At 52.0% G+C, this 56,680-nt stretch carries 53 protein-coding genes (1 of these 53 cut by a window edge); 27 read left to right on the top strand and 26 right to left on the bottom strand.

What is annotated here, in order from left to right:
- On the top strand, positions 1 to 702 hold the 3' portion of the coding sequence (locus EHSB41UT_RS22730; protein ID WP_087113179.1) for an ABC transporter ATP-binding protein. The gene continues 405 nt to the left of window position 1, outside the view; only the last 702 of its 1,107 coding nucleotides appear in the window; the start codon falls outside the window, past its left edge; its stop codon occupies positions 700 to 702.
- Positions 703 to 777: 75 nt separating this feature from the next.
- Here EHSB41UT_RS22730 and EHSB41UT_RS22725 read toward each other — a convergent pair whose 3' ends face one another.
- Entirely contained in the window at positions 778 to 1,728 is a 951-nt protein-coding gene (locus EHSB41UT_RS22725) for an NAD(P)H-dependent oxidoreductase (RefSeq protein WP_087113157.1), read from the bottom strand.
- Positions 1,729 to 2,129: 401 nt separating this feature from the next.
- Here EHSB41UT_RS22725 and arsB point away from each other — a divergent pair, with 401 nt between their 5' ends.
- The 5 genes from arsB to EHSB41UT_RS22700 all read left to right on the top strand — a co-directional run bounded on the left by arsB (position 2,130) and on the right by EHSB41UT_RS22700 (position 6,881).
- Positions 2,130 to 3,161: an ACR3 family arsenite efflux transporter gene (gene arsB / locus EHSB41UT_RS22720; RefSeq protein ID WP_087113156.1), complete on the top strand. Its 1,032-nt coding sequence runs from the start codon at positions 2,130 to 2,132 to the stop codon at positions 3,159 to 3,161.
- Between the two features lie 114 nt (positions 3,162 to 3,275).
- Complete coding sequence (gene arsD, locus EHSB41UT_RS22715; protein ID WP_087113155.1) at positions 3,276 to 3,650, top strand: arsenite efflux transporter metallochaperone ArsD; 375 nt, start codon at positions 3,276 to 3,278, stop codon at positions 3,648 to 3,650.
- A 10-nt stretch (positions 3,651 to 3,660) separates the two neighbouring features.
- Complete coding sequence (gene arsA / locus EHSB41UT_RS22710; protein ID WP_087113154.1) at positions 3,661 to 5,370, top strand: arsenical pump-driving ATPase; 1,710 nt, start codon at positions 3,661 to 3,663, stop codon at positions 5,368 to 5,370.
- 228 nt (positions 5,371 to 5,598) lie between these two features.
- Positions 5,599 to 6,222 (top strand): thioredoxin domain-containing protein, encoded by a 624-nt coding sequence (locus EHSB41UT_RS22705; protein ID WP_087113153.1) that lies wholly within the window; start codon positions 5,599 to 5,601, stop codon positions 6,220 to 6,222.
- A 71-nt stretch (positions 6,223 to 6,293) separates the two neighbouring features.
- A complete protein-coding gene (locus EHSB41UT_RS22700; protein ID WP_087113152.1) occupies positions 6,294 to 6,881 on the top strand; it encodes a disulfide bond formation protein B in 588 nt (195 codons plus the stop codon).
- A gap of 85 nt (positions 6,882 to 6,966) precedes the next feature.
- On the opposite strand, the gene katG is transcribed toward EHSB41UT_RS22700, so the two are convergent.
- The 6 genes from katG to EHSB41UT_RS22670 form a co-directional block, all read right to left on the bottom strand.
- Complete coding sequence (gene katG, locus EHSB41UT_RS22695; RefSeq protein WP_087113151.1) at positions 6,967 to 9,141, bottom strand: catalase/peroxidase HPI; 2,175 nt, start codon at positions 9,139 to 9,141, stop codon at positions 6,967 to 6,969.
- A gap of 129 nt (positions 9,142 to 9,270) precedes the next feature.
- A complete protein-coding gene (locus EHSB41UT_RS22690) occupies positions 9,271 to 10,230 on the bottom strand; it encodes an alcohol dehydrogenase catalytic domain-containing protein (protein ID WP_087113150.1) in 960 nt (319 codons plus the stop codon).
- Between the two features lie 96 nt (positions 10,231 to 10,326).
- Positions 10,327 to 11,442 (bottom strand): alkene reductase, encoded by a 1,116-nt coding sequence (locus EHSB41UT_RS22685; protein WP_087113149.1) that lies wholly within the window; start codon positions 11,440 to 11,442, stop codon positions 10,327 to 10,329.
- A gap of 15 nt (positions 11,443 to 11,457) precedes the next feature.
- Positions 11,458 to 12,555: an alkene reductase gene (locus EHSB41UT_RS22680; protein WP_087113178.1), complete on the bottom strand. Its 1,098-nt coding sequence runs from the start codon at positions 12,553 to 12,555 to the stop codon at positions 11,458 to 11,460.
- A 129-nt stretch (positions 12,556 to 12,684) separates the two neighbouring features.
- Positions 12,685 to 13,566 carry a LysR substrate-binding domain-containing protein gene (locus EHSB41UT_RS22675; RefSeq protein WP_087113148.1) on the bottom strand — a complete coding sequence of 294 codons (882 nt, stop codon included), beginning with the start codon at positions 13,564 to 13,566 and terminating at the stop codon, positions 12,685 to 12,687.
- Between the two features lie 27 nt (positions 13,567 to 13,593).
- Positions 13,594 to 14,292 carry an aspartate/glutamate racemase family protein gene (locus EHSB41UT_RS22670; RefSeq protein WP_087113147.1) on the bottom strand — a complete coding sequence of 233 codons (699 nt, stop codon included), beginning with the start codon at positions 14,290 to 14,292 and terminating at the stop codon, positions 13,594 to 13,596.
- Positions 14,293 to 14,396: 104 nt separating this feature from the next.
- Here EHSB41UT_RS22670 and EHSB41UT_RS22665 point away from each other — a divergent pair, with 104 nt between their 5' ends.
- Entirely contained in the window at positions 14,397 to 14,771 is a 375-nt protein-coding gene (locus EHSB41UT_RS22665; RefSeq protein WP_087113146.1) for a putative quinol monooxygenase, read from the top strand.
- Positions 14,772 to 14,790: 19 nt separating this feature from the next.
- Complete coding sequence (locus EHSB41UT_RS22660; RefSeq protein WP_087113145.1) at positions 14,791 to 15,483, top strand: SDR family oxidoreductase; 693 nt, start codon at positions 14,791 to 14,793, stop codon at positions 15,481 to 15,483.
- A 96-nt stretch (positions 15,484 to 15,579) separates the two neighbouring features.
- Here EHSB41UT_RS22660 and EHSB41UT_RS22655 read toward each other — a convergent pair whose 3' ends face one another.
- The 4 genes from EHSB41UT_RS22655 to EHSB41UT_RS22640 are packed head-to-tail and all read right to left on the bottom strand — an operon-like array spanning position 15,580 to position 19,252.
- A complete protein-coding gene (locus tag EHSB41UT_RS22655) occupies positions 15,580 to 16,956 on the bottom strand; it encodes an NAD-dependent succinate-semialdehyde dehydrogenase (RefSeq protein WP_087113144.1) in 1,377 nt (458 codons plus the stop codon).
- A gap of 56 nt (positions 16,957 to 17,012) precedes the next feature.
- Positions 17,013 to 17,864 (bottom strand): SDR family NAD(P)-dependent oxidoreductase, encoded by an 852-nt coding sequence (locus tag EHSB41UT_RS22650; RefSeq protein WP_087113177.1) that lies wholly within the window; start codon positions 17,862 to 17,864, stop codon positions 17,013 to 17,015.
- Between the two features lie 21 nt (positions 17,865 to 17,885).
- Entirely contained in the window at positions 17,886 to 18,323 is a 438-nt protein-coding gene (locus tag EHSB41UT_RS22645) for a cupin domain-containing protein (RefSeq protein WP_087113143.1), read from the bottom strand.
- Positions 18,320 to 19,252 (bottom strand): SDR family oxidoreductase, encoded by a 933-nt coding sequence (locus tag EHSB41UT_RS22640; RefSeq protein ID WP_087113142.1) that lies wholly within the window; start codon positions 19,250 to 19,252, stop codon positions 18,320 to 18,322. Before EHSB41UT_RS22640 ends, EHSB41UT_RS22645 begins: the two co-directional genes overlap by 4 nt.
- 280 nt (positions 19,253 to 19,532) lie before the next feature.
- On the opposite strand from EHSB41UT_RS22640, the gene EHSB41UT_RS22635 reads away from it, so the two are divergent.
- Genes EHSB41UT_RS22635 through EHSB41UT_RS22625 form a run of 3 tightly spaced genes read left to right on the top strand, consistent with a single transcriptional unit; the run spans position 19,533 to position 21,455 of the window.
- Complete coding sequence (locus EHSB41UT_RS22635; protein WP_165767378.1) at positions 19,533 to 19,988, top strand: nuclear transport factor 2 family protein; 456 nt, start codon at positions 19,533 to 19,535, stop codon at positions 19,986 to 19,988.
- Positions 19,989 to 20,001: 13 nt separating this feature from the next.
- Positions 20,002 to 20,910 (top strand): alpha/beta hydrolase, encoded by a 909-nt coding sequence (locus EHSB41UT_RS22630; protein WP_087113140.1) that lies wholly within the window; start codon positions 20,002 to 20,004, stop codon positions 20,908 to 20,910.
- A gap of 26 nt (positions 20,911 to 20,936) precedes the next feature.
- Positions 20,937 to 21,455 carry a cysteine hydrolase family protein gene (locus EHSB41UT_RS22625; RefSeq protein WP_087113139.1) on the top strand — a complete coding sequence of 173 codons (519 nt, stop codon included), beginning with the start codon at positions 20,937 to 20,939 and terminating at the stop codon, positions 21,453 to 21,455.
- Positions 21,456 to 21,550: 95 nt separating this feature from the next.
- Here EHSB41UT_RS22625 and EHSB41UT_RS22620 read toward each other — a convergent pair whose 3' ends face one another.
- From EHSB41UT_RS22620 to gshA, 3 genes are all read right to left on the bottom strand, one after another.
- Entirely contained in the window at positions 21,551 to 23,047 is a 1,497-nt protein-coding gene (locus tag EHSB41UT_RS22620; protein WP_087113138.1) for an alkene reductase, read from the bottom strand.
- Between the two features lie 299 nt (positions 23,048 to 23,346).
- Complete coding sequence (locus tag EHSB41UT_RS22615) at positions 23,347 to 24,504, bottom strand: iron-containing alcohol dehydrogenase (RefSeq protein WP_087113137.1); 1,158 nt, start codon at positions 24,502 to 24,504, stop codon at positions 23,347 to 23,349.
- Between the two features lie 153 nt (positions 24,505 to 24,657).
- Positions 24,658 to 26,247 carry a glutamate--cysteine ligase gene (gene gshA / locus EHSB41UT_RS22610; RefSeq protein WP_087113136.1) on the bottom strand — a complete coding sequence of 530 codons (1,590 nt, stop codon included), beginning with the start codon at positions 26,245 to 26,247 and terminating at the stop codon, positions 24,658 to 24,660.
- A gap of 137 nt (positions 26,248 to 26,384) precedes the next feature.
- Between gshA and sigZ the strand changes: the two genes are divergently transcribed.
- The 6 genes from sigZ to EHSB41UT_RS22580 all read left to right on the top strand — a co-directional run bounded on the left by sigZ (position 26,385) and on the right by EHSB41UT_RS22580 (position 35,001).
- Positions 26,385 to 26,924, top strand: a complete 540-nt coding sequence (gene sigZ / locus EHSB41UT_RS22605; RefSeq protein WP_087113135.1) for an RNA polymerase sigma factor SigZ — start codon at positions 26,385 to 26,387, stop codon at positions 26,922 to 26,924.
- Between the two features lie 115 nt (positions 26,925 to 27,039).
- A complete protein-coding gene (locus EHSB41UT_RS22600; RefSeq protein ID WP_087113134.1) occupies positions 27,040 to 28,866 on the top strand; it encodes an ABC transporter ATP-binding protein in 1,827 nt (608 codons plus the stop codon).
- The gene (locus EHSB41UT_RS22595) at positions 28,863 to 30,626 is read left to right on the top strand and encodes an ABC transporter ATP-binding protein (RefSeq protein WP_087113133.1); all 1,764 of its coding nucleotides are present in this window, start codon (positions 28,863 to 28,865) and stop codon (positions 30,624 to 30,626) included. Before EHSB41UT_RS22600 ends, EHSB41UT_RS22595 begins: the two co-directional genes overlap by 4 nt.
- Positions 30,627 to 30,673: 47 nt before the next feature.
- Positions 30,674 to 32,113, top strand: a complete 1,440-nt coding sequence (locus EHSB41UT_RS22590; RefSeq protein ID WP_087113176.1) for a glutathione synthase — start codon at positions 30,674 to 30,676, stop codon at positions 32,111 to 32,113.
- 137 nt (positions 32,114 to 32,250) lie between these two features.
- Positions 32,251 to 33,651: a cation:dicarboxylate symporter family transporter gene (locus EHSB41UT_RS22585; RefSeq protein WP_087113132.1), complete on the top strand. Its 1,401-nt coding sequence runs from the start codon at positions 32,251 to 32,253 to the stop codon at positions 33,649 to 33,651.
- A gap of 30 nt (positions 33,652 to 33,681) precedes the next feature.
- A complete protein-coding gene (locus EHSB41UT_RS22580) occupies positions 33,682 to 35,001 on the top strand; it encodes a CoA-disulfide reductase (protein ID WP_087113131.1) in 1,320 nt (439 codons plus the stop codon).
- Here EHSB41UT_RS22580 and EHSB41UT_RS22575 read toward each other — a convergent pair whose 3' ends face one another.
- Together EHSB41UT_RS22575 and EHSB41UT_RS22570 are read right to left on the bottom strand one after the other, a co-directional pair.
- Positions 35,002 to 35,580, bottom strand: a complete 579-nt coding sequence (locus EHSB41UT_RS22575; protein WP_207626738.1) for a GNAT family N-acetyltransferase — start codon at positions 35,578 to 35,580, stop codon at positions 35,002 to 35,004.
- Complete coding sequence (locus tag EHSB41UT_RS22570; RefSeq protein WP_087113130.1) at positions 35,580 to 36,506, bottom strand: M14 family metallopeptidase; 927 nt, start codon at positions 36,504 to 36,506, stop codon at positions 35,580 to 35,582. Before EHSB41UT_RS22570 ends, EHSB41UT_RS22575 begins: the two co-directional genes overlap by 1 nt.
- A gap of 344 nt (positions 36,507 to 36,850) precedes the next feature.
- On the opposite strand from EHSB41UT_RS22570, the gene EHSB41UT_RS22565 reads away from it, so the two are divergent.
- Positions 36,851 to 37,876 carry a calcium/sodium antiporter gene (locus tag EHSB41UT_RS22565; RefSeq protein ID WP_087113129.1) on the top strand — a complete coding sequence of 342 codons (1,026 nt, stop codon included), beginning with the start codon at positions 36,851 to 36,853 and terminating at the stop codon, positions 37,874 to 37,876.
- A 111-nt stretch (positions 37,877 to 37,987) separates the two neighbouring features.
- A complete protein-coding gene (locus EHSB41UT_RS22560; protein ID WP_087113128.1) occupies positions 37,988 to 40,243 on the top strand; it encodes a ubiquitin carboxyl-terminal hydrolase in 2,256 nt (751 codons plus the stop codon).
- On the opposite strand, the gene EHSB41UT_RS22555 is transcribed toward EHSB41UT_RS22560, so the two are convergent.
- Positions 40,233 to 41,660 (bottom strand): hypothetical protein, encoded by a 1,428-nt coding sequence (locus EHSB41UT_RS22555; protein WP_133060635.1) that lies wholly within the window; start codon positions 41,658 to 41,660, stop codon positions 40,233 to 40,235. The two genes, EHSB41UT_RS22560 and EHSB41UT_RS22555, sit on opposite strands and share 11 nt — an antisense overlap.
- Before the next feature lie 605 nt (positions 41,661 to 42,265).
- On the opposite strand from EHSB41UT_RS22555, the gene EHSB41UT_RS22550 reads away from it, so the two are divergent.
- The 4 genes from EHSB41UT_RS22550 to EHSB41UT_RS22535 all read left to right on the top strand — a co-directional run bounded on the left by EHSB41UT_RS22550 (position 42,266) and on the right by EHSB41UT_RS22535 (position 46,838).
- Positions 42,266 to 43,174 carry a hypothetical protein gene (locus EHSB41UT_RS22550; protein ID WP_133060634.1) on the top strand — a complete coding sequence of 303 codons (909 nt, stop codon included), beginning with the start codon at positions 42,266 to 42,268 and terminating at the stop codon, positions 43,172 to 43,174.
- A gap of 55 nt (positions 43,175 to 43,229) precedes the next feature.
- Complete coding sequence (locus EHSB41UT_RS22545; RefSeq protein ID WP_133060633.1) at positions 43,230 to 44,234, top strand: hypothetical protein; 1,005 nt, start codon at positions 43,230 to 43,232, stop codon at positions 44,232 to 44,234.
- 161 nt (positions 44,235 to 44,395) lie between these two features.
- Complete coding sequence (locus EHSB41UT_RS22540) at positions 44,396 to 44,977, top strand: TetR/AcrR family transcriptional regulator (protein ID WP_087113124.1); 582 nt, start codon at positions 44,396 to 44,398, stop codon at positions 44,975 to 44,977.
- A 187-nt stretch (positions 44,978 to 45,164) separates the two neighbouring features.
- Positions 45,165 to 46,838: an AMP-binding protein gene (locus EHSB41UT_RS22535; protein WP_087113123.1), complete on the top strand. Its 1,674-nt coding sequence runs from the start codon at positions 45,165 to 45,167 to the stop codon at positions 46,836 to 46,838.
- Between the two features lie 3 nt (positions 46,839 to 46,841).
- Here EHSB41UT_RS22535 and EHSB41UT_RS22530 read toward each other — a convergent pair whose 3' ends face one another.
- From EHSB41UT_RS22530 to EHSB41UT_RS22515, 4 genes are all read right to left on the bottom strand, one after another.
- The gene (locus EHSB41UT_RS22530) at positions 46,842 to 47,330 is read right to left on the bottom strand and encodes a GNAT family N-acetyltransferase (protein ID WP_087113122.1); all 489 of its coding nucleotides are present in this window, start codon (positions 47,328 to 47,330) and stop codon (positions 46,842 to 46,844) included.
- A gap of 28 nt (positions 47,331 to 47,358) precedes the next feature.
- Positions 47,359 to 47,724, bottom strand: coding sequence for a hypothetical protein (locus EHSB41UT_RS22525; protein ID WP_087113121.1), 366 nt, complete (start codon positions 47,722 to 47,724; stop codon positions 47,359 to 47,361).
- Positions 47,725 to 47,808: 84 nt separating this feature from the next.
- A complete protein-coding gene (locus tag EHSB41UT_RS22520; protein ID WP_207626737.1) occupies positions 47,809 to 48,348 on the bottom strand; it encodes a P-loop NTPase family protein in 540 nt (179 codons plus the stop codon).
- A 170-nt stretch (positions 48,349 to 48,518) separates the two neighbouring features.
- Entirely contained in the window at positions 48,519 to 49,301 is a 783-nt protein-coding gene (locus tag EHSB41UT_RS22515; protein ID WP_087113119.1) for a siderophore-interacting protein, read from the bottom strand.
- A 191-nt stretch (positions 49,302 to 49,492) separates the two neighbouring features.
- Here EHSB41UT_RS22515 and EHSB41UT_RS22510 point away from each other — a divergent pair, with 191 nt between their 5' ends.
- Positions 49,493 to 50,467, top strand: a complete 975-nt coding sequence (locus EHSB41UT_RS22510) for a choline kinase family protein (protein WP_087113118.1) — start codon at positions 49,493 to 49,495, stop codon at positions 50,465 to 50,467.
- Between the two features lie 9 nt (positions 50,468 to 50,476).
- On the opposite strand, the gene EHSB41UT_RS22505 is transcribed toward EHSB41UT_RS22510, so the two are convergent.
- On the bottom strand, positions 50,477 to 51,577 hold the full coding sequence (locus tag EHSB41UT_RS22505) for an SMP-30/gluconolactonase/LRE family protein (protein WP_087113117.1): 1,101 nt from the start codon (positions 51,575 to 51,577) through the stop codon (positions 50,477 to 50,479).
- A gap of 131 nt (positions 51,578 to 51,708) precedes the next feature.
- Positions 51,709 to 52,212, bottom strand: a complete 504-nt coding sequence (gene greB, locus EHSB41UT_RS22500) for a transcription elongation factor GreB (RefSeq protein ID WP_087113116.1) — start codon at positions 52,210 to 52,212, stop codon at positions 51,709 to 51,711.
- 139 nt (positions 52,213 to 52,351) lie between these two features.
- Between greB and EHSB41UT_RS22495 the strand changes: the two genes are divergently transcribed.
- A complete protein-coding gene (locus EHSB41UT_RS22495) occupies positions 52,352 to 52,684 on the top strand; it encodes a hypothetical protein (RefSeq protein WP_087113115.1) in 333 nt (110 codons plus the stop codon).
- Positions 52,685 to 52,695: 11 nt separating this feature from the next.
- Here the strand turns inward: EHSB41UT_RS22495 and EHSB41UT_RS22490 are convergent, their stop codons facing one another.
- Entirely contained in the window at positions 52,696 to 53,784 is a 1,089-nt protein-coding gene (locus EHSB41UT_RS22490; protein WP_207626736.1) for a 3-deoxy-7-phosphoheptulonate synthase, read from the bottom strand.
- Positions 53,785 to 54,027: 243 nt separating this feature from the next.
- Between EHSB41UT_RS22490 and EHSB41UT_RS22485 the strand changes: the two genes are divergently transcribed.
- The gene (locus EHSB41UT_RS22485; RefSeq protein WP_087113114.1) at positions 54,028 to 54,516 is read left to right on the top strand and encodes a TIGR00645 family protein; all 489 of its coding nucleotides are present in this window, start codon (positions 54,028 to 54,030) and stop codon (positions 54,514 to 54,516) included.
- Between the two features lie 13 nt (positions 54,517 to 54,529).
- On the opposite strand, the gene EHSB41UT_RS22480 is transcribed toward EHSB41UT_RS22485, so the two are convergent.
- Complete coding sequence (locus EHSB41UT_RS22480; protein WP_087113113.1) at positions 54,530 to 55,336, bottom strand: sulfite exporter TauE/SafE family protein; 807 nt, start codon at positions 55,334 to 55,336, stop codon at positions 54,530 to 54,532.
- Between the two features lie 187 nt (positions 55,337 to 55,523).
- Between EHSB41UT_RS22480 and cysB the strand changes: the two genes are divergently transcribed.
- Positions 55,524 to 56,501, top strand: coding sequence for an HTH-type transcriptional regulator CysB (cysB, locus tag EHSB41UT_RS22475; RefSeq protein WP_087113112.1), 978 nt, complete (start codon positions 55,524 to 55,526; stop codon positions 56,499 to 56,501).
- Between the two features lie 83 nt (positions 56,502 to 56,584).
- Here cysB and EHSB41UT_RS22470 read toward each other — a convergent pair.
- A partial coding sequence (locus EHSB41UT_RS22470) for an IS3 family transposase (protein WP_165767133.1) occupies positions 56,585 to 56,680 on the bottom strand: 96 nt, incomplete at its 5' end.

Raw genomic sequence — 56,680 nt, 5'->3', positions numbered from 1 at the left:
GGTGGTCAGCGGCAGCGGGTGGCTATTGGTCGAACCATCGTGCGTAAGCCAGAGGTATTCCTGTTCGATGAACCGCTCTCCAATCTGGATGCGGAGTTGCGAGTGCAGATGCGGATTGAGATTTCTCGTCTGCATGAACAGCTGGGCAACACCATGATCTATGTGACCCACGACCAGGTGGAAGCGATGACCATGGCCGATCGAATTGTGGTTCTGCGTGATGGTAATATCGAGCAGGTTGGCACGCCAATGGAACTGTACCATTCGCCATGCAACCAGTTTGTGGCCGGCTTTATCGGTTCACCGAAGATGAACTTCCTGCCGGTGTCTGTAACCAGTGTCGTTGGTCAGACTGTGAGTGTACGCCTGCCGGACTCCCAAGAGATCACATTGAATGTCGAGCATGGTGAATTAGCCGTGGGGGACAGCATGACGCTGGGAATTCGTCCTGAACACTTCCTGCATGGTGAGAGTGCTGATATCACCCTGCAGATTAAAGGTGATGTGATTGAGCGGTTGGGTGGCACCACGTATGTGTATGGTGAACTGGATGGGCAGACGCTGATTATTGAAGCCGATGGTGAAAAGGATATTGTTCGTGGTGAACTGATGGACTTCAGTTTCCATCTGAACCGTTGCCATCTGTTTGATAAGGACGGTATTGCTTGTAAACAGTTAGCGGTTGAAGCTGCTGCCGCCTGATTCTTGATTTAACTGCTCAACAACAAGGAGCACAGCTTGATGCTGTACTCCTTGTTTTTTTATAGGTCTTGTTCGTCAGACCACTTCCACCCGGTAGTCAAACAGGGTGACAAAGTTTTCATCATCCAGTGCCAATCGCCAGACTTCCTTGGCCAGAATACTGACCGGTTCATCGTTATGGGTTACGGCTTCAACGCGCACCAGGAAATCGACCTGATAATGGTTTTTTTCCAGATGACTGACATCCATACGCTCTAAAAGATGCAGGGCACCTTCCTGAAAACTCTGGCGCAGGAGCTGATACCAGTCGGTAAAGCCGGCCTTGCCCCGGAAGGTTCCCTCAGGGCCATCCAGATGCAGGGAGTCGTCAATATGGCTGAGGAACCAGCCCGGATCATCCGGCAGCTTATCGAACTCCTTGAACCAGTGTTCGACAAAATCCTTCACTGCGGACTGGCGGCTGGTGGTCAGCGATAACTCTTCCAGCGTTGTAATCAGCTGCTCGGCATGGTCACGGGCCCGGGCTTCGACACCTTCCTGAGTGTTATAGACGCCGGGTATATAAACCATACCGTGGCTGTACACCGGCGGGTGATAAACCATACCGGCCAGATAAGCCGTCTGCTCAAGCGGCGTCATCAGCTGCTGCACAGAAAAGTGGTTATACCCGAGGGGATGGTAAGACTGCTGGGGACCACCAATGGTAAACGACAACAAGAAATGTTTGCCCTTTAGCTTGTCACCTTCCGGGCCGTAGGCGAAGTTAAAGGTAAACACCTCATCCAGCCAGAGCTTCAGCAGACCCGGCATCGAGTACCAGTAAAAAGGAAATTGCAGCACCACACTGTCGGCATCCAGTAGCGCCTGCTGTTCAGCCTTTATATCGAATTGGTAGTCGGGATACAGAGTATCCAGCCTTCGTACTCCCAGGGTCTCAATACGCTGCTCCAGCTGTTCAAGTATGACTTTATTGGTGTAGGACTGTTCCAGATTAGGGTGGCCGGAGATGATCAGAACTCTATTCATAACGGGGCCTGTTCGTCCGCAGGGTATTAACCATGGAGACCAAAACCGTACTGTGGTGCCCATGGCAGGAGTCGGTTTCACAATATAGGCAATATAGGTGGTCTTTCCGCAGGGTGTGCAATGGAAAAATAATTTTATAAAGCACTTGTCGTAAGAATAAGACAGGCGTATCGTCCATCGTGAATTGACGATCATGATAATCCGCAGGTAAGGCCGCTTTCCCGGAGCATCATGTCACCCTCCAATAAGTTGTCTGCTAACAAGACTCTGCTAAACCTGAGACGTTGAGCGAGAACGGTGCACTTCAATGACGAGTGCAACCCGGGGCTTATTGGGCTTCAGTATTTTTTTACCTTTTGTCATCGCGTTTCGACGATTTGCGATTTTTGTGAGGGCCCGTTATGGGACTTTTTGAGCGTTATCTAAGTGTCTGGGTGGCTCTGGCCATGGTCGCTGGTATTGCCGGCGGCACGCTGTTTCCGGAACTGTTTACCCTGATGGGTGGCTGGGAATACGCCAATATCAATCTGGTGATTGCCGTACTGATCTGGCTGATGATCTACCCGATGATGATGCAGATTGACTTTACTGCGGTAAAAAATATCCATCGTCGTCCAAAAGGGCTGATCGTTACCCTGACGGTGAACTGGCTGATCAAGCCCTTCACTATGGCGCTGCTGGCGATTGCTTTTATCCGTTACTTCTTTGGCAGTTTTACCGGTTTGATTACACCGGAACTGGGTGATGAGTATATTGCCGGTATGATTCTTCTGGGTGTGGCTCCTTGTACGGCGATGGTGTTTGTCTGGAGCCAGCTGACCAAGGGCGACCCTAACTACACGCTGGTGCAGGTGGCTGTGAATGATCTGGTGATGGTCGTCGCTTTTGCTCCGATTGCTGCGTTGCTGCTGGGCGTGACGGATGTCATCGTGCCATGGAGCACTCTGTTCCTGTCCGTGGTGCTGTTTATCGTGATTCCGCTGGTTGCCGGACTGATTACGCGCAAAATGGTGGGCAGTGAAGAGGAACTGCAAAGCTTTGGCGCGACGATCAAGCCGTTCTCTATTCTGGGCTTGATTCTGACCGTCGTGCTGTTGTTTGGCTTCCAGGCGCCACGGATTCTGGCAAATCCGGTCGATATCGTGCTGATTGCCATTCCTCTGATTATCCAGACCGTGCTGATCTTTGCCATTGCCTATGGCTGGATGTACAAGTGGAAAGAACCCCACAGCATTGCTGCGCCGGGCGGGATGATTGGTGCGTCCAACTTCTTTGAACTGGCAGTGGCCGTTGCCATCAGCCTGTTTGGCCTGAACTCCGGTGCTGCGCTTGCCACTGTTGTTGGTGTGCTGGTGGAAGTGCCTATCATGCTGGCCCTGGTGGCTTATGCCAACCGCACCCGTGACCGCTTCCCGGTGGCTCACGCTTCCTGATTGAAACTTCCAGCCTGAAACTCTGCATTCCCGGCTGATCTCTCCCCGAGGTCGCCAGGGAATGCTCTTTACCACTCGCTTTCTTCATTGCGTTGAATCGTAAGGAATACGACTGTGTCCGTTATTACTGTTTTCGATCCTGCCATGTGTTGTTCCTCTGGTGTTTGTGGTCCTAAGCCAGATCAGAAATTGTCTGTATTTTCCGCAGATCTGGGACATCTGGAGACGCTGGGCCATCAGGTGACCCGTTACAATCTGGCTCAGGAACCCGCTGCCTTCGCCGCCAATCTGACTGTTAAAGTTTTGTTGGAATCCCATCAAAATGAGGCTCTTCCAGTCATCCTGCGCGATGGCGAGCTGGTCAGCTATGGCACGTATCCTTCCCGTGATCAGTTAATCGCTATGGCCGAAGGTGCAGCGCAGGAGGCCGGGTCTGAGCCAAAAGCAGAACAAAAGCCTGCCTGTTGCGGTTGTGGCGGTGCGTGCTGAGGGCCGGGCAATGAACTTTCTGGACAATGCGCCCCGCATACTGTTCTTTACCGGTAAGGGTGGCGTGGGTAAAACCAGTACTGCCTGTGCATCTGCAGTCTATCTTGCGGGCCGGGGTGAAAAGGTTCTGCTGGTCAGTACTGATCCCGCGTCCAATATTGATGAAGTGCTGGCAACACCGCTCAGCGGTGAACCAACAGCGATTCGTGATGTTGAGAACCTCTTTGCCCTGAATATTGATCCCCGTGCGGCGGCTGCCGCTTATCGGGCACGAGCCATTGATCCTTACCGAGGTATCCTGCCGGACGCGGTGCTGGAGAATATGGAAGAGCAGCTTTCCGGGGCCTGTACTCTGGAAATTGCTGCTTTTGATGGCTTTACCGAACTGTTGGTCGGCAATGAAAAAACGGCGGATTTTGACCGGATTATTTTCGATACCGCACCAACCGGCCATACGTTACGTTTGCTCTCCTTACCCAAAGCCTGGACTGGGTTTGTTGCCGACAGCACCACTGGCTCTTCCTGTCTGGGACCGCTGGCAGCTCTGGAAAAGCAGACCCGGATGTACGCGCAGGCGGTCGAGACCCTGGCAGACGAAAGCCAGACCCGTCTGGTGCTGGTGACCCGTCCGGAAGCCGCTTCTATCAAGGAGGCTTCTCGAACCAGTGAAGAGCTGGCCGCGCTGGGTATTACTAATCAGCACCTTGTCGTGAATGGCCAGTTTGTGGCCACTGATCTGACTGACCCTGTTGCCGTTGCCCTGGCTTCCCGTGCGGAAACTGCGCTGAGTGCAATGCCTGAGAATCTGCGTCAGCTTGCTCTGACCACTATTCCTTTGGCACCTGTGCTGCCAGTTGGGCTGGAAGGCTTGCGTCGTTTCTTTGCGCCGCAGATCGATACCTCTATCACTCAGGTTGCTGCTATAGACTCTGTTCAGGGCGATGAGCTGGAACAGTTTATTGAGGAACTGGCTGCCAGCGGCCGTGGTGCAGTAATGACCATGGGTAAAGGCGGTGTTGGCAAAACGTCGATTGCTGCCATGATTGCCCGCCGGTTAGCAGAAAAAGGCCATCCGGTGACCCTGACCACAACGGATCCTGCTGCTCATGTCGCTGATGCTGCCGGGCAGGTTCCAGCCCACCTGCTGCGGGTCGAGCGCATTGATCCTGTTGTGGAAATTGAACGTTATCGGAAAGAAGTACTGTCGGAAGCCACCGAACTGGATGACGATGGACGTGCACTTCTGGAGGAAGATCTGCGTTCTCCGTGCATCGAAGAGATTGCCGTGTTCCAGGCTTTTGCCCGCACAGTCCATCAGGCTGATGACCGCATCACGGTGATTGATACGGCGCCAACCGGACATACGATCCTGCTGCTGGATGCTGCCCAGAGTTACCACAAGGAAGTGTTGAAGCGGGGGGATGCCCATTCCGATGAGGTGACCGGTTTATTGCCACGTCTGCGGGATCCTGCGTTTACCCGTCTGCTGATCTGCACCTTGCCGGAAGCCACGCCGGTTCATGAGGCTGCGGATTTGCAGGAAGATCTCAAGCGTGCCGGTATTACCCCGGCGGGCTGGGTCGTAAACCAGTGTCTGCAACCTTTGGCGGTGACCGATCCGCTGCTGGTGGCGCGTCGGGCAAGGGAAGCCGTTTACCTCAGGGAAGTGGCTGACACCCATGCGTCCCGGGTGTTTATTCTGCCTTGGCAGGAGCGATAAACCCTGACTGTGCTGCAGAGGGGAAAGCCCTTTGCGGCACAGCAGAGCGTGTATTCAGGAGGGTATGGAAAAGTGTCGGGGGACGGTATTCCATTACCTTTCATGTGTTTTTATACGTATTGCTTCTTATGGGTTCGTCGCGTCACTATTCATCCAGATATTATTAATTCCTGCCTGAGGTATCGTGCGCGATCCATCAAAGGGCAGGGCAGTGGGAACATCGCATCAATGAAGAAGTTTTTTGCCGTCTTTCTCTACCTGTTGCCGGTATTGGCATTTGCTCAAACCGCAGTGTTTAAAGAAGGAACCCATTACGAAATAATTGAGGAACTGCAAGCGTCCTCGCAGCCTATGGTGACCGAACTGTTTTCTATCTACTGTGGCGGCTGTTATCAGTGGGAGTATGGTCCCCTGGGTTCGTTGCAGGCATGGTTGAGCGGTCAGAATATTGGCTTTGATCAGGTGCATATGGAGTTTATGGGTGATTACGCCAGGCAGGCCAGTACCGCTCTGGCCATGACCCAGAATACACCTCAAGAGGCGTCTGTTAAAAAAGCATTGTTTGGTCGTATTCACGAGCAGCGCAGAGGCGACTGGGGCAGTGAGAAAGAGTTCTATCAGACTCTGGAGCAGGCCGGCCTGACTAAGGCGGATTACGACAAGAAAAAGCGTTCACTGGCGACCCGCAAGCGCCTGATGGCCTGGAACCGTTATGCCGACCACGTTACTTCCGTGCCGAGCTTTATGGTTAACAATCGCTATCTCATTAATATGGGCAGCCTGAGCTCCTATGATGAGCTGCATGGCCTGATTGCTTATTTGTCTAAAAAAACAGCCGTTCAGGCTCAGTAAATAACGACGAACGACCTGCGGAAGTTTTTCCGGCAGGTCGCTCCGGATAGAAGAACAGAATCGGGGGCGTTATGGGAATCGCGCACTTTGTGGAAGAACTGCAGCAATTGAAGCAGAATCCGCCGGCGACACTCTTCCGTTGGCAAGGCTACCGGATAACCTGGGTGATCATGCTGGTGACAACGCTCTTTCTGGAGCTCTGCGCCCTGTATTTCCAGTACATTGCTCATATGGACCCTTGCGAACGCTGTGTGTATCAGCGACTGGCAGTTATGCTACTGGGGTTGGCTTCTGTAGTGATTATGGTGTCACCCCAACAACGTGTTCTGCGTTTGCTCGGTTATGGTATCTGGCTGATGGGAGCGGCCTACGGTTTGAGTGAGGCGATCAACCAGACCGCCGATTACGCCGGGTTCAATCCCTTCTCCTCCAGCTGCAGTCTGCAGCCGGTGTTCCCTTTTGAACTGCCGCTCGATAATTGGTGGCCGACCATGTTCCAGCCAACAGGTATCTGTGGTGCCGATAACTGGACACTGTTCAGCCTGAATATGGCCCAATGGATGGTGATTATCTTCTCTATCTATTTGTTGGCCGCTGCCGTTTGTATCCTGAGTTCAGCCTATGGCTGGCTGAAAAAAATCAGTCCAGTTAGCCGTTAATCGCTGGGGGCTGTTTCTGATTCGTCCGGCAATATCCCATATCTTATGTGAGATATTGCCGGAACGTTCTTTGGATGTTAGTGGATCAATACAGATCAAAACGATCCGCATACATCACTTTGGTCCACGCATTCACAAAGTCTCGCACAAACTTTTCTTGATTATCATCCTGGGCATAGACCTCAGCATAAGCCCGTAGCACTGCATTGGAACCCAATACCAGATCAACGCGGCTGGCCGTCCATTTCACCTTACCGGTTGTGCGATCCCGTACCTCATAAAGATTCTCAGACACCGGATGCCAGGTGTTGCCCATATCGGTAAGGTTCAGAAAGAAGTCATTAGTCAACTGACCTTCGCGATCGGTAAATAGCCCCTGTTTGCTCTGTCCATAATTGGCACCGAGTACCCGCAGGCCGCCAATTAAAACCGTCATCTCTACGGCGGTCAGACGCATCAGCTGTGCCCGCTCAAGCAGAAGCTCTTCTGCACTCACCACATAATCCCGCTTGAGCCAGTTGCGAAAGCCGTCGTGTACCGGTTCAAGAACTGCAAAACCATGGGCATCTGTCTGTTCCAGAGTGGCATCGCCCCGGCCTGGTGAAAAGGGGACGGTGACTGCAAAACCGGCGGCCTGAATGGCGTCTTCAAGACCGGTATTGCCAGCAAGAACAATCACATCAGCGACACTGGCCCCGTTCTTTGCGGCAATGGGTTCGAGGGCTTCCAATACTCTGGTGAGTCGTTCTGGTTCATTGCCAGCCCAGCTTCTTTGCGGTTCAAGCCGTATCCGTCCACCGTTGGCGCCACCCCGTTTATCTGAGCCGCGAAAGGTGCGGGCACTGTCCCAGGCGGTGGTAACTCTGTCGCTGACGCTCAGACCTGCGCCACGGATATCGGCTTTTACGGCTTCAACATCGTAGGCACAGTTGCCTGCAGGAACAGGGTCCTGCCAGACAAACTCTTCGGTAGGAATATCCGGCCCGATATAGCGGGTGCGAGGTCCGAGATCCCGGTGAGTCAGCTTGAACCAGGCCTTGGCAAACACTTCGGAAAAATAATTCTGATCCTGACGAAAGCGTTCCGAGATCTTCCGGTAGGTTGGATCCATACGCATGGCCATATCGGCATCGGTCATAATCGGTGTACGGAGAGTGGAAGCATCTTCAGTGTCTACCGGACGATCCTGATCTTCAATGCTGGTCGGTTCCCACTGCCAGGCACCGGCCGGACTTTTTTGTATCCACCAGTCGTATTTAAACAGCAGGTCGAAGTAGCCGTTGTCCCATTGAGTGGGGTGTGTCGTCCATGCACCCTCAATGCCGCTGGATACCGCATCCCGACCAATGCCTCGGCGGGTTTTGTTGATCCACCCCAGCCCCTGATCTTCCAGCTCCGCGCCTTCCGGTGCTTCACCCAGTAGCGCGGCATCACCATTACCGTGACATTTGCCGACGGTATGTCCTCCCGCCGTCAGCGCAACGGTCTCTTCATCATTCATGGCCATCCGGGTAAACGTCACCCGTACGTCATGCGCTGTTTTCAAGGGATCAGGAACACCATCCACACCTTCCGGATTTACATAGATCAGTCCCATCATCACTGAGGCAAGGGGATTCTCCAGACTGCGCTCCCCGGAGTAACGGCTGCCCGGGCTGCCGCTGGGGGCCAGCCACTCTTTCTCGGCACCCCAGTAAATATCTTTCTCCGGGTGCCAGATATCCTCCCGGCCAAAAGCGAAGCCAATAGTTTTCAGTCCCATGGATTCATAGGCAATGGTGCCGGCATAGGCGATCAGGTCTGCCCAGCTGAGCTTATTGCCGTACTTTTTCTTGATCGGCCATAACAGGCGACGGGCTTTATCCAGATTGGCATTATCGGGCCAGGAATTGATCGGTGCGAAACGCTGATTGCCGGTGCCAGCACCGCCTCGACCATCGGCCACACGGTAGGTACCGGCCGAGTGCCAGGACATGCGTATCATCAACCCGCCATAGTGTCCCCAGTCAGCCGGCCACCAGTCCTGACTATCGGTCATCAGGGCGTGCATATCCTTTTTGAGCTGGTCGAAATCCAGCGTTCTCAATGCCTCCCGATAGTTAAAGTCTTTATCCATCGGGTTGGTGAGGGCGTCATGTTGATGAAGTATGTCGAGATTGAGGGCTTTGGGCCACCAGTCGGTATTGGATTGTCCGGCTTCGGTGGCTGCACCGTGCATAACAGGGCACTTTCCGGTTTGACCGGGCGTAGGCTCGTTCATTATCCCGTCCGTCTTGTGTTGAATCAGGCACACAGAAACATAGTGGATAATTGGCGATTGGGAATGGTAGAAAATGACTGGGAGACTGCCCTGAACCTTTTCAGTTAACAGGGCAGTGTCTGTTATCACTCAGGGACAGAACTCTTCACGTACGACCACGGTTTTATGTTTGCTGTCTTCACTGTGTTTCAGGGCTTCCGGCATTTCAGTGAAATCAAACTCAACCGGCTCTTCAACCCAAAGCTTGCGGTCAGCGACACGGGCCATCAGCTGTTCACCCTTGTGCATCAGATGCTGCCAGTCTTCAGCATCACCAAAGTCGTGCAGCGCACCCAGAGCGATCTCATGGTAAGAGATAGTGCGGGTAAACGGTGGGTCAATTGGGGCAGGGATACGATCCTGAATGCAGATAATATGGCCGTTAGCTTTTAACAGCGGAACCAGCGAGGCTGCATGGCTGCCACTGTTGGCATCATAAATGGCGAAGTAATGCAGTTTGATCTCGGATGGATCCCGGTAAATTGTGCGGATGCCTAAAGTTCGGGCTTCATAATCCGTTACGCTACGGGACAACACATCCACCTGGAGTCCGGACTGCACCAGCATCTGTACCAGCAGCTTGTTGACGGCACCCAGTCCGGCAATAAGTACGCTGTAACCATGGTGGTGCGGTATTTTCTCAAAGGCCTGCCAGGCGGTGAGCATCGGACAGGGCAGGGCGGCGGCAAAGGCAAAGCTCAGGGACTCTGGCATCACCATAACCCGCTCCGCGCGGACAATGGTGTAAGCCGCGAAGCTGCCGTCAAATTTGAGTGCGGCGTGATAGGCCACACGTTTCCTCAGCCAGCTCTGATCCACACCATCTCCTACGGCTGAAACGATGCCCGCGCCGTCTACCCCGGGGATATGACCTTGCTGCCAGTTCAGAGGATTGGCATGAATAAGCTTCCAGTCCACCGGATTGATACCAATAGCCCGGTTATCAATGACCAGCTCACCAGCCCCCGGTGAAGGAATGACTTGTGGTCTGCTGGCAAGAGACGCGGTCTCGGGCTGATAAGTCCAGGCTATTGTCGTGTTTTGGCCCATAGTCTGAGGTACACCTTAAAAAACAGATAACGGGAAGAACAATGAAACGCAAAGACGAGAGTATATACCCTCGACTCTGCGTTACGATATTAGAGATCAGGCAGACTGGGGTTCCAGTGCCGGGTAATCGGTATAGCCCCGCTCATCACCACCGTAAAAAGTCGCATGAGCATCATAATCAACCGGGTTCAATGGCAGGTTATTGGCCATGCGATACACCAGATCCGGGTTGGTAATAAACGGCTGGCCATAGGCGACCATATCGGCATAGCCCGCATTCAACATGGCTTCACCGGAGGCCTGAGTATATTTCCCCGCCACCATAATTGGATGCGGGTAAATGTCGCGAACCTGTTGGCGATAGGTGTCCGGCATCTCGGTGTAGCGGGAGATGTTCTCGGAAAAGTGAACATAAGCCAGCTGCAGAGGAGCCAGAGCCTTAAGCACCTTGAGGGTCAGGGCGGTGATTTCCGGATCTTCAGCCTCATCGGCATAACCTTCAGTCACAAACGGCGATAGCCGGATAGCGGTGCGGTGCCCGCCAATCTCTGCAGCAACCGCTTCCATGACTTCCACCAGAAACCGCATGCGGTTGTCCTGGCTGCCGCCATATTGATCGGTGCGCTGGTTGCTGGAGATGCGCAGGAACTGGTCCAGCAGATAACCGTGGGCACCATGGATTTCTACACCATCAAAGCCGGCTTCGATGGCATTGCGTGCTGCGACCACAAAGTCGTTCACCGTCGCCTTGATCTCCTCAACGGTCAGCGCGCGAGGCTGTTCCGTTTCAACCATGCCGAAGCCACCTTCAGGCAACGGGCCAAAAACTTTGTCGGCATGTTTTACGTCGGAAGCGGAAACCGGCTGAATGCCTCCGGTAATGCTGCTGTGGGAGCGACGGCCTACGTGCCAGAGCTGAATGAAAATTTTACCGCCCTTGTCATGAACGGGTTTGGTCACCTGTTTCCATCCGGCCACCTGCTCCGGCGTATAAATACCCGGGGTCATAGAGTAACCGCGGCCAACCGCTGAAATAGGGGCACCTTCAGTAATGATCAGGCCGGCACCGGCACGCTGGCCGTAATAATTGGCGACCATTTGCCCAGGTACATCGCCGGTTTCAGTGCGAGAGCGGGTCATGGGTGCCATGGCAATGCGATTGTTGACGGCAAAGCCATTGTGTTCAAAGCGTTGGAAGAGAGTCTGAGTCATAAAATCGAGACCTGATTAACGGGAATAAACGGGATAGTCGGTGAGGCCTTTTTCAGTACCGCCAAACAATGTTTCCGGATCATGGCTGGCCAGCGGGTAACCTTTTTCAAGGCGCAGGGGCAGATCCGGATTGGCAACGAATGGACGACCAAAACCGATCATGTCGGCCAGACCTGCATCGATGGCCTGATTGGCTTTCTCCAGATCGTACCGGCCGGCATAAATCAATATGCCCTTGAAGGCTTCGCGCAGGGCCAGCTTGAATGAAACCGGGGTATCCGGCGCATCATCCCAATCCACCTCGGCAATATGCAGGTACACGATATGGTGCTTGTTCAACAGTGCCGCAGCTGCGGTATAGGTTTCCACCGGATTTGCATCAACCGTACCGTTCAACGTCGTGAGCGGAGCCAGGCGTACACCCACCCGGTCAGCACCAACAGCGCTGACCAGTGCAGCAACCACTTCATCGAGAAAGCGCAGGCGGTTCTCCAGACTGCCGCCGTATTCATCGGTACGGTTGTTGGCTTCTGAATCGATAAACTGGTTGACCAGATAACCATTGGCGGCATGAAGTTCAACACCATCGAAGCCCGCTTCAATGGCATTCAGTGCGGCCTGGCGATACTCCTCAATCACCTGTTTTATATCGTCATGACTCATCTCACGCGGAGTGACGACCTCAACAAAACCTGGCTGGTCACTGCCATTATCAACAAAGACCCGTACATTCTCGGCCTTGAGGGCGGAGGACGAAATAGGCTGCTGGCCACCGATATTGTCCGGATGAGTCACCCGACCCACGTGCCAGAGCTGGGCGAAGATAACACCGCCTTCGGCATGGACGGCATCTGTCACTTTTTTCCAGCCATCAATCTGCGCCGGGGTGTAGATACCAGGTGTCCAGGCATAACCTTGGGCCATGGGCGAGATCTGGGTGCCTTCAGCGACAATCAGTCCGGCACCGGCCCGCTGGGCGTAGTAGCGTGCCATCATTTCATTGGCGGTATTACCCGGCTGACTGGCGCGTGAACGGGTCATCGGCGGCATGACTATACGATTTTTAAGAACATGCTGACCAAGTTGAATGGGCTGAAACAGGGCTGCAGTCATAATTACCTCTGCAAACATCAGGCTGAACAGGAATGCGGCTATCCTACTGATACCCGGGATGATGATTGAGAGGGTAAACGACAAATAACTTTTGCGCTTTTGGCAAAAATGAATAGGTTCTTTGAGGTTTTAGAGGGTTAAGCGGGGCTGAATAAAATCCAGGAAGACGCTGATGCGTTTGGCTACTGAAGAAGACTTGTAATACACGGCATTCACCGTTTCCCGCTCCGGCTTGGGCAGCTTTTCGTTTTCCATAAGTGCGACAAGGTGTCCCTGCTCTAAATCCTTACCGACCATAAAACCGGACAGGCAGGCAATGCCATTGCCGGCCAGAGCCAGTTGTCGCACAGTTTCACCATTACTGGATGTCAATGCCGGAATCAGGGTTGTAAAGCCTTTCAGTGGCCACTGGTTCAGGATTTTCGGTTCAACAAACCCCAGAGTTGTGTGCTGGCTTAAATCTTCACACTGTTGTGGCGTCCCTTTGCTGGAGAGATAAGCGGGTGAGGCGACAATAAACAGCTCACTACGGCCAAGTGCACGGGCATGCAGGGTGGAGTCGGTGAGCTTTCCTACCCGGATGGCAATATCGGTTTTTTTCTCCAGCAGATCGACAATACCTTCATTGGAGGTCAGTTCCAGCTCAATCTCCGGATAGGCTTGATGAAAGGGCTGAATCAGGGGAACCAGCTGATGAAAAATAAACGGGCTGGCAGCATCAACCCGCAGTCGTCCTTTCGGCAGTTCTCCGCGGGACAGGATGTCATCCTCTGCAGCCTGTATCTGCTGAAGTCCGATCCGAATAGCTTCAACAAAGCGCTGGCCTTCATCGGTCAGCTCAATGCGCCGGGTGGTCCGGTTGAGTACTGATACCCCGAGCTGTTGCTCAATCCGGCTGATAGCACGGGACACCCGCGCCACCTGGATATCCAGCGCGTCTGCAGCCGGGGTAAAGCCACCAAAATCTACGACAGCAAGCAGGAGTTCCAGATCATCGGAGCGGGTGAGCATAGTGCATCCTGAGGGTTCTATGGACGACTAGTCTTTAGCCAGCGCCCACTGCACAGCCATTTCAGCATGAATGGCGGTGGTGTCAAAAAGAGGGACGGAAGTATGCGATTGTTGAACCAGCAGGGCAATCTCTGTGCAGCCAAGAATTACCGCTTCGGCACCGGCCTCTTTGAGTTTGTTAATGATGGTGAGATAGTCTTCACGGGACTGGTCGTTTATCTCGCCCTTGCACAGCTCCTGATAGATGATGTTATGGACGGTTTTTCTATCGTCCTGATCCGGTACGACAACCTCAATGCCATATTTATCGGTCAGCCGTCCTTTATAGAAATCCTGCTCCATAGTGAAAGCCGTACCAAGCAGGCCTACCTTTTTTATACCGGCAGCAATCAGCTTCTCTGCGGTGGCATCGGCAATATGCAACAGAGGGATAGAGAGTTTTTCTTCAATGGCGGGGGCGACCTTGTGCATGGTGTTGGTGCAGATCAGAAGGAAATCAGCACCGGCTTTCTCAACACCTTCTGCCGCATCGGCAAGAATTCTGGCCGTTTCATCCCAGCGACCCTGATGCTGCATCTCTTCAATTTCGGAGAAGTTAACGCTGTACAGGCTGATCTTGGCCGAGTTCAGGCCACCAAGCCGGGCTTTGACGGTTTCATTAATAATTTTGTAGTAGCTCAGGGTGGATTCCCAGCTCATGCCGCCCAGCAGTCCAATGGTTTTCATAGTTATCTCTAATAGGGATCGTTGGTGTCTTTTAATTTATGCCTTGTGCTTTTCGGGTTCTAGTACGTATTTGACCTTGCCAGAACCGACCTTCCATAGAGAGCATGAGAAATATCCCGGTTCTCGATCAGTTTTTCTATGCTGAGATCTCGGAAAACGCTGATATTGGAGGCCGTATGATTATCAATACAGTGAGAGGGCGGGTGAAGCCTGAATTTAAAGAGACCTTTATCAAAAAGATGATTTCTTTGAGTGAGACTGTCAGAGCTGAAGAGGGCTGTATCACCTATGAGTTATCAATTGTCTGTGAGGAGCCTCTGATTACCTTTCTCTATGAGCAATGGGAATCCCAAGCAGCGATTACGGCTCATTTGGCTACTCCCCATATGCAGAAACATTTTGCCGAAGCGAGCCCATGGTTCGACAGTGTGACTAGGGAGACTTATGAGGCATCCTCGGTTTCATTGGACCTATCGTAAAATTTGATCAGGGAACACTATGAATACGGGCTCAATCGTACTGGTTACCGGGGCAAATCGAGGTCTTGGCAAGGAGGTTTGCCGGCAGTTGGCTGAGCGTGATTGCCGGGTCATTTTAACGGCACGTTCATTGGATGCTGCCCGGCAGGCAGCATCCGAACTGGATTGTGGGGTTATTGCTGCGCAACTTGATGTGACAGACCCAGACAGTATCCAGGCTTTGGTGAAAAAGGTGCAGCAGGAGCATGGGCATCTGGATGTTCTGATCAATAATGCGGCTATTCATTATGACACCTGGCAAAACGCAGTGAATGCCGATCTGTCAGTCGTTCAGGAAGCTATGGACACCAATCTGTATGGCAGCTGGAGAATGATCCAGCAGTTTTTACCTCTCATCCAGAATAGTCAGCATCCACGGATTGTGAATGTCAGCAGCGGTGCAGGCGCGATGAGGAGCATGGGAGGAAGTACGCCCGCTTACAGCCTCTCCAAGGTCGGTTTAAATGCTCTAACGCTGATGATGGCCAACCAGTTAAAAGACAAGGGGGTTCTTGTGAATGCCGTTTGTCCTGGCTGGGTCGCCACCGATATGGGAGGAGCCGGTGGGCGCCCAATACCCGAAGGTGCTGCCGGTATTGTCTGGGCCGCGTTGTTACCTGATAACGGACCGACCGGTGGTTTCTTCCGGGATAAACAGGCCATTGACTGGTAATTCGGACGTGAAGGGCAACCGAGAGAAGTTCAAAACTGGCGTTGATTATGGTTCAACGCCAGTCGATTTTGAAAAGACCGGAATAACTCTCTTCGATCACAACTTACCATTTATCAGCTTGTGATTAACAAACTCTTTAATGCCCAGACCAATCAATTCACGGCCATAACCGGAATGACGAATTCCTCCGAAAGGCAGATCGGGTTCGACCAGCGTTGGGTGATTAATAAACACCATACCGGTAGACAGTCGTTTAGCGACATCCAAAGTTTTGGCTTTATCTGTCCCGAATACGGAGCCACCCAATCCATAAGGTGAATCATTGGCAATGGTCAGGGCATGATCGGCATCTTTTGCCCGGAACAGCATGGTTACCGGGCCAAACAGCTCCTGATAGTAGACCGGACTGTCTTTGGTTACGTTGGTTAGCAACATGGGCTGAACAAAGGCTCCCTGTTCGGGAATTTTTACTCCCAGCTCCTGCACGTTGGCACCATTGGCTGTCGCCAGTTTAACCTGTTCTTTTAAATCGTCAGCAGCCCGTTGTGAAGACAGGGGTGAGAGCGTTGTCCCGCTATTCATAGGATCACCAGGCTTTAGCTGGTTAATAGCTTCAGCATAACGATCAATAAATGTGTCGTATAACTCGTCAGCAATAATCATACGTTTGGAAGCAACACAGCACTGACCACAGTTAAAGAAGCGACCAAAAAGTGCCCACTTGACCGTCTCCTCCATATCGGCATCAGGCAGCACAATGAGTGCGTCAGAACCACCCAGTTCCAATGTTGATTTTTTCATAGCCCGACCGGCTTGAGCCGCAACAACTGAACCGGCTCCCTCAGACCCCGTCAGCGCGACGCCCTGAACCCGCGAATCGTTGATAATCGTTTCAATCTGGCTGCGGCTTGGATAAAGATTGATAAAGCCACCCCTGGGCAGGCCTGCATCATGGAGGAGTTTTTCAAAGGCTGCCGCACATTGGGGAACATTGGAGGCATGCTTCAGCAACAGCGTGTTGCCTGCGGCCAGTTGCGGAGCGGCAATGCGCACTGCCTGATAAAAAGGAAAATTCCAGGGTTCTATGGCCAGAATAACGCCCAGGGGTTCATGAACCAGAGTGACATCGCCGACCAGCGGGTTTTTAGCCTTTAGAGATTCTGGAGCCAGCAAATGTTCAGCGAGCTCAGCATAGTAATCAAAAATATTAGCCATCAGCTCGACTTCACCCTTGGCCTCTGTGAAGAGCTTGCCCATCTCCAGGGTCATTAATCGGGCCAAATCATCCGCTCTTTGTCGAGCGAGATCGGCTGCGGTTTTTAATACGGCAGTGCGTTCTGCAAAGGATGTTTCTCGCCAGGCCAGGAAAGCCTCATGGGCGGCTTCCAGAGCCTGACTGACTTCTGCATCTGTCGATTCAGGGATACGTTCGACGACTTCATTCGTGAAAGGGTTGGTGCTTGCATAAGACATAATTGAACCACCATCGGGTATGGTATGAGCTGCAAGGAGTTGCGTGCTGAACTGGCTCAGCCCAGCCAGGGAAGTATGCGACCGAACTGGACCAATTCACCTTGGGGAGTCTTTATTCCGGCGGGTGTCAGTAACAGCGAGATAAGGGCTCTTGCTGCTTCATCCGGTGTCTGTGCCTGAGACATATCATTAAACCAGGGGCGTGACGCATCGGTATCGATCAAGCCCGGACATACGGCATTGATAAGAATGCCATCATCAGGTCGGGTCTCTTCAATCATGCGGGCGGCAATACGGGCCGTAGCTACCTGACCGATTTTGGATGGGATATTGATCCAGTCCGGCCAGCCATCCTGTTCAGCTGTTCCAGCTTCCATAGCCTCGACATAACGATCCATTGTGGTCTCGATATCATCAAGGGGCTGGGTTTTGGTATCGAACAATGGCCAGAGCTGCCGGGGTAGGCGAGATAAGCGACCATAGTCGCTGGCCACAATTATATAGCGGGCATTGTCCCGTAACAGCGGCATCAAGGCTTTCAGTACTCGACACGAGCCATGGTTGTTGGTGGAAACGAAACTGCGAACCTGTTCGGATTGGGGAATATCTGGGGAAATACGGGCGGCGGCATTGGATGCCACCAGATCAACGCCACCATGCGTCTCTGTAATATAACGGGCGAAGTCGGAAATGTTGCTTCCAATGGTGATATCAAGCTGTACGACTTGGATATCTGCCTGATGATCCTTGATGTTCGCCAGTGCCTTCTGACCTCGATCAAAAGAACGTGAACAGAGGTAGACAGTATCAGCCGACGTGAGACGCCGGGCCAACCCTTTAACAAGCGCCAGCCCAAGTCCCTGATTGGCACCAGTGACAATGGCGACTTTGCCGTGTTGTTTGGTCATGATCTTGTCCTTGAGAGTCACTCAGGAAGCCGGCTGAATTCCCAGAAAAGCCAGCTCTGTCTCACCGGCGTTACGAAAGCCATGCATCACTCCCGGGTTGACCAGTACCAGTGTGCCGGTCTTGCATATGAGCTCTTCAACGACTTTGTTTTCCTGACCTGCATCGACATTTTCAAATACGCCGATCCCTGCTCGTATCAGGATTAACAACGGTGTTTCACCGCTATGGCAGGTCATGGAACCACCGGGCTTGACGATACCCTGAAATACATTGACTCCTTGTTCTGACCAGACAGGGCCTATAGCTACAGCATCCGGAACACCTTTGGAAACCGTACTGATCTCCGGTGTAGAAAGTGTCATGAACTCGGTATGGGCAACCCCTTTCCTGTCAACAATATTGGGCAAGGCCGACAGGGCCAGTTCAAATGGCAGATCAATGGTTTGGATACTGTTCATTGGGTCATGTATCCCCCGTCCACGCTGAGGGCACCGCCGACACAGAAGAAGGCGCCGTCTGAGCAGAGAAACAGCACAGCAGGAACCACATCCTCAGGCATCAGTATCTGTCGGGTAGGGTGAGCGTTAATCATGCCCGCCTTCATCTGCTCGGAGCCTTCGGTGAACAGATCATAGTTGTGGGTTTTGACAGAACCGGGAACGACCATATTAACCCGGATGTCTGTATCACCTGCCAGTTCAAGAGCTGCTGTCTGGGTGAAACCCCAGATCGCATGCTTGGACGCAATATACATACCGGCACGGGGGAAACCGATAAAAGAGGCTGCCGAGCCAATATTGATAATGCGTCCGTAACCACTGCGCTGCTGGACGACACCCGGGCCGGCATACTCCGGGCCAGTTACTTTTCGATTTGCTGGTGGTTCATTGCGACGCATGGCCTTGATTTCGGCTTTCATGCAAAACAGGGTGCCTTTGACGTTGGTATTGAATACATCGTCGTAATTTTTCTCGCTCTGGTCTTCCACCAGGTTGTTGACTCCGGAATGGCCAGCATTGTTGATGGCAAAGTGAAGAGTACCAAAGCGATTGATGGTCTCATTGACCACCTCCTGAACATTGGCTTCGCTGCTGACATCACACGCCATAAAGACGGCTTTGCCGCCAACCTTCTGCGACTGCTGATCACTATTGATCATATCCACGGTTTCGGGCCCACCCTGAGAACGAGAGGTTGCCACAACCGTAGCGCCACAGCGCGCCAGCGCGATTGATACATGCCGTCCTATACCCTGACTGGCCCCGGTAACCAGAGCAACTTTGCCGGAATAATCATAACGGGGGATTTCATAGTTTTCTGCTGGACCATGGGCAAAGCCGCCGTCACACAAAGGAGGCAGTTGTGAGTCATTTTTGGTGTCTGTCATCACGAATACTCTGTCAGGATTACAGGAGCGGTTAACACTGTTCGGTTATCAACTAACAACTGAAAAATACAGATGTCATCAGAGTAGGGTAACGGGATAAGGCAGTATGGGGGTGTCGTATAGCTTAGAGGGGACAGCACCGAAGCCCAGTTACCCGAGACGAGTAGTAAAGACTATGGTGTTTGTCTTTTCCATCAACAATCGTTCCGATAACTGAGCGACAGACTGCTATGTTTATTCCGGTTCTGCATTCGTTAAATCATTGATGGCGAGGTGCGTGATGAGCGAAGCGCATGAAGTGATTGCGCAGTGGCAGGTGGCCCAGGCCATTACCCGGATGGTAAATGCCATAGACAGTAAACGCTGGTCTGATGCCCGTGTGCAGTTTGCTGATACGGTGTTTGTTGATTACTCCAGCCTGAACGGCCAGCCCGGTGCGGACATTTCCTCATCTGATCTTGTGCATGGGTGGCAGGAGTTGCTGGAGCGGGTTTTAACCCACCATATGGTGTCCAACTTTGAGGTCGAGGTTCAGGGCGATAAAGCCGAAAGTGAGTGCCATGTCTATGCCTGCCATGAACTGCCAGGACTGGAAGGTTGGGACTGTTATGGTCGGTACCAGCATTTGCTGGAGCGGGTTAACGGACAATGGCTGATTATCCAGATGACACTGATTGTCCATGGGCAGAAAGGCAATCTGGAGTTTCTTCAGCAGGTTTCCAGTCAGGTTCATTAGGGGCGGATTCGTTATGGAAAGGGTGACGTTTGAGAGTAGTGGTCATCAGCTGGTGGGTAATCTGTATGAGCCTCCGGATTATGATCCCCATAAAAAGTACCCGACACTGGTTGTTTCCGGCAGCTGGACCACAGTGAAGGAGCAGATGGCCGGTCTGTATGCCCGACATCTGGCCGAGTGGGGCTTTATTTGTCTGGCGTTTGATTTCAGCAATTTCGGGGAGAGTGAAGGCGAACCCCGCTTTTATGAGCATCCGGATCAGAAGGTTATCGATATTAAAAATGCGATCACTTATCTGCAAACCCGGGCAGATGTTGATGCTGATCGAATAGGTACGCTGGGGATCTGTGCCGGTTCCATGTATACCCTGATAGCCAGCTCTCAGGATGACCGGGTTAAAGCTGTGGCAACTGTGGCGTCCTGGTTGCAGGATGCCGAAGCCGTGAAGATGGTCTACGGAGGGGAAGCTGGGGTAGAGGATAAAATTGCCCAGGCCCGGGCTGCCAAAAAGAAATATGCCGAAACCGGTGAGGTTGACTACATCGCCAGTGTTTCAGAAACCGATCCAACAGCGGCGATGTATGGACCCTATGACTATTATCTGAATCCGGCCCGAGGGGCTGTACCCAACTGGAGTGCTGACAAGTTTGCTGTGATGAGCTGGGAAGACTGGCTGACACTCGACCCCATGCCCTCAGCACCGGCATTAACCCAACCATTGCTTATGGTTCATTCCGATGGTGCGGTTCTACCGGACTACACCCGCAAATACTTCAATCAAACCAACGGTAAGGATAAAGAACTGTTCTGGGTTGAGACTGATCTTCAGCCGCCCATACATCAGTTTTATTTCTATGATCAGCCCAAAGAAGTCGGGATTGCTGTTGAGCAGACCGCACGCTGGTTTGGGCTGTACCTGTAACACATACCCTGTCGTGGAGTTTTGTTATGAGTAATACCGCGCTGTTAATTATTGATCTGCAGTATGACTACTTTCCTGGTGGAGCCTATCCACTGTGGCAGGCCGATGAAATAAGAGACAAGATTGTCACCGCGATAGGAAAGGCAAAGGCCAAAGGCATACTTCCTGTTCATATTCAGCATATTGCCGATCCTAATCAGGGTTTGTCGCCATTTTTCAATGAAGGTACCCATGGTGCTGAAATTGTGGCACCTATTATGGAAGCTGCTCCCGATGCCCATGTGGTGGTGAAACATTATGCTGATGGTTTTCATGAAACCCATCTTGAAAATGTTTTGCATAAGTACGGCATAGAGAAGCTTCTGGTGTGTGGCATGATGACCCAGAACTGTGTCACCCATACATCTATATCCAAAGCTGCTGAGAAGTATGATGTGGCTATCGTGTCCGATCTTTGTACGACGGTGACTGAGCTGCTGCATCTGATAGCGCTGAATGCGGTATCAACCAGAATGAAGCTGGTGAGTTCGGCAGAGGCCTTTTGAAAAGCACAAATCAATAGATGTAAAATAAATCCCGCCATCCTTTATGTCAGGGATGGCGGGATTTATTTATCAGTGAAGTGCCTGTCCCTGTGACGTTACGACTGGGCTTCCGACACAATATTGCAGCGGCTAAATAACCAGCGGTTATCTTTACGAACAGCGGTGATGTCTATTCGTCCATGAACCTCTATTGGCGTAAGGGGCTCTGGCATCTGATCCGCATAGAAACTGACATCAATGCTGAAGTCCACACTTGATGGAGTCTTACGGCTTATTCTCAGGTTGCGGAACTCGTGAACACTGTTATGAAACTGCTGTGATGCCTGTTCATAAAAGCGACGGTATTCCCCCTCCTTGGTAATGCGCAAATCACCAGAGGTGTATATCAGATCACTCCAGTCAAAGTTTGCCGTCAGTTCGGCAAAGGGAACTCGCTGGTCAAATGTCCGAAAATATTGGGTAATAAACGCTTCCAGTTCTTCGTTCAGTGGATCCTGACTGAACACCATCGGATCAAGTACGGGATAGTCTGTCAGGCCATGTTCATCCCCGCCGTAATAGGTTTCCCGATGACCTTCATTCAGGGTCAGATTATGGCGAAAGCGATAAACTAGATCCGGGTTAGCAATATACGGCTCGCCGAAGGCAACCATATCAACCAGACCACTCTGAAGTTCAGCTTCCGCTGTCTCTTTGCTGTAGCGTCCGGCAATTATTACAGGGCTGTGGAATACATCCCGTACTTGCTGACGAAAATCATCCGTTCGTTCCTGCACATTCATAACATTTTCGGAAAAATGAATGTAGGCAATACCCAGAGGATCAAGTGTCTTGAGCAGGGCTATGACAGTCTTTGGCATCTCTGGATCGTCGGCAGGGTGATCGATCGTCATGTGGGGAGAGAGACGCAGAGCCGTGCGCTCTGCACCAATCGCGTCAGCCACGGCTTCAACCAGCTCCCTGGCAAAGCGGATACGGTTCTCAACCGAGCCGCCATATTCATCCGTGCGCTTGTTGCTGGCAAGGTGCAGAAACTGCTCAACCAGATAACCATTGGCACCATGAATCTCAACGCCATCGAAACCCGCTTCGATAGCATTTCTGGCAGCATCGACAAATTGATGAATAACCATGCGAATATCTTCGGTCGTCATTTCCCGAGGGATATCCGTCTTTAGAAAACCATAGCCGCCTTCCGGTAGAGGACCAAAGGCCATATTGACGCCCGAAACTGGAGATGACGAAATCGGCTGGGCACCATTGGTAATGGCAGTATGGGTTGTACGACCGACATGCCAGATCTGGGCAAAAATATGCCCATGCCGTTGATGGACGGCTTCAGTCACAGGCTTCCAGGATTCGACCTGCTCGGCGGTATAAAGCCCTGGAGTGAAGGAGAAACCACGCCCTTGTTCGGAAACGGGAACACCTTCTGAAATGATCAGGCCGGCACTGGCACGCTGAGCATAATAATCCCTCATCATAGCATTGGCCAGGTAGCCGGGTTCTGAGGCACGGGAGCGGGTCATCGGTGCCATGGCAATACGGTTGGCCAGAGTGAGTGAGCCAAGTCGCAGAGTTGAAAACAGCATACGAAGAATTCGGTTTGATTGGGGATGTGGCAATACTAGTCAAGCAATTCCCGGTTGCGAATAACAGTTATGATGATGCAACTTTTCACGAGTTTTGCTTTCAAAGATCCAGGCCCTAAAATCTAAAAAATGTGATGGCTTATACGGATGAAAGAGGTGAGGCGTTCTGATTGTGTGAGACCGAGTTGTTTTTGAGTTTATCTGCTTGTCGTGTTCTGAGGGAGTTCACTGTAAGCCATTAGGGAATCAAGGCCATCCAGTTGCTGAATGGATGGCTTTTTTGTTTTTAACAGGAAGGCTTATTGAGCCAGCTTGTAAATCTCAACAATATCGAAACGGGACAGCTGTACATAGTTGCCCAGCAGACCATCACCAATACACTTGGTGGCCATCTCTTCAAAGTGGCGGTTATCAATATCCGCTTCGCTCAGGCGCACCGGCATGGCCAGGGAACGCAGGAAGGTTTCAAAGCGGGCAATACCTTCGAGCGCGATATCGCCATCAAAATCAGCGGGAACACCCATAACTCGCTCGGCAAACTGCGCCAGCTTGCTAGGGTTTACGCGCTGACAGAACTTCATCCAGGCCGGGAAGACAATCGCCAGACCTGCACCGTGAGCGATATCGTAAATACCACTCAGCTCATGCTCGATCTGGTGGGATGCCCAGTCACCTTCACGGCCGGTGCCCATCAAACCGTTATGGGCCAGCGTACCGGCCCACATGATCTCGGCGCGGGCATCATAGTCTTCCGCGTTGTCCAGCACCTTGGGAGCGTTATTGATAATGGTGGTCAGGGCGGCTTCGCTAAGGCGGTCGGTCAGTTCCACACTTTCAGTGTTAGAGAAGTAACGTTCCAGAATATGGGCCATCATATCGACGATACCACAGGCGGTCTGATATGGCGGCAGGGAGTAGGTGAGTTCCGGGTTCATAATCGCGAACTTCGGACGCAGAATCTCGCCGCCCATGGAGCGCTTCAGCCAACCATCTTCATTGGTGATTACCGTTCCGGAGCTGGACTCGCTGCCGGCCGCTGGAATGGTCAGGATCACACCTAGAGGCAGGGCTTCGCTCAGTTGCGCCTTACCGGTAAAGAAATCCCAGACATCACCTTCGTAACAGGTGCCGGCGGCAATCGCTTTGGCGGAATCGATCACACTGCCACCACCCACTGCGAGAATAGAGTCAATGTTGTGCTCTTTGCACAGTGCGACCCCTTCCCGAACCAGCGACAGGCGCGGATTAGGCTGTACACCCGACAGCTCAACGACTTCAACACCGGCTTCAGCCAGAGTGTTAATGACCCGCTGGTGCAGGCCGCTTTTAATGACACTGCCACCGCCGTAGTGGAGCAGAACCTTACGGCCATACAGGCTGATCTGGGAACCGAGCTGTTGTTCGCTGTCTTTACCAAAAATAATCTTGGTCGGGCAGCTGAATTGAAAATCAAGCATCGTGTGGTCCTTGCGAACAGAAAAAATGGGGTGATGGGGGATGATATAACGGGAGCCTTTGTACAAATATTGATATAAGGCGAGGGAGTGGTGCTTTATTCGTATCTCTTTCGGGGTATTCCGTAGAATACCCCGATTGCTATTTCATAATGTTCAGGCGGCGGGTTCAAGCAGTGGGCTGGCGAAGTAATTATGCAGGTAACTGGCGAAGTCCTGCGTGTCACTAGCCTCGATAGTTGCCTGCTGCTGGTGCGACTGTTCCGCCAATCGGGCATACAGTGCCTGACGTTCAATGGCGAGTGGTTGCGCAAGGTGGTGCTGGGTAAAGTCTCTGGCCTGCGAAGCTGAGAAATCCCGGAAGCTTTGGCCTTGTTGCAGTTTTTTCAGAATCTGTGCCGAAGGTGTGAGTTCCGGGTTAGTGAGGTTGTTCTTCTGTTGTACCAGGCTCCCGCTAAAGCGGTTATGACCGTGCAGACTATCCAGCCAGTCGGCAACCGGTTGCATGGCCTTGAGCAATGCCTGTCCCCAGTCTTGCAGGCTGCGGCTCTGGTCGCCATCGATCAACATTAATCCCGGACGACGGCCTTCTTTTACGCTGAGGGCAAAGTTGTGCAGGGTTTGCTGATATTCGCTGTCGGTCAGAGCAGGGCTGCCCTGCAACAGGCAGTAGATCAGGAAGGTATCCAGAAAGTAAGCCTGCTCTGTATCCATACCCAGCGGCAGTAGCGGATTAATATCCAGATTGCGGACTTCCAGATATTCCACGCCCCGGGCTTCCAGCGCATCGGTCGGTTTCTCTCCTGATTGCATAACTCGCTTCGGACGGATAATGCTGTAAAACTCGTTTTCTATCTGCAGCAGATGGCTGTTGAGCTGACGGTAGCTACCATCCTGCTGGATGCCAATGCTCTGATAAGGCAGGTAGGGAGTTGATGTCGCCTGACGCAGGGTAGAGATATAGGTGTCCAGAGCATTGTACGGCATAGGCAGGCTGGCCTGTGCGGAACTGGTGTAACCCAAATCACTCATTCGCAGGGATGTTGCCCAGGGCAGATAGAGGGTGTGCTTATCCAGACTCTGCAGGCCCGCAGGCTCTTTGCCGTTAAAGAAACTCTTATCCATGGCCGGGGACGCACCAAGCAGATAGGAGATCAGCCAGGCGTAGCGGCGGTAATTTCGGATCAGGGAGAAATATCCTTGATCCTTGAACGCTTGCAGGGAGAGAGTTTGGCTCTGGTCGGCTTGCTGCAGTGCCTGCCAGAATTGGTCATCCAGCGACAGGTTGTAATGAATACCCGCAATGGTCTGCATGGCGCGGCCGTAGCGATGCCCCAGACCGAGCCGGTAAATATGTTTGAACTGTCCGGCATTGGAGTTCCCGAACTGGGCGACAGGTACCTGCTCATCGCCGTGTAGCACTGCTGGCATACTGGTTGGCCAAAGCAGCTCTCCTTCAGACAGACTGGACTGTGCCACCATGTGCAGTTCAGCCAGTTCTGCCAACGTCTGTTCCGGGGTGGCGTGTACACCGGTAACAAACTCCAGCATGGCTTCGGAGTAATCGACAGTAATCGACGGATGCGTCAGAGCCGCTCCCAAGGCGGGAGGATGGGGAGTCTGAGACAGGGCCAGCTCAGGATTCACCCGCAGGGCTTCTTTTTCCAGACCATGATGAAACAGTGACGTATGACTGGCCGGTAACCGGGACAGGGCCGACAGGCGTCGGGTAAAAATGTGAGACATAGCATGTGCCATCTAATCCAATACAGAGATGACGGGAAAAACAGAAAAAGGACGCAAAATTATTTTTCTGGGCAAGAATATTATTCTGGCGTTTAATTGCGCTTTTTTAGAGCTTGTTGGTATTGAGTGAACGATTGATGGAAGCACACTGGGATGCCCATAAAGAACGACTAAGGGCTTATATCATCAGCAAGGTGGATGATCTCTCGGCAGTGGATGACATCTTGCAGGAGGTCTACTTTAAGGCACATACCCGTCAGCACACGCTGAAGTCGGAAGAGAGTATGGGCGGCTGGCTGTATCGTATTGCGTATAACACCATCATGGATCACTTCCGGCAGCAGAAGCCCTGGGAAGAGCTGCCGGACTATCTTGAGGCACCGGTCGAAGATGAATCTGAACAGGTGTATAGCGGTCTGGTTGAATGCCTCCAGCCTTTGATGGATGAACTGCCTGATAAATACCGCCTGCCGTTGCAGTTGGCTGAACTGGATGGCTTTACTCAGAAACAGGTGGCTGAGCAGTTGGGGTTGTCCCTGACAGCAGCCAAGAGTCGTATACAGCGTGCACGGGTCAAATTGCGGGAGCGTTATACGGACTGCTGTGCGATTGAGGTAGGCCGTAGCGGTGTGACAGATTATTATCCTCGTGACAGTCAACGCAGCTGTACGCCTTAAATTTTTTGCGTCCTTTTCTGTTGTCCAGCGTCTCCATAGCAGTGAATTGAATTAATCATCCCCCAATGACCGGTCGTATTGGTGATCTGTCGGCAGGGGAGAGACGTTACTGCCTATGTCCCTGTTATGGAAAATGCGTTTTATTATCCGAACGTACTGGAAACAGTATCTGTTCGCCTTTCTCTGCCTGCAGCTGGTAGCTGTACTCAACCAGTTGCCACCCTGGCTGATTGGCTGGGTGGTGGATGAAATCACCACTGACAGCCTGTACCCCGAAGAGTTGGGCCTCGCCATTGGCGGTATTCTGGTGACAGCTTTTCTGATCTATGGCTTTCGCTTTCTTTGGCGTTCACTGCTTTATGGAGCATCTGTCGATATTGTCAGGGAGCAGCGGGATCAGCTGTTCGCCCACTTTACCCGCATGTCGCCCAGCTTCTATCAGCGTCATACCACCGGTGATCTGATGGCTCACGCCACCAACGATTTGAATGCGGTCGAGGCCTGTGTCGGCGATGGCATTATGACGTTGGTGGACTCCATTATTGCCGGGGTGACAGTGCTTGTGGCAATGGTGGTGCTGGTCAGTGGCAAGCTGACCCTGATGGTACTGGTGCCTTTTCCGGCACTGGCCTGGATTACCAGCCGCTACGGCACCCAGATGCACAAGCACTTTGGTCAGGCCCAGGCCCGGTTCTCTGATTTGAATGAAGAAGCCAGAGAGACGGTTGCCGGTATTCGGGCTGTACGGGCCCATCAGCTGAATAAACGGCAAAGTGAACGTTTCTTCCAGCAATCCCGCCGCACGGTTGAAGCGAATCGCAGTGTCGGGCATGTGGAAGCGTTGTTTATGCCCAGCGTAAATATCTTCTTTGGTCTCGCCTTTGTGATCGCACTGATGGGCGGTGCCTGGCTGATTCAGGATGGTGAGATGACCATCGGAATGTTGACGACCTTTACCCTCTATCTAGGGCAGCTATTGTGGCCGATGATGCAGCTGGGCTGGCAGTTCAGTCTGTTCCAGCGTGGCAGTGCCTCGTGGAAAAGGCTGGAGCGGTTAATGTCTGTTACGCCTGACATCGCCGATAAGCCGGATGCGGTTCCGGCACCCACCCGTCATGATCTTCATTTTGATATTCAAGCCTTTGCCTATCCCGAAGCTTTTCCTGCGGAGAGTGAAGAGCTCAATCCGGCACGAACGGTACTGGAGAATATCAGGCTCTCTGTGGGTAGTGGTCAGTTTGTTGGTATCACTGGCCGCACCGGCAGTGGCAAGAGCAGTCTGTTCCGGTTGTTGTTGCGGGAGTTCAATTTGCCGGAGGATTCTTCCATCACCCTCGGCGGAAACAATATCGACAATATTCAATTGCAGGCCTTGCGCAGCCAAATAGCCTGGGTACCTCAGGTGGCCACGCTGTTTACCGGCACCATTGCCAGCAATATTGCCTTTTACAACATCAATGCTAGTCAGACTGATATTGAAAAGGCGGCCAGATTGGCGGCGATTCATGATGAGATCATGGCTTTTCAGGACGGTTATAACACGCTGCTGGGAGAAAATGGCATCAGCCTTTCTGGCGGCCAGAAGCAACGTATAGCTCTGGCCCGAGCGTTTCTGGCCGATCACCCGATCCTGTTGCTGGATGACGCATTCAGTGCGCTGGATATGAAGACCGAAGCGACCATCCTTAAAAATCTTCATGCCCTTCACGGCCATAAAACCGTACTGCTGATTACCCAGCGTCTGCCGGAACTGATTCGTGCTGACCAGATACTGGTACTCGAAGATGGTCGTATTCTCGAACAGGGCACGCACCAGCAATTACTTGAACATGCCGGCTGGTATGCCCGTATCTTCCGCCAGCAGGCACGCAGCCTGGAACTGCAGCCGCTGGTCGCTGTGGAAAGTGAAAAGGCCGTGAGTCCTGTGCAGGAGGCACCATGAAACTGTTATCCCGTTATCAGGGCCTGCACAACCTGCTGGGTTGGGGACGGCCTTATCGTCGCGGCTTTGTGACTGCCTTTGTTCTATTGGTGATTGCCACCTGCTTTGAGATGGCTTCACCCTGGGTAATGAAGATTATCCTCGACCAGTATATTGGTGCCAGCCATCAGGACATGAGCACTTTGGCATGGCTCGGTGGTGCACTGACATTGACGTATGTTGGTGCGTCCATCTTTCAGTACTTCCAGTCAATTATCTTTAATAACAATGCTCTGGAAGTGATTCATGATATTCGTCAGAAGGTGTTTGCTCATCTGCTGACACTGCCGATGCGTTATTTCGACAGTGAGCCTATGGGGCGTCTGGTTTCACGCCTGACCAATGATTCGGAAGTAATCCGGCAGATGTATGTTGGCGTACTTCCGGCCATTCTTCGGGGTGGTATGAAGCTGGTGGGTATTTTTATTGCCCTGGCTTTGCTGGATCTGCGGCTGATGTTGCTGGTGATGATTATTGTGCCGGTGCTGCTGTTCAGCATGCATCTTTACCAGAAATACAGTCATCCCGTCGTTCATGGCGTGCGGGCCCGGCTGGCGGATATCAATACTCTGCTGGGTGAATCTCTGGCCAATATGCGGGTAATCCAGGCGGCCAACCGTGAGCAGGAGCTGCGCGGTGAATTCGCCGGCAGTAATCAGGGCTGGCGTGATCTGCGCAGACAAGAGATTAACGTCAACAGTCTGCTGCTGATGCCGTTCGGTAACCTGGTACAAACCCTGGCGCTGGCCGGCATTGTTGGCTGGTTTGGCTGGAAAGCCGGCTACACGACCGTGGAAGTCGGCACCATCTATGCGTTTATCAATTATCTGGCCCGGTTCTTCGAGCCGTTCCGCCAGATTGCCCAGCAGTTGGGTAATCTCCAGCAGGCTCTGGTCGCCTCTGAACGGGTATTTGCAGTGCTGGATGAAACGCCTGAGGCCGCACCACCAAGACGCAATGAGCAGACGGCAACGGCCGGCCGTCTGGAGTTCCGTCATGTCAGCCTCAGTTATGATGGCCGCCACAAGGCTCTGGATGATGTCAGCTTTACTGTGGAAGCTGGGCAGTTCACCGCTATTGTCGGTCACAGCGGCAGCGGTAAAAGCTCACTGATTAATTTGTTGATGCGCTTTTATCCCTGGCAGGGTGGCGAAATATTGGTGGATGGTCAGCCATTGGAAACTCTGGACGAAGAACACCTGCGCCAGAGCATTGGTCTGGTGTTTCAGGAGCCTTATATCTTTACCGGCTCGCTGACTGACAATATTATTCTCGGCAACTCAGCAATCAGTCCGGAACAGGCCCGACTGGCGGCTGAGAAGGTACATGCCAATCGCTTTATCAGTCGCTTGCCCGGCCAGTTTGATCATGTTCCGGCCGCTGGTGGCCAGTCCCTCTCCACCGGTGAGCGGCAGTTACTGTCTTTTGCCCGCACTGTTGCCCAGGACCCGCGCATTCTGTTGCTGGATGAAGCCACCGCCAATATTGATGGTGAAACGGAGCAGGCTATTAAAGAGGCACTGATTACCCTGCGGGAAGGGCGGACGACAGTGGCTATTGCCCATAGACTGTCGACGATTCAGGACGCCGATCAGATTCTGGTGATGGACAAAGGCCGTATTGTTCAGCGAGGCACCCATGCCGAACTGATCAATCAGGCTGGATCCTACCGCGAACTCTACCTTTCCCAGCAGATGGAAGAGCAGCTGCAGAGCGCCTAAGGCAGATGATTATGTACCATACCAATGATGTTATGGAGTCAAGGACTATGACCACTATTCCCCATGAACATGCTCCGGTGATCCAGGAAGCGATCGAATGGGCCCTGCAGCATGGCTTTGCCCTGAAGACCGGCCCGGGTGTGGCCACCCATTGTGCCTTCAGTCTGGCACCGACTCTGATTGACCGGAAACGGTTTGATGAGTTGAAAAGTGCCGCACCGCTTTTGGGCAAGCTGATTCATGGTGTTTCCGAAGATTATGACTTTCTGCAGCAAGCCATGGCGCCTATCGCCAGTGGTGATGCTTTCTTCGGTCAGCTGGTGGATCTGCACAAGGAGATTCACAGCCAGCCGGTGAAAAGAGTACCACTGCTGTTTATGCGCTCCGACTTTATGGACGACAGTGAGCTGGGGCCAAGGATTATTGAATTTAATGGTATTGCCGCTGGTATGGGACCTTTCGGTCAGCGGGCTCATCAGTTACATCGCTTCCTGCAGGAGAACTTTCCGGCGGTCTTCAATCAGTGGGCACCGTCTGATAGCGTCGCACTGGTGAATAATCCGGCTATTGCCCAGTTGTCGTTTGCCGTCGCCAAAGCCGCATTTCAGGTGCAGCGGGAGTTTAATGACAGTGAAAAACCACTGTTTTTGATGGTGGTGCAGGAGGGTGAGGATAATGTTTACGACCAGCATCTGCTTGAAGAAGGGCTGCGCAATGCCGGCGTAAGAACATTACGCAGAACCTTCCGCCAACTCCATGAGCAGCTCAGTAGTGGAGAAAACGGCCGCCTGTTGTTGCGTGACCATGGTGGTGTGGATGCTATCTATCTGCGGGCCGGCTACCAGTACTGTGATTATCTGGCGAATGACCTGATTGAGCAGGCCTGCTGCGAAACCCTGATCCAGACCCGTGCTTTTATGGAACGTCATCGGGTGGCAATTAATGCAACAGTCGGCCAGCAGCTGGCGACCTGTAAGCGGGTGCAGATGCTATTGACGACCATGCCGGCTGCAGAGTTGACCCGCTTTGGCCTCGCCATCGATGAAGCAGAACTGGTGAAGACCTATCTGGGTGAAATGATCCCGGTGAATGCTGAGTCAGCGGAGTGGTTCCGTTCACAAGACAGTGGTTTATGGGTACTCAAGAATCAGGGTGAGGGCGGTGGTCACTGTGTTTTTGATCAGGATATCCAGCCCCGCCTTGAACAGCTCCAGCCTGAAGAGTACAGCGCCTGGTCGTTGATGCGACGTCTGCGTCCGGCGGCTCGCCCCCGTTCTGCTCTGTTGGTGCGCAAAGGGGATGCCATGGTGGTGGATGACCTGATCAGTGAACTAGGTATCTTTACTGTGCATATAGATGGACAAGCGGCCACCGATGATAACGGCTACGCTGGTTACCTGATCCGCAGTAAACCTTCGACGGTGGCCGAAGGTGGTGTTCATAGTGGTATGGGCGCTGCGGATTCTCTGGCTACACTGCTGCCTTAAACCAAAACGGCATGGGGTGTTTTGCGCGCCATGCCGTCAGTCTTCGATTGTTTAAATTTGCGTCTTTTTCCTTTTCTCAACGTCTTAACTGGCGAAGTGTCAACGGAAGTTGGCTGTCGTCTTAACAGGGGGACGTTATGAGTCTGACCTTTCTGCTTTTAAGTGTTCTGTTCTTTGGCTTTTACTGGCTTCTGGGCCGGTTAAAGGCGCAAAAGAAGAGCTTTAATACCCGTGTACTCAGCGCGCTGGTCGGTGGTCTGGTGTTTGGTGGCCTGATCCAGCTAACACTCGGATTGACGGATACCGGGCTTGGCCAGTTTGCCAGCCTGATTGCCGTATTCGCCAAAGGGTACGTTAAGCTGCTGCAGATGATTGTCATCCCACTGGTGTTCGTGGCGATGATTTCATCGATTATGAATGTCGATGGTGGCGGTGCACTGTCCCGTATAGCACCACGGGTTATCGGGGTGTTGATGGTCACGGTGATGATCTCTGCCGTTGTCGGTATCGCCAGCATTTATATCTTCGGTGTAGATGCACAGGCTTTGGTTCGTACTGTGGGTGTCAACAGTGCTGTGCTGGCCCGGGATGAGACGCTGCTGTCCACGCAGGCCGCGATGGAGAATCAGGGCATTGGTGGACTGGTGTTGTCGATCATTCCGGCCAATATCTTCGATATGCTGACTGGCAGCCAGAGAACCTCAACATTGTCGACGGTGTTGTTCGGGATGTTTTTGGGTTACAGCATACTGCAGGTCAAGCGTCGTAAGCCGGAAAAGGTTGAGCCCCTTATTGCTTTTATTAATGCGGCCCGTGAAGCGGTGCTGTCGATGGTGCGGGAAATTCTCAAGCTGACTCCTTATGGCGTATTTGCCCTGATGACCAGCTTTATGATGACCAATGATCTGTTTGCCCTGGCAGAGATGGGCCGCTTCCTGCTGGCCAGCTATGTTGCGATCGGGGTGATGTTTGTCGTACATCTGGTGTTTGTGGCGATATTCGGTCTGTCACCGGTGTCGTTTGCTCAGAAGATCTGGCCGGTGCTGGTGTTTGGTTTTGGCTCCCGCTCCAGTATGGCGGCGATCCCGCTGAACGTAGAAACCCAGACCCGTCAGCTGGGAGTGGATGAAGAGACAGCCAATATCTCGGCCACCTTCGGTACCAGCATCGGCCAGAACGGTTGTGCCGGTATTTATCCTGCCATGCTGGCCATTATGGCGGCACAGGTAATGGATATCCCGGTTGATGTCAGCTTTGTGGTTCAGTTAATTGTAGTGATTGCCATCGCCTCGTTTGGTATCGCCGGTGTAGGTGGTGGTGCCACCTTTGCAGCCGTGGCCGTACTGACCATTATGGGGCTGGATATTACGGTTGTGGCTATTCTCGTGTCGATTGAAGCCCTGATCGATATGGCCCGTACCGCGCTGAATATCTCTGGCTCTATGCTGGCGGGGGTTCTGACCGGGCGCAGCAACAGAACACTGGATCTGAAGCTGTTTAATACCCGGGTCGATGATACTGCCGCCAGCCAGATTTAACTCTTTGTCTCTATTGATGGATTGAACCCAATGAAAGTGGTTGTGATCGGTGGCAATGCTGCCGGGATGAGTTTTGCCGCCAAGTGCAAGCGCAACTGTCCGGACCATGAGGTGATTGTGATTGAAAGGCGGGATTACATCTCGTTTGGCGGTTGCGGGTTGCCGTATTTTGCCGGCGGTTTGTTTGACGACACCTCACGAATGATTTCCCGTACGCCTGAGCAGGCCATTCAATCAGGTCTGGATATCCGTCTGGAAACCGAAGTAGTAGCATTGGACCGGGCCGGTAAAACCGTGAAAGTACGTGTGCAGGGAGAAGAGGCTGTGATCGACTATGACCGATTGCTGATCTGCACCGGCGCCCGGCCGATTGTGCCTGACTTTGGTGACTATGACCCCACGAATGTCTTTACTCTGACCAGTCTGGAAGATGGTCTGGCCCTGAAGGCCGCCCTGCAGAAACCTGAAATCCAGCGGGTTTGTATTATTGGTGGCGGTTATATCGGCATGGAAATGTTTGATGCCGCTTTTGAGTTGGGCAAGCAGGTTACGGTTATTGAGCGGGAAGAACGCATTCTTAGTCGCCAGTTCAGTGTAGAGCTGATTGAGGTGGTAGAACAGGGAGTACGTGAGGCGGGTGGTGATCTGCGTACATGCTGTACAGTGTCGGGGATTAAGGATCACCAGAATGGTTATGTTATCGAAACCTGTTCCGGTGACATTGAGGCCGATCTGGTGATTCTGTCGCTGGGGTTCCGCCCCAATACTGAATTGTTTGATCTGCCCAAGCTGGCCAATGGTGCGCTGCTGGTTGATAAATTTGGTGCGACAGAAGATGCATCGGTTTATGCCGTCGGGGATTGCGCTATTGTGCATCACCTGTCGTTAGAGCAGCCGGTGTTTCTGCCTCTTGCCACAACGGCGAACAAACAGGCGCGGATGATGGCTGATCATCTGGCGGGCAAGGAAACCGTGCTGGAAGGGTTCCTGGGGTCTTCGTGTTTGAAAGTACTGGATTATGAGCTGGCCTGTACCGGGGTTAATGAACTGCTGGCCAGTGAGCATAACCTTCCGGTGAAGACATCGGTGATTCGGGATAAGAACCAGACTGATTATTATCCCGGTCAGGAAGATATTGCCATTAAACTGGTTTACCAGCCGGACACCAAAGTATTGCTGGGTGGTGAGATTATCAGCAAGAAAGGGGCCATAGGCCGGGTGAATGTGCTGGCTGCCGCCATCACTGCCGGAATGACGACAACCCAGCTGGGTTATCTTGACCTTTGTTACGCCCCGCCGTTTGCCCGTACCTGGGATGCTCTGAATGTGGCTGGTAATGTCGCGCGATAGCTAGCAGCGATTGCTATTCTCAGTCCTGCAGCTTGAACCAGTGTTTGCTGGTTCAAGCTGCAGGCGCATATCTGCACAATCAAACAAACCATCCCCAAGGGCAGGAAATGGCGCGTGCTGTTTTAACCGCCCGTGATCCACAAAGCTGCACTTTTTCAGCACCCGGATGCTGGCCTTATGGCCAATATAAGGCTGAGTGCGTACATCTCGAACGCCTTTACTGTGCAGTAATTTCAGGCCAGCACTGCAAACCTTGGTTGCCAGACCCTTTCCGGAACAGGCTGACGATAAGCCAAAGTGAATCTCTGCATGATCTGTCTGCCATACCAGAACCAGCACACCAACCGGTTCATCGGTGTGTTCGGTGGTTATGCCATATACCAGCAGGGATGGATTCTCTTTCCGGTAGTGCATCCGCCAGCGGCGAATAGCCTGCAACGTCTGATCCGTATCAATATGAACTCGAGTCGAGACATAGCGAGCCGATACCGGGCAGCTGTGATAGTTAGTAAACAGCGGCTCGGCATCGGTTTCTTCGAGTTCTCTGATTTTGAAGCTATCGCCTTCAAAAATGATCATCAGGTCCTGTTCTTGATCAGGTAATCCAGTCCACCCTGAATAGCGGCTATCTGCGCGGCAATACAGATGGCATCCGTGGCGCGTGGGCTATCGGGATAGACTTCCGTGGTCGTTACATAAGGGGCATCGGTGACCGAGGCACACAGACCCAGTGATCCCTTAGGGATATTAATCACCCCATACTGAGCGAGAGGCTCGCCAATCAGCCGGTTATTGTCGTCGGCATCGGCAATATGGGTCACCTGACTGACCGCATCAATAATGGCCTTCTGGAAACCGGGTTCCGGTTTGCTGCTGTCACCCACGCCATAGAAGCCGTCAGGGATATTCCAGCTCTTTTGTTCGATGGCATCCCGGGCCGCCAGCGCCGGACGGAACTCACTGTTATCGGTATCGGTGGTTTCGTGGAGGTCAAAGTGAGCCAGAAAGGTCAAACCGCTTTGATCCAGCCAGGTGGTTAACAGGCCGGATTCTTCCACTGTGACAGTGTCTCCCCGGTTGTTGGCCGTGAACGAACGGTTAGGGTCAAATGTGGCGCTGTTCCAGCGGTTAATGGTTTCATAACCCCAGGGACTCAGACAGGGTGCAATCACAAAATTAAAATGTTCGAGATAAGGCTGAGCTGCCTGCATGGCAAAGCCGATCGCGCCTTGTACGCCACTGGTTTCATATCCGTGAACACCACCGGTAATCAGCACAGTAGGTTTATTCGCGTCGAAGGAACTGTTCCTGATAACAAACAGGGGATAGCGCATGGGATCGATCGATAACGCTCCGTACTTATCCATATGCCAGTACTCGGGCAGCGCGGCCAGCTTATCCAGAACTTCTTCCATATAGCTGCGCTTGATGGACTGCTGTGCCAGCCATTGCTGTTTTTCTGTCTCGCCCCAGGGGGTGCCGGGTGTGCCAATAGGGTACGTCATACAAATCTCGGTCTTGTTGGCATTATTACTTTAGGTACCTGAGTGTACCTGAACGCTGTCGCAAGTGTGATAGCCAACAGGGCTGTCGGTTGCGGTTGATGCTTACGATGATGGTGTGATCCACGGGTAGGGCAGAGCTTGATCGGGCTTTATAATGCCGCCACTTTGAGGGAGTAGCCTGCCTGTGTCGTTAGCAAGACGTTAACCACGGGTGTATACATCAACATGCATTGGCGCATTGTCATATTGGAACAATGGCCATGGTGTATACGATGCTGACAGTGCAGCATTTGGCCAGACTCAGATAATGGATGCCGGTATGAGGGCCTGGCAGCTATTATCTGATGACTCTGCCCTCGGTACTTTTCATGGTTTCTATTCTCTCCTTTATCCTGGCGATTCTTGTTGGCTTCGGCGTTTTGTGCTGGAGTGCCAATCGTCTGGTTGAAGTGGCTTCAACGCTGGCCTTCCGGCTGGGTATGTCGGTCTTGACCATTGGTGTGACTGTGGTCGCCTTTGGCACCTCGGCTCCGGAGCTGGTGGTCTCTTCGGTCGCGGCCTTTAATGGTTCCGGTGGTATCGCCATCGGTAATGTGGTCGGTTCCAATATCGCCAATATCGGTTTGATCCTGTCGATTGGTGGTCTTATCGCACCACTGATGATCAATGCCCGGGTGGTTTATCGCGAGCTGCTGATTTTGTTGGTTTGTACTATCGCTGCCGCCTTTATGCTCGCCGATGGCACGCTGACGCCTATTGATGGCATGATCTTTACAGCCGCCTTCCTGGCCTATGCTGTCTATCTGCTTAAGTCCTCCTCCGGTGGCAGTGATGAGCAGGATGTGCCGGTACTGCCGATCTCCACGGCCCGTGCGGCCATTGAAGCCGTAGCCATGCTGCTGTTGCTGGTTCTCGGTTCCCAGCTTTTGGTGTGGGGCGCAAAAGGTGTGGCTCTGGCCATGGGCGTTAATGAACTGATTGTTGGCCTGACGGTGGTGGCTCTGGGGACCAGCCTGCCAGAGCTGGCAGCTGTGGTGATCAGCGCACGGAAAGGTCTGCACGATATGACCGCCGCAACTGTGATTGGCTCCAATATTTTTAATATTCTGGCCGTGCTTGGTCTATCGGGCCTTCTGGGTGGCCCGATTGCCGTGGACTCGGACTCCCTGCATATCGATATGCTGGTGATGGTCGGCATTACCGTTTTGCTGGTGGCGGTGATCTATTCCAGCAAAACCCTGGTGAGGCAGGCCGGTGGGAAAGGCGGTGTTCAGTCTGTGGCCATCTGGAAGGTGGCTCCCTACAAATGTGCCATGCTGCTGGCAGCATTCTTTGCTTATATCACCTGGCTGGTGATCAGCACGCTCTAAGCCTGATTTTGCAAGGCCTTAGCCTTTGGTCGGGGGCTCCTTACGGGAACCCTTGGCCGGGCAAGGAAGTCTGAATGTGCAGGACTGTTTTCTTTTCAGGGATGGTGTGCAATGGCTTCCTCTATGGTTTCGTACCTGCTTGGCCCCCGGTCGCTGCTCAATGGCAGTGTGTTGTATCGGGTCAAGGATCAGTTGCAGCGCTGGCGGCAATGGAGTGTTGCTTCGGTGCGTGCAACATTGGGGCTAAGTATTGGGCATTCGCCGGCTCCCAGCACTGATATCCTCAATCCGCTCTCTTCGTTGCCAGTCAAGACACGCAAGGTTCAACCGAAGAAACACAAGCCCAGGCTTTCAAATCGTGCCCAAAGGCAGCGTCGTAAGCGTGCTGATCAGCAGCAGATTAATCAGCGTATTGCCTGCGAGAATCGCAACCGCAATCAGCTGTTCCAGCGTCTTTCTGTTCCCCTGAATCCCGCGGACTCAACCACGGAACGATGGGGCAGTTTCCTGGCCAGAAAGTTGTATTACGGTGGTGAGTTTGTCTGCCCGCGGATGCTGCTGGAGTCCAGAGACGAGCTGGATGCCATTCTTGGTCAGCAGCGGGCGGAAGATTTTGTGTATGACTCTGTTCAGATTAATGCACTGAGATTGCTCAAGTTTGCCCGGGAGAACTGTCAGAACGGTGAGCCGCCTTTGGTGAGCGATTTGGCTGAATGTCGCGAGCTGATGGCCGGTGCCCAGGATCAGGATCTGGTCAATCCGGGTCGCCTGCTTAAGGCACTCAAACGCTTTAAAGCTTTTCAGTCCCGACAGAAGCAGCCTGCAGATGACCCCTTGCAGATGGCTTTCCCCAACTGGACATTTGGCTATCTGTTCCGTGACGGCAAGCTGGATCGGGATGATGAAACGCCAGACTCTCTCAGCCAGGCACAGTTAAAACGCTATTACCGGCGCATCGAAGCGACGCATAGGGGTTACCCGCAGGTTTCAACGACAGACGCATTGGCCCGTTCTGGCCTGAAACTGCACGGCAACAGTCTCTATAACTGGGGCAATATGTGTTTTATGAACAGTGCACTGCAGATGCTTGCCCAGACACTGGTCGATGGGAATCTGCTGGCGGAGCTGGAAAACTCCGGGATCGATGAGGGGACAGCCATCGATCTGGTAAATCGTGATATGCCACCGGTACGCTTTGGCAAGAAACCCAAGCTTATGAGTCAGGCTGATTGGGATGAGCATTGCTGCCAGCTGAGTCAGCAACGGATGGACCAGGTGAAAGAGAAGGCCAGAGCAGCTATTGCTCAATTTGAGCGTACAGGGCGGGGGCGTTATGCCAACAGCTTCCGCAGCTATCTGGAAATGAAAGCGTCGTTTGTTGCGTTGTGCCGGGCGCTGAGCCAACCTTCCAGTGACAATGAAGTGCTCTGCGGCCTGCAATTGGATTTCCTCAAGCACTACCAGAACTTCGGCAAGGTGTGTGGCCGTTATATTCCGGAGATGATTCTGGGAACGGAATTATCGCCGGAGCTGATCTGTCAGCAGGACCCTCAGGAGTTTGCCATGGATCTGGCCGATACCCTGGGCCTGAATCTGAATAAACGTTGTGTATTGTTCACGGCTGACCATCATCGAATCGAGCGGGGCGAGCATACTCTCTACAGCCATACAGCTGGTCAGGCCAGCCCACTGCTGATTCAGTCGGTGGAAGCCCGGGTGGATGAAGGACAGGCCATGACTTTACAGAACTGTCTGGATCATTACCAAAGCAAAGAGGTGCTGGGCGACGCAGATCGCATTAACTGGTCGTCTGCACAGCTGGCGACTGCGGGTGTTTATCATCCAGACCTGCCTCTTACTGCCGATGTGCGGGAGGTGCTTCAGGAGACTTATGAGGATACCAAGCAGATGGGTTTTCAGTGTGGGGGAACCAAGGCTCCAGAGAATTTTATTCTGCAGATGAAAGTGTTTGGCGCAGATGATTATGGGCGGCCATTTAAGCTTAATGAGCAGGGCAGGGAGCTGTTAAACAGTATTGAGCAGCCGGTTGAAATTCCCATTTATCTGCCAGACAACAATAATCCTGAAGCCACCCTTACCGGTCGGGATAAGGTGTATCAGCGTTACAAGGTGACCAGCGTTGTCTGCCACCTGGGCAGTTCCGCGAACTCAGGCCATTATCTGACTATCAAGCTCAGGGAAGGGGCCTCCCCGGTTATTTGTGATGATGCTGTCGTATTGCCGCTGGAGGAGTATTGCCGGTATTATGGGATTGAAGGTTGCGAGACGCTGGCGGACTTTTGTGCCTATGAAAAGCTGTCCGGGTATCTGTTTTCTATGAAGGCTGCTGATAAGGCTATGACCTAACGCCACCTGTCTCCATATTTTCCACCGGATCCCTGGAGCCAGAGCTATCCCACTTCCAGGTTACGCGCGCCTGCATACGTTCTGTTTCGTGACGATGGTGACTTATGCATTCACGTCCTTCAACACCTGAAGATGAATCTGTGTTGGTCGTGCTTTTTACTGCAAAAACCAATTGATACCAGACCGAAGGCAAGACAGCTGTTTGTGTGTAAATATTTTCTTTATTTTTGATTGATGGGTGTGGCGTACATTTTTTGAGTTCAGCATTGAAAATCACAGGAGCCGAAGCATCATCCATATTGATATACGCAATGCGCTTTCGAGCAGAGCGCGGTGAAGAAATCTCCAGATTGATTGTCGTTTTACCCACCCCATTGAAATTTTCTAACAGGTAAACAGGCGATGTCGTTGTTAATCCGGCCAGATCGTGCCGAGAGATGACACATTGCGGTAATCCCTCAAGCTGGTAGATCACCGGATCAGCGTTGTGGGAGGGGAACGAGTCAATCTTGACGCGGAATGTAGGCTCTATAAAGAACCCCTTCAATGTTTGCGGTGAAATTTGAAATCGGGCTTTATAGGGAACAGGAAGATAGGCGGAATTCAGGACATCTTTGCGCACCAATTCTTTTCTTACGACCGTCTTGGGATATAACATTTTTGCAGGCAGAGAAGCTTCAGGTTCAACAAACTCTGATTTTGCTGTTTCTGTTCTGGCGATGGCTTGACTTAACAGGCTATCCAGCTCTTTGGCTAACGATTGAAGCTCTCCCGATTCGGCGGAGAGGTTGTCTTTTGAGGCACCCTGTGACAGAGCCGCTTCTTTAACGGGGGCGGAATCTAATTTGGGCATGTATTGCCCTACGGTTTTATCTTCTACCACAAAAACCAACTGGTATCGTGCTGGTTTGAGATTCACCGGTTGTTGTATTGCTGGAACAACCGATTCTACCTGCACCTTGGTAAATGATACTGGGTTGGCCGTATTTTCAATATCCACAACGGCAATACTCATCTCTTCAGGAATCAAGAGACGCCGATCCTTGTCCATAAAGCGGGACGTTAATAAGGGAATCGCTAAAAACTCAGGTTTGTCTTTTAAACCCCGCAACATATAGATAGAAGAGGTGGCCCTGAACGTTGCCAGCTCAGGATTGTTGGCAACACTATCGGGAAGCCCTCTGAGTTCATAAACAGTGACACCATTCAGCACCGAGTGCGGATAATCTGGTGGCAACGTTAACACGCTCCCGAGCATCGGATGTGTTTCAGGATCCACATCATATTCCTGAACAAAGGCATTCCGGTAACGGCCAAATTCCACCAGAGACGCTTCTTGCATCATTTTAAAGAACTCGCCCTGACTGGATGGCCTGGGGTGATCCTGAGGATCGAATGGCCCCCAGGGGATATTCATGCAGTTAGCGCCTCGGGGGCGGTTAAGCAAAACCACCCAGCCCTGGTGCCAGATTTCCTGATCAAGCCGCTCTGTCCAAGGGGTGGTGTTGACGTATTCAGATGTTAAACACCTGCTATTACTGCATCGTGGAGTAGGCGCAATATTTGCGCAGGTTCGACAACGTATATCCACGCCACACGCGCAGGTCGTACTTTCCCACATCAAATCATCACAACGCCTGCAGATCCATCTGTCAGGAAGCTCGATGGAAAACATATCCCCCAATCTGGTAAAGACATGCTTATGTTGCCGGAGGTTGTGAGCCAGCTTGGTTCCATGATTATGCCTGGAACTATGATGGTGTGAGTGACCGCGCTTGATCATAGGAATCACCTGCAAAACATAAGCTTTGGCTGTTCGACTCAGCCAGCAGCCAATGGTTGTGCTCTTTTAACCATCATGTGGACTTTATTCGCGATAAGCCTACTGAATTTAACTGCAGGTAAGGTTTGGTTTGTGCGTAGATAACGCATCACTCTCGCTTGGAGATCAGAAGGGCCGGCGAGTGGCTATAGTTGTCTCGCTTGAACGCACAATAACAAGGTTGAATGGCCAGAATTATTATGGGGAGAAGTCTTTTAGTCTTGCTGCTGGTGGTCGGCATATTGTTTACGTGGGAGGCGTCGGCTGGATCCGGAAAAGGCGATGATCATCAGGGATTTGCCAGTCTTCCAGCTATATCCCAGGCCGCCCGGCAAGAGCTGGAACAGATGGTTGATCTGTTATTGGAAAAGTGGCCGGCCGGCGAATATGTCTATATCGGTCTTGGGCGCAGCCCGGCACTGATTACAGCCAGTATCAAGAACCGAGCCAGTGACGAGGTGGCTGCCAATATTCCCCTGAGCCAGTTCAAGTGCTTTACCTTTGTGAATCTGGATGCCGTCCGACCTGTTTACCATTTACAGGACACCCATAAGAGCTGCCTCTATCGTCACTTTGATGAGTTTCTCGGTCATCTTCCTGCAGATAAACCCTGGCTGTTGCTGGATTTTGTAAGTACCGGCGCCACGTTGTTTTCAGCAGAATATTTTTTAAAGCACTATCGCAATTTACGAGGCCACACCGGATCAATGGTTACTGTAGGTATTGGCGGAGCCTTCTTTGATACCAAAAGCCTCACCCGGCGGGGGATTCACTGTTTAATGCCTGCCTTGCCTCCTAATCTGTTTGCCGCGTTGGAGGGCTCTGATGAAGGTAAGTTTCTGATGACAGGTTCCTTTTCTGCTGCCTTGCATGATGAAGTGTTCAAGGATTATGCGGAGTATGCCTCTTTTCATTATCTGAAAACGCCAGTGTCCCGGTTTGATGAACTGAGGCCTCGGCGAGCTGAGCGCAGAGAGGCTTTTCAGCGGGTGCGCAGTATTCTTCAGCAGCCCAGTGCTCACGAACCATTACCTGCGGAGTTACTGGAAACCTGGCACCATTATCCACCGTCCCCCAAGGTGATATCCCCCCCCCATCCTGACCGCTGATGTGCTCTATGGTTTAAAGGTGTTGCATAGGGAAAATGGCAGACAGGAGGTCAGTATGGGGTTTGGAATCGACAGGAAGTCGTCGCCATCGCCGTCGAATATGACGAAGTTGCTTAACGAAGCCAGAAGAGAGGCGGGGCAGACCCGGAGCGGGGAAAAGGTCGAAGTCACCGAGGGGAAGAAAGATTCCTGGTTTATGAACCTGAAGCTGGTTCGTCTGGTGCGTCAGCTATGGAACTACATTGTGACCCCGAAGCAGGATGTGAAGCCGTTTATCTCTGCTCAGGATATGAAAGATGTGGGACCGGTTTACCAGATGCCCCTCGAAGAAGTGAAAGCACTGAAAACATCCGAACAGCGCACAGCGTATGAAGCAAAACATCAGGGGGTAGAGAACTCCCCATTCAGCTATAACCCGGAGATTCATGACGGGGCCGTGATGATTATCGGAGCGCCGGGCTCTGGGAAATCCGCATTAATCAATGGTTTGATTGAAAAGGAATCGGGACAAACGATAAAGAAGAAAAAAAAGAAAAAGAATGCCGCCAATGAAGTTAACTTTAAAGCCTCAACAGCTGCTTCCCGACCCGATGGCCACAAGATCGGTGACCACCGTGTATTTGAGCTGAAGCCGTCTCAGGAAATTGGAGGTGTATGGCAGCCCACAGCAGAAGCTTGTGATACCCCTAAAAAACTGAACCATGCCAGTGCCTGCATCTATTGCCATAAAGCGACAGAAACGCGCTTTATCGCCAATAGTGCCTCGCATACCTATTTCCTGATGCCATTCCGGCATCTGCCCAAAGATGATGCTGGTCTTCCTGATACCTCCCTAATGAGGATTCTGCTGTCCTGGGGGAAGGAGAAAACTGACGAGCTGGTTGGCAGGCATAATGGTGATATGCAAAAGGCGAATGTCGAAGCCAGACAGATGTGGTTGACAATTTTTAATGACACGTTGAAGGCAGAATTTGGCCCGGATATTCGCCCGTTAACCCTGGAGCAGCTCACAGCCCCTATGTGTAAGGCTGAGGATATGGCGAAATATATGGATCTGTAAGGGGTGTTGTTTGTTGTGGTTACCTGGCACGTGGGTAACCACAGTTTTATTACTCATCAAATTAATAATTCTCACCTTTCCCGCCAGAAATATTTGTCGTTTGATTCGATATTCAATAGCATTCCCTTTTATTTATTCTCATAGCGATAGATCCCGCAGGTATGGGCAGACCCAGTAAAAAGGAAGAACGGACCGAACAGGTTCTGCAGGCATTCCAGCGTTGTGTTGCCCGCTATGGCCTCGATGGCAGTACCCTTGAGCGTTTGGCCGAAGAATCCGGTCTGCAGCGCAGTCTGGTACGGCACTTTGTCGGCAACCGGGATGATCTGGTGCGATTGCTGGCCGAGCGGGTGGTCAGCCGTTCTGATGCCCAGTGGCAGGAACTGCTGCAGATGCTTCCAAAGCAGCAGGCCGTGCCGGTGTTAATCAGCTTTCTGTTTGATTATGACGCCAGTGATCCGGAGCTGATTCAGGTGGTGAGCTCCCTGTGCTTTGCGTCCGGGCAGGATGCCTACCTGCAGGAAAAGATGCAGGCCTGGACCAACAGGTTTATTGGCGATCTGGCCACTATCCTGAAAGGGGATTATCCCAAGGCCAGCAAGAAACAGCGGGACGCTGTCGCCTTTGGTCTGGCTTCACTCTATCTGAATCTGGACAGTCTGGTGTCATTGGCTCTGGTCAGCCAGTACCGGGCTTCTGCGAAGCTGGCGGCGGAGAGTCTGGTTGCCAGCTTGAAAGCATAAATTTTCTCTCTTCCGGGCCGGGCTCTCTTCCGGCCTATTGACCCATCTGTCATTTCGGACACTTCACCACGGTCAAAGAATCTGCGAGACTGAGGCCATAACTCCGGTGCCAGAGCTGTTTTTGCAGTGAATGTTGCAACCGAAACAATAAGAAAAGCCCAACAATAACAATAAGAGTGGATGACCTATGGATTATCTCCTGCCCCTTGCCCAGTTTTCCCGCAATGTGGCCAGCCACCCTGATAAAATCTGGTTGCAGCAACCGATCGACCGACACTGGCACTCAACCACCTGGGCGGAAGCCGATCAACAGGCCCGTACAATCGCGGCCGGCTTGCTGGCGAAAGGCTTTGTAGCCGGTGATCGCATCGCCATTCTGGCGAAAAACAGTGCTGAGTGGTTTATTACTGATATGGCCATCATGATGGCCGGTATGATCAGTGTTCCCATCTATTCCACGGCTAATGTCGATACCATCCGCCATGTGATGAGTCACAGTGAAGCGAAAGCCGTGTTTATCGGCAAGCTGGACAGCACCCAGGCCGCGGAGCAGGCGTTTGAAGCGGATATCCTGAAAGTCACCTTTCCTTATTTAACAATGGCAGGTGCTGAGCACTATCAGGATTGGCTCACTCAGTATTCCCCGGTCGAGACCGTTCATACACCAGAACCAGAAGATATGATGACGCTGGTCTACACCTCCGGCAGTACCGGACTTCCGAAAGGTGTGGTGATCAGTTATGACAATATGGCTTCGTCCAGCAGCAACTGCGCCTCACGGCTCGATGCCAGCTCCGGCAGCCGGTGCATGTCATACCTGCCACTGGCACATATTACCGAGCGTAGTGTGGTGGAGATGGTCAGCATCTATGAGCCGCAGGAAGTGTTCTTTGTCGAGTCGCTGAATACCTTTATTGATGATGTTCGCCATGCCCAGCCAACCTTCTTCCTCTCGGTTCCGCGGTTATGGGTGAAGTTCCAGTCCCAGATTCTGGCCAAGATGCCGGATGAGAAGCTCCAGCGTCTGCTCAAAGTCCCGTTCCTGGGTAAATTTATTGCTGCCAAGATTCGGAAACAGCTGGGGCTGGATAAAGCCAAGCTGTTTGCCTCCGGCTCTGCGCCGATCTCTCCGGGTGTTCTGCTGTGGTTTCAGCGTTTGGGAATCCCCATTTCTGAAGGCTGGGGAATGAGCGAAACTTGCGGCCTATCCTGCGGCAACCTGCCATTTATCTCGGATCAGATTGGAACTATCGGGCGCGCCCAGAACGAGTGTGTGGAGATGAAGCTCTCCGATGAGGGTGAGATTCTGATTCGGGGCAAGGCTGTATTTAAGGCTTACTACAAAAAACCGGAAGCGACAGATGACGCCTTTACCGATGGCTGGTTCCATACCGGTGACAGCGGTCATTATGATGGTGAGACTGGAGCCTGGAAGATTATTGGCCGGGTTAAGGAGCAGTTCAAAACCGCCAAAGGCAAGTATGTAGCGCCGGTTCCGATTGAGAGTCTGTTGTCTCGCAATGCTGATATCGAGCAGGTGTGTGTGATGGGCATTGGTCGCAAGCAGCCGCTGGCGGTTGTGGTTATGAATGAGCAGGTGCGAGGCCAGTCAGAAGCCATGCGCCATAAGCTGGAACAGACACTGGCGGAAGTGAACAGTGAGCTCGAAGGACATCAGCGTCTGGATCATATTATTGTGTCTGAAGAAGTTTGGGGGATTGATAACGATATGCTGACCCCAACCCTGAAGATAAAGCGCAATAAGCTGGAAGAGCGCTACGGTGGTTTCCTCCAGCGCAGCTTCAAGCAGCCGGTGGTCTGGGAGAATGAAGTGGAGAGTGATGTGGCGGTAGCGGTTTAATCGTTAGGCCACAGTCGCTTGGATGAGGGCCGGCAGATCTATCTCCAGTAGCCGGTCTTCATCGTCTTTCAAACCAACCTCATAAAAACCAAGACTCTGATAAAACCGGGCTGCCTTCTCAGAATCGGGGTGGTGGGCCACTTGCAGAGAACAATAACCCCGACCTTCCAGCTGTTTTGCTATTAACTGAATCGCCTGTTTTCCTACCCCTTTATGCTGGTGTTCTGGCTGAATCACGATATGGTGCAGCTCAGCAAGGTTTTGACCCTGTGGCTGAGTCAGATACTGGTCCTTGTAACTTTGGCCAAAAGCGACAAACCCAACAATCTCCTTCCCAGTGGAAATAAAAGCACACTCGATATCGTTATTCGTAAGGGTATGACCGAGCCAGTGGGTGTTGAAGTGCAGATAATAGAGCTCAGGCTCGGCTGCGCGGATAGTCAAAGCGTGATGGGCATTCTCCCGGGTGACTGGGAGTAGCTGAATAGTCATGTGTTCTACTTCTTTTGTTTTTATGTGATCAAGGGCTTTGCTGCCCCAGAATCAGTATCGGGTACCAGACGGCCGTTGCATAAATCACGGAGCCGGTCATTAAAACGCAGGCCACACTCATCACCAAATGGAAACCATAGATATGCCCCTGGGCGATAGGATGCTGCTGGATAATCAGGCAAAGTGTCTTGAAGATTTCTTTGGCTTGATGGAGTTTGAGAATAAAACGATTTTTATAGTCATTGAACAGTAAGACAAAGAAACTGACGGCGACTTCCGCACCCAGTACATCAGCAACAATAATGATTTCGATAAAGAACGGTGCAATCATCAGGATGATGCACCAGGCAATAATGGCTCTGTGGTGTTTCTTTAAAAATGCCTGCCAATCCATGGGTATTCTTTCTCTTCTTATTCCATTCCTGATTCAGACCCTAACAAATCAAACGTCGACTGTCTTTGGCCCCGCAGACTTGATTCATCCCTGCTGAATGCTGACGAGTTGCGTAATCAACGCTTCAGCTTCCTTGTGTGAGTTCAATCGAATAAACCGAATATGACGATACTTTGGATCAGCCATTAGCCGACAGTATTTATCCCGGTTCGATTGGTAGTGGCGAATTGTCCACCAGACAATGGACTGTTTGCTAATAAGTTTGCCCCAGGATTCACGGTTGCCTGTTCCCGGCCAAAGCTCAATCTGGGAAATCACCCGGCGTAGTGCCCGGCTGATCGCCTGAAACAGGGTTTGACAAAAAGGCAGATCAACCCAGATCACCAAATCTACCTCAGACCATTTGATAGAATTCGTACGGCTGAAGTTGCCATCCAGTACCCAGCTGTCCTGCTTGAGTGCCTGCTCCAGTTTTGGGAAAAACTCCTCATTGGTCGGCTCTTGCCAGTTCGGCTTCCAGAACAAACGATCCATTTCCAGATAAGGGGCATTCAGGGCATCAGCAAGCTTTCGGGCAAGGGTAGATTTACCACTGCCGCTGACACCAACAACATTAATCTTCATGGTTTTTATTATTGGTTGTATTTTTAGGGGGCGGGGAGATTAACAAAGATTATGTGGGGAATAAAGGCAAGCCAAATCTTTACAGGTTGGGTTTATAGAAAGCTCTCCAAAGGTGTTCGGTGCTGTAAATCAGCCGGCTTTTACCGGCTGATAGTTATACGAGATAGCAATCAAGCCTCTTCGGTTTCAGCATCCAGACGCTTAACGTTCTTGTGCTCTTCTTCAGAGCTGCCTTGTTTCCAATAGCTACTGATATAGAGCTTTTCCCGTGGCAGCTGCTTATCAGTTTTCAGGAACTGACGAATCTGACGCATGGCGGAAAACTCGCAGGCGCACCATGCCGCTACGTCAGCCTCTGGCCAGCTTTGCGCAAGGGCGGCATCCAGTAAAGCCTGCTGGCTGGTAACCCAGATAATATCTATGCCAGCTGGAGCCTGAAGATTTTGCTGGTCGGCCAAGTCTGGCACTTCAATAATGGCTACGCCTTTCGCGTCCTGAGGCAGTTGTTCCAGATTGCAGCTGATCGCGGGCAGGGCGGTGATATCCCCAGCCAGGAAGAACCATTCCGCTTCCGGGTGAATCAATTTGACTGGGCCCGGTCCGGCAATACATATGGTATCACCAGCCTCACAACTGCTGGCCCAGCGAGAGGCCGGGCCGGAGTGGCCATCCTTGCCGTGCAGGGCAAAGTCCACGGTTATGGTCAGCTTATTCGCATCAAAAGTTCTGATGGTATAGGTACGCATAACCGGGCGCTGGCCATTTAATGCTGCAAGGCTGGCTTCATCGGCGACAGGGCGTCCATCCGGAAGAAACAGAAGCTTGATATAGCCGCTCTCGCAGGGCTGTGGGAATTCAGCGAGTGATGTGCCGGACAGGACAATCCTTTGCATGTTGGGAGTGAGTAGGGTGGTGCTTTCAACGGTCAGCTTTAAGAATGATTTTTTCGCCATGGTACAACGTCGATCAACAGGAATTGATTAGATGATAATGATTCTCAAATGAAAATGGTATTGTTTGTCCATCAGTAACTTCCGTTATGGTTGTAATGTTTCTGAAGTCAGCACCGCTGACTGTCCGGTTAGGCTGCGTGCCATCGCTTTGGTGTCAAAGGCTCTTGTGATCCTTGCAAGAGCTAATACCTATGGATGTCTGGCCACAGAAACTCTTTTCAACGCTTGAGTCAGCGTTTGAATATTGCCCTTTAACACCAAAGGAAGCGGACGAATTTGTTCGACTAGTGCCGGAAGCCTCGGTTGTAAATGAAGTAGCCAGAGGCATGGGTATCCGTGAGCGGGATATCGACTGGCTTTACCCTTTAAGTGGAGGGATGACCAATAATAATTATCTGTTTCGGGTTGTGGGTAGTGCGCAGTCCGCGGGTATGTATGTGGTACGTATTCCGGGGGCCGGTACCAGTGAATTGATTGATCGGGGGCGCGAGCAACAATGCCTGCAGGCTATTGCTGAAGCTGATCTTGATACACGCACCTGTTATCTAAACCCAGGCCGAGGTATTAAGGTCACTCAGTTTATTACCGGGAAAACCTATCAGCCGGATGATGTGTACGGTCAACGAAGCCTGATCATTGGCTTGCTGAAAAAATTGCATCAACTGCCATGCCGTCAGGTTCCACACTACAGTTTTGATGATGAGTTGAGCCACTACACGCAACTGGCTGTCGATGCTAATGCTGAGCTGCCAGAGAATTGGAGGCAATGTGTAGAACAGCTCCAGCAATGGCAAAGCCGTTTACAGCCACAGGTGACATGCCTCTGTCATAATGATCTGGTGCCTGCGAACTTTATTGAAGGGCAAGACCGACTCTATCTGATTGACTGGGAATACGCCGGTAAAAATGATCCACTCTTTGATATCGCCTCCTGTGTGAATGAAGCAGAACTACCAAACGAGCAAGGGTTACAGCTGTTGCAGGATTATCTGGGGCATCCCCCGACATTGGCAGAAATCGAAAGGTTTCATTTCTGGATGACAGCTCAGCATCTGCTTTGGTCAATTTGGGCATTTTATAAAGTTCAGGCTGGTGACAGCACACTCAAAGGGTATGCTGTCGACCGATACCGTAAAGCTGAGGCAGGGCTTAAAGCTTGCAATTAAGTGCCGTTGTTATTGTTGAATACTGTCTGATAACGCAGCTTCGAGAGGCAAGCGCGCTGCACGGTTTTCCATCAGGCTGCTGATATAGAGATAACCATCATCGGCTTCCAGTGCTCCTGTCGTAAAAGCAAACTGTCCAGACGGGTCCTGCAGGGAGTGCTGCACACTTCCATTCTCGTCTATCGCAACGACATGGCTATAACGTTTGGCGCCGGGCTGAACAAACGACGGCAGGCGTTGCACGACAGTCCTTAGCCAAGGTTTATCAGCCAGCCAATCCGCAACATCCACCCGAGGTGAAACTAGTCCGAGCCAGAAACGGCCATTGTGGCCGGTTACGATATTGTCAGGAAAGCCTGGCAGGTTATCGAAAATCACCTCGGAAGAACCAGCTTTACCACCTTTCAACCAGAACTTATGCACTCGGTACTCGCCGGTTTCGTTAACCAGAAAGAAACGGCCCTGAGGATCCATAGCCACGCCATTGGCAAAGCTTAAGCCTTCCATAACGACACTGGTTGTTTTATCTGCCGGGTTATAAACCAGGACTCGACCGGAGCGAGAGTGCTCCATCATATCCATCAGACTGGCTTCATAGGTGCCGCCGTAGTCTTTGGCACCAAAACGTGTTGAGGCGTCGGAAAAGTACATCTTGCCATTCGGTGCGATATCCACATCGTCGGCATAGAGAATAGGTGTGTTGTTTACTGTGTCGGTGAGAACGGTCAGGGTTTTATCTGGAGCCACAGAGAGCAGGCCACGAAAGGCGTCGGCGATGACCAGATTGCCGAGGCTGTCAAAGTCCATCCCCAGTGGGCGGCCTTCCGTATTCACCCAGCGCTGAAACTCTGTGCTGCCTTTATCTTTACGCAGAATCCAGCCGCTTTTCACGGCGGTATAAAGGTTGCCATCCTTATCCTGCACAATATCTTCAGGGCCGTGTTCACCAGCAATCTCCAGTTGTTCCAGGCCATCAAGGGCGGTGTTAGGCGTAAACGCACCTTGATAACCGGGGTTTTGCGGAGCCTCCCAGGCTACCGGCTGCAGTTCAACCGGCCACAGGGAGAGATAGGCGGACACGAGCAGGGCGATAGCTAAAGCGCTTTTCATTTTTCTGTTATCCCCAAATTCTGTTCATAAGTTTGTGGAAAACTTTTCCAGCCCGCACCGCCTCTGGAGTTTTATGAAGTCAATACGAAGATTGCACTTTTCATCCACGAAAGCTGTATTAATAACATGCCCTACGGGGCTGTGTAACTGACCGCGACGATATAGTAGTTGGTTGTCTGGCCTTCCACCGTAAACTCAAATTCAGTGTCCTGCTCTTTACCCAGCAAAATACGGGAGAGTGGAGCATCAATGCTGATCCAGCCTTTGGAAAGATCCAGTTCATCAGGGCCGACCAGCCGCAGATGCTTTTCCTGTCCGTCGTCGTCTTCAAGAGTCACCCAGGCACCGAAATAAATTTTGCGGGGATTGTCGGGTACTTCTGAAACAATCTTTAACTGCTCCAGTCGTTTACGCAGATAGCGGACCCGGCGATCAATCTCTCTGAGTTGTTTCTTGCCATAAATATATTCGGCATTCTCAGAACGATCGCCCAATGCTGCTGCTTCGGAAACAGCCTGAGTAACGGCAGGGCGTTGTACGCGCCAGAGGTCATCATGTTCCTGCTCCAGCTTTTTATACCCCTCTGGAGTGATATAGCGGGAAGAGGGGGGGAGAGGGGCTCGATATCGTGACATTATCGTTTAATGGTATCTTGAGGGTAATGGGATATAGCTATTTCCCGAAACAGGGTTTTCAGGCTGCGTAATAGTATCTCTCAGGAAATTCCTGTAGGCTACGCCGCCTTTCAAATTGTCATAGTTATACTGGTCGATCGTGAAGCGTTACAAGCAAAGTATCCTGTCAGACTACTTTGTCACCCGCCCTGAGCATGGGGTGCGGCATATTGTGGGCGCGAATTATGATATAGAAGATCAAGGCAACCGGGCACTGTGCAGTATTGTGGTGGTGACCGAGGCCGGGTTTGAAGTGCTATCTAACCGATATCTGGCTGGTAAGCCGGGGAGTGGCAATGAAACCTGTCATATCTGTAAGGCGCTGCTGGATCAGCGTATTTCCAATATGCCCGGTCAGGTAAAGCTCCGGGCGTTTGATAGCGAGCCCCGCCAATTTGAACTGCCTGTTCATCAGCTGGGGCTCGATCTCTAGCTATTTAATGATTAGCTGCGGTCACGCTTAGGCAGTACGTCACGCAGCTTATCCGCCATATCCCGCAGACTGCTCTCAGTTGTTTCCCAGTCGATGCAGGCATCAGTCACAGAGACACCGTATTTCAGCTGGCTGAGATCATCCGGAATGGACTGATTGCCCCAACCCAGATGGCTTTCAATCATCAAGCCGATAATGGACTCATTGCCTTCCAGAATCTGGTTGGCGATATTGTCCATCACCAGTGGCTGCAGAGCTGGGTCCTTATTGGAGTTGGCATGGCTGCAATCAATCATCAGGTTAGGCTTGAGCTTCGCTGCACTCAGCTCTTTTTCGCACAGTGCCACACTGACGGAATCGTAGTTTGGCTTGCCATTACCGCCTCGCAACACCACATGACCGTATGGGTTACCACGGGTATGGGTGACCGCAACCTGACCCTGGTGGTTAATACCCAGGAAGCGGTGTGGGCTGGAAACGGACTGCAAAGCGTTGATCGCAACAGACAAACTGCCGTCAGTACCGTTCTTGAAGCCAACCACAGAAGAGAGACCGCTGGCCATCTCCCGGTGGGTCTGGGATTCTGTGGTGCGGGCACCAATGGCCGACCAGGTCACCAGATCCTGCAGGTACTGTGGAGATATTGGGTCCAGGGCTTCCGTGGAAGTTGGCAGGCCACGTTCGGCAATATCCAGCAGCAGCTGACGAGCGGTGCGCATGCCTTTCTCGATATGGAAGGAGTCGTTCATATCGGGATCGTTGATCAGCCCTTTCCAGCCGGTGGTGGTACGGGGTTTCTCAAAATAGACGCGCATGACCAGGTAGAGCGTATCCGAGAGTTCATCCGCCAGTGCCTTGAGCTTATCCGCATACTCATGGGCGGCCTTGAGGTCGTGAATGGAACACGGCCCGACAACCACAAACACCCGGTGATCCTTGCCATCAAGGATATTACGAATCACTTCACGGCTGTCTTCGATCACGCTGCGGGCGTTGTCGGAAAGGGGGATGCTGGCTTTCAGTTCGGCGGGGGTTGCCAGAACCGTCTGGGCTTCAATATTAAGGTCTTCAACCTTATGACTGCTTATCTCACTGCTCATGCTGACCGCTCATTATAATGCTGTTTTACGGATACTACCTGGTACTGTTAACTAACAGCGTCCGGCCACTCTAATAAAATTTGTACTCTTCTACAAATACAAAACGGCGAGAACTCTGTCTGGAATCATTGTGCATGGGGTTCATGAAACTTTTATAACGCTGCTCACTTTCTCTTTTTCCAATGTTTGCCAGAAACCGGCATACACTTCTTCGGTTGAAAATAACCGTTGTGGAGTAGGGTGATGGAACGGTTACTGGAGCGCCTGATCTTTTCAAGCCGCTGGTTGATGGCTCCCATCTATCTGGGGCTGAGCCTGATTTTGGTGTTACTGGGTATCAAGTTCTTCCAGCGCATATACGACATGAGTTTCCAGATTCTTGAGCTGGAGAGTATGTCGCTGGTGGTAAAAATCCTTTCCCTGTTGGATATCACCCTGGTGGGCGGGCTTATTGTGATGGTGATGCTGGCCGGTTATGAGAACTTTGTCTCCCGGCTGGATCTGGATGATGACGAGGCCAAGCCCAGCTGGCTGGGCAAAATGGATTCCAGCTCACTGAAAAACAAGGTGGCTGCTTCCATTGTCGCCATATCGTCCATTCATCTGCTGAAGGTGTTTATTGATGTGGAGAAGATACCGGATGACAAATTGCTCTGGTATCTGCTGATCCATGTGACCTTTGTTGTTACAGCCTTTGTGATGGGTTACCTGGATAAGGTAACCCGCCACTAGCTGAGAGGAGAACTCAAATCATACTGAGCATAGAGAGGGAGTAGCGAACACCCATCGCCAACAGAATCACCGCCAGAATCCTCTGCAAAAGCAGTTCAGGCAGCTTGCGGCCCAGATGAGCTCCCATCTGTGTTGCCGGCAATGAACCGATCAGCAGGCAGAGCAGCAGAGTGAAATCCACATTGCCCAGCAGAAGGTGGCCTATCCCTGCAACCAGTGTCAGAGGCACGGCATGGGCCAGATCCGTTCCCACCACGCGCACTGAGGCGAGGGTTGGGTAGAGAATCATCAGAATGGCCGTACCAAAGGCTCCTGCTCCCACCGAAGACAGGGTCACCAGCATGCCCAGGAAGAAACCCATGGTGATCGTGGTGGGTTTGGAGTGTTCCTGCAGCCAGTGGATTATCCCGTCATGCTCGCCGGCCGCCAGAATCTTCTGTCTAAACAGCAGTACCAAGGCTGTAAGAATCAGCATAAAGCCAAGGCTGCTGGTCAGAATCCGGGCATAGGCATCACTGTCGGTGAAATAATTATTTAACAGCCAGATGGTGATCAGCGAGGCAGGAATGCTGCCCAGAGCCAGCCGGCCAACAATGTTCCAGTTGATTGTGTGCTGTCGGTGGTGCGCAACAATACCACCGGTTTTGGTGATCGAGGCGTACATCAGGTCGGTACCAATCGCGACCGGGGCCGGAAAACCAAACAGCAGAAGCAGAGGCGTCATAAGTGACCCTCCACCGATTCCGGTGAGTCCGACTGCGAAGCCTACGCCTGCACCGGCAGCAACGTATAGCAGGCTTTCTAAAATCCAGGCATCCATACTGATAATTATTGGCTATGGTTATAAGGGTTTTGCCACTTGGTAAGATTCACGATAAACCCTCCTTCTTTTCAGGTTGCTGGCAAATGTATCGACCGCCATCTATTCTTAGAAGTAATATTTCTTTATATTTTTATATCTTCTGCGTATATGGCAGCCTTTACGGGCTGGGTGGAGGCCAAACAACATGAAACTTCAACAGCTTCGTTATATTTGGGAAGTTGCCCACCACGATCTTAATGTATCGGCAACGGCTCAGAGTCTTTACACCTCTCAGCCAGGAATCAGTAAACAGATTCGTTTGCTTGAGGATGAACTGGGCGTTGAGGTCTTTGCCCGTAGCGGTAAACACCTGACCCGCATCACGCCCGCCGGCGAAAAAATTATTGAGACGGCAGGGGAGATCCTGCGTAAGGTCGATTCCATCAAGCAGGTTGCCCAGGAATTCAGTAACGAGAAAAAGGGCACCCTGGCGATTGCCACCACCCATACCCAGGCACGTTATGCCCTGCCGGGCATCATTCAGGAATTTATTACCAAGTTCCCGGATGTGGCGCTGAATATGCACCAGGGCACGCCGGGCCAGATTGCCGAAATGGCAGCCGATGGCTCTGTGGACTTTGCCATTGCCACCGAGGCGATGGAGCTGTTCAGTGATCTGATAATGATGCCTTGCTACAAGTGGAACCGCTGTGTGCTGGTGCCACGGAATCATCCTCTGGCCCAGAAACAGTCAGAACTGACTTTGCAGGATGTTGGCCAGTATCCGATTGTGACCTACGTGTTTGGCTTTACCGGCCGTTCCAAGCTGGATGATGCGTTTATCAAAGAGGGGATTGCACCGAAGGTGGTGTTTACCGCTGCGGATGCCGACGTTATCAAAACCTATGTGCGCCTGGGGCTGGGTATCGGTATTGTGGCCCGGATGGCCTATGACCCGGATCAGGATCGCGATCTGGTTGCGATCAATGCCAACCATCTGTTTGAGCCCAGCATCACCCATATTGGCTTCCGCCGTGGCACCTTCCTGCGAGGCTATATGTATGAGTTTATTGAGCGCTTTGCCCCGCACCTGACCAAGGAGCTGGTGGATGAGGCAGTATCACGCCACAACAAGGCGGATATTGATGAAGTGTTCGAGCATGTCGAGCTGCCTTATCGTTAACGGCTGCTTGCTCGTTCAAAAACAGCTCCAGTAAAAAAAACCGCGCTCAATTTGAAGTGACCCCATAAAGTTGGACACTTTGGTTAAGCGGCTTGCAAGGCCTGACTTCGGCACTCCGCCGGCGTCAGGCCTTTTAGTTTCACCTTGATACGTCGCGTATTGTAATACGTGATGTATTC

It is taken from the genome of Parendozoicomonas haliclonae, assembly GCF_900174585.1.
GTDB lineage: Bacteria > Pseudomonadota > Gammaproteobacteria > Pseudomonadales > Endozoicomonadaceae > Sansalvadorimonas > Sansalvadorimonas haliclonae.
This window is presented reverse-complemented; position numbering and strand designations above follow the sequence as displayed.

Excerpts from the sequence above, each read along its gene's own strand:
- EHSB41UT_RS22725 (WP_087113157.1), bottom strand. The coding sequence starts at position 1,728 with ATGAATAGAGTTCTGATCATCTCCGGCCACCCTAATCTGGAACAGTCC.
- arsB (WP_087113156.1), top strand. The coding sequence starts at position 2,130 with ATGGGACTTTTTGAGCGTTATCTAAGTGTCTGGGTGGCTCTGGCCATG.
- arsA (WP_087113154.1), top strand. The coding sequence starts at position 3,661 with ATGAACTTTCTGGACAATGCGCCCCGCATACTGTTCTTTACCGGTAAG.
- EHSB41UT_RS22705 (WP_087113153.1), top strand. The coding sequence starts at position 5,599 with ATGAAGAAGTTTTTTGCCGTCTTTCTCTACCTGTTGCCGGTATTGGCA.
- EHSB41UT_RS22700 (WP_087113152.1), top strand. The coding sequence starts at position 6,294 with ATGGGAATCGCGCACTTTGTGGAAGAACTGCAGCAATTGAAGCAGAAT.
- katG (WP_087113151.1), bottom strand. The coding sequence starts at position 9,141 with ATGAACGAGCCTACGCCCGGTCAAACCGGAAAGTGCCCTGTTATGCAC.
- EHSB41UT_RS22690 (WP_087113150.1), bottom strand. The coding sequence starts at position 10,230 with ATGGGCCAAAACACGACAATAGCCTGGACTTATCAGCCCGAGACCGCG.
- EHSB41UT_RS22685 (WP_087113149.1), bottom strand. The coding sequence starts at position 11,442 with ATGACTCAGACTCTCTTCCAACGCTTTGAACACAATGGCTTTGCCGTC.
- EHSB41UT_RS22680 (WP_087113178.1), bottom strand. The coding sequence starts at position 12,555 with ATGACTGCAGCCCTGTTTCAGCCCATTCAACTTGGTCAGCATGTTCTT.
- EHSB41UT_RS22675 (WP_087113148.1), bottom strand. The coding sequence starts at position 13,566 with ATGCTCACCCGCTCCGATGATCTGGAACTCCTGCTTGCTGTCGTAGAT.
- EHSB41UT_RS22670 (WP_087113147.1), bottom strand. The coding sequence starts at position 14,292 with ATGAAAACCATTGGACTGCTGGGCGGCATGAGCTGGGAATCCACCCTG.
- EHSB41UT_RS22665 (WP_087113146.1), top strand. The coding sequence starts at position 14,397 with ATGAGAAATATCCCGGTTCTCGATCAGTTTTTCTATGCTGAGATCTCG.
- EHSB41UT_RS22660 (WP_087113145.1), top strand. The coding sequence starts at position 14,791 with ATGAATACGGGCTCAATCGTACTGGTTACCGGGGCAAATCGAGGTCTT.
- EHSB41UT_RS22655 (WP_087113144.1), bottom strand. The coding sequence starts at position 16,956 with ATGTCTTATGCAAGCACCAACCCTTTCACGAATGAAGTCGTCGAACGT.
- EHSB41UT_RS22650 (WP_087113177.1), bottom strand. The coding sequence starts at position 17,864 with ATGACCAAACAACACGGCAAAGTCGCCATTGTCACTGGTGCCAATCAG.
- EHSB41UT_RS22645 (WP_087113143.1), bottom strand. The coding sequence starts at position 18,323 with ATGAACAGTATCCAAACCATTGATCTGCCATTTGAACTGGCCCTGTCG.
- EHSB41UT_RS22640 (WP_087113142.1), bottom strand. The coding sequence starts at position 19,252 with ATGACAGACACCAAAAATGACTCACAACTGCCTCCTTTGTGTGACGGC.
- EHSB41UT_RS22635 (WP_165767378.1), top strand. The coding sequence starts at position 19,533 with ATGAGCGAAGCGCATGAAGTGATTGCGCAGTGGCAGGTGGCCCAGGCC.
- EHSB41UT_RS22630 (WP_087113140.1), top strand. The coding sequence starts at position 20,002 with ATGGAAAGGGTGACGTTTGAGAGTAGTGGTCATCAGCTGGTGGGTAAT.
- EHSB41UT_RS22625 (WP_087113139.1), top strand. The coding sequence starts at position 20,937 with ATGAGTAATACCGCGCTGTTAATTATTGATCTGCAGTATGACTACTTT.
- EHSB41UT_RS22620 (WP_087113138.1), bottom strand. The coding sequence starts at position 23,047 with ATGCTGTTTTCAACTCTGCGACTTGGCTCACTCACTCTGGCCAACCGT.
- EHSB41UT_RS22615 (WP_087113137.1), bottom strand. The coding sequence starts at position 24,504 with ATGCTTGATTTTCAATTCAGCTGCCCGACCAAGATTATTTTTGGTAAA.
- gshA (WP_087113136.1), bottom strand. The coding sequence starts at position 26,247 with ATGTCTCACATTTTTACCCGACGCCTGTCGGCCCTGTCCCGGTTACCG.
- sigZ (WP_087113135.1), top strand. The coding sequence starts at position 26,385 with ATGGAAGCACACTGGGATGCCCATAAAGAACGACTAAGGGCTTATATC.
- EHSB41UT_RS22600 (WP_087113134.1), top strand. The coding sequence starts at position 27,040 with ATGTCCCTGTTATGGAAAATGCGTTTTATTATCCGAACGTACTGGAAA.
- EHSB41UT_RS22595 (WP_087113133.1), top strand. The coding sequence starts at position 28,863 with ATGAAACTGTTATCCCGTTATCAGGGCCTGCACAACCTGCTGGGTTGG.
- EHSB41UT_RS22590 (WP_087113176.1), top strand. The coding sequence starts at position 30,674 with ATGACCACTATTCCCCATGAACATGCTCCGGTGATCCAGGAAGCGATC.
- EHSB41UT_RS22585 (WP_087113132.1), top strand. The coding sequence starts at position 32,251 with ATGAGTCTGACCTTTCTGCTTTTAAGTGTTCTGTTCTTTGGCTTTTAC.
- EHSB41UT_RS22580 (WP_087113131.1), top strand. The coding sequence starts at position 33,682 with ATGAAAGTGGTTGTGATCGGTGGCAATGCTGCCGGGATGAGTTTTGCC.
- EHSB41UT_RS22575 (WP_207626738.1), bottom strand. The coding sequence starts at position 35,580 with ATGATCATTTTTGAAGGCGATAGCTTCAAAATCAGAGAACTCGAAGAA.
- EHSB41UT_RS22570 (WP_087113130.1), bottom strand. The coding sequence starts at position 36,506 with ATGACGTACCCTATTGGCACACCCGGCACCCCCTGGGGCGAGACAGAA.
- EHSB41UT_RS22565 (WP_087113129.1), top strand. The coding sequence starts at position 36,851 with ATGACTCTGCCCTCGGTACTTTTCATGGTTTCTATTCTCTCCTTTATC.
- EHSB41UT_RS22560 (WP_087113128.1), top strand. The coding sequence starts at position 37,988 with ATGGCTTCCTCTATGGTTTCGTACCTGCTTGGCCCCCGGTCGCTGCTC.
- EHSB41UT_RS22555 (WP_133060635.1), bottom strand. The coding sequence starts at position 41,660 with ATGAATATCCCCTGGGGGCCATTCGATCCTCAGGATCACCCCAGGCCA.
- EHSB41UT_RS22550 (WP_133060634.1), top strand. The coding sequence starts at position 42,266 with ATGGGGAGAAGTCTTTTAGTCTTGCTGCTGGTGGTCGGCATATTGTTT.
- EHSB41UT_RS22545 (WP_133060633.1), top strand. The coding sequence starts at position 43,230 with ATGGGGTTTGGAATCGACAGGAAGTCGTCGCCATCGCCGTCGAATATG.
- EHSB41UT_RS22540 (WP_087113124.1), top strand. The coding sequence starts at position 44,396 with ATGGGCAGACCCAGTAAAAAGGAAGAACGGACCGAACAGGTTCTGCAG.
- EHSB41UT_RS22535 (WP_087113123.1), top strand. The coding sequence starts at position 45,165 with ATGGATTATCTCCTGCCCCTTGCCCAGTTTTCCCGCAATGTGGCCAGC.
- EHSB41UT_RS22530 (WP_087113122.1), bottom strand. The coding sequence starts at position 47,330 with ATGACTATTCAGCTACTCCCAGTCACCCGGGAGAATGCCCATCACGCT.
- EHSB41UT_RS22525 (WP_087113121.1), bottom strand. The coding sequence starts at position 47,724 with ATGGATTGGCAGGCATTTTTAAAGAAACACCACAGAGCCATTATTGCC.
- EHSB41UT_RS22520 (WP_207626737.1), bottom strand. The coding sequence starts at position 48,348 with ATGAAGATTAATGTTGTTGGTGTCAGCGGCAGTGGTAAATCTACCCTT.
- EHSB41UT_RS22515 (WP_087113119.1), bottom strand. The coding sequence starts at position 49,301 with ATGGCGAAAAAATCATTCTTAAAGCTGACCGTTGAAAGCACCACCCTA.
- EHSB41UT_RS22510 (WP_087113118.1), top strand. The coding sequence starts at position 49,493 with ATGGATGTCTGGCCACAGAAACTCTTTTCAACGCTTGAGTCAGCGTTT.
- EHSB41UT_RS22505 (WP_087113117.1), bottom strand. The coding sequence starts at position 51,577 with ATGAAAAGCGCTTTAGCTATCGCCCTGCTCGTGTCCGCCTATCTCTCC.
- greB (WP_087113116.1), bottom strand. The coding sequence starts at position 52,212 with ATGTCACGATATCGAGCCCCTCTCCCCCCCTCTTCCCGCTATATCACT.
- EHSB41UT_RS22490 (WP_207626736.1), bottom strand. The coding sequence starts at position 53,784 with ATGAGCAGTGAGATAAGCAGTCATAAGGTTGAAGACCTTAATATTGAA.
- EHSB41UT_RS22485 (WP_087113114.1), top strand. The coding sequence starts at position 54,028 with ATGGAACGGTTACTGGAGCGCCTGATCTTTTCAAGCCGCTGGTTGATG.
- EHSB41UT_RS22480 (WP_087113113.1), bottom strand. The coding sequence starts at position 55,336 with ATGGATGCCTGGATTTTAGAAAGCCTGCTATACGTTGCTGCCGGTGCA.
- cysB (WP_087113112.1), top strand. The coding sequence starts at position 55,524 with ATGAAACTTCAACAGCTTCGTTATATTTGGGAAGTTGCCCACCACGAT.